The sequence below is a fragment of the Pseudomonas fulva NBRC 16637 = DSM 17717 genome, assembly GCF_000730565.1.
GTDB classification, from domain to species: domain Bacteria; phylum Pseudomonadota; class Gammaproteobacteria; order Pseudomonadales; family Pseudomonadaceae; genus Aquipseudomonas; species Aquipseudomonas fulva.
Map to the genome: position 1 here is coordinate 1 of NZ_BBIQ01000019.1, position 56,861 is coordinate 56,861.

A 56,861-nucleotide genomic window follows, 5' to 3' on the forward strand; every position below is an offset into this window, starting at 1 on the left:
GATCAAAAGCAAGAGCAAGATCAAGAGCAAGATCAAGATCAAGATCAACAGCCAAACCGATAGCAGTGACCGTTATTTACAGGTAGGGGGTTAGTGAAGAGGGTACCCTGCATAGCGATTGCTGATGATTAATCTACCTATCCACGATAGCAGCTGCACGGCCATTCAAGCCGTATGCACGGTCATCGCAACCAGCCTTCCCACAATCGGCCTTACAATCAACACGCACACAAAAGCTACCGGCATCGCCAATCGATAAGCTTTCAGTACGTTGCTCATATAATCCTGATCGATTCCGGCGTTGGCTGCCGTGATCACGAAACACATCAGCAATGCCATGATGGCCGACATGTAAAAGGCAAACACATACGGCGTGGCATTCACATGCAACCTGCGACGACGGCTTTGAGTGACATTAGTCATGCGACCTCCTGGAGTCCGATTGAGGCCTTACCCTATCAACCCACTGCGCTTCACCAGTAGACCGCTCCGCCTAACTCCTTTATAAAGCAAAACTTACGAATCCCAAGGGCACAGCATGGACCTGCTCAACGCCATCCGCAGCTTCATCAAGGTCGTCGAAGCCGGAAGTATCGCAGCAGGTGCCCGCAGCCTGGGCATTACCCCAGCAGCTGTGAGCCAGAACCTGGCCCGGCTTGAAGGGCATTTGCAGGTCCGTTTGCTGACCCGCACAACGCGGCGTATGACGCTGACTCCCGCCGGCACCCAGTACTACAAGCATGTCAGGCTGATAGAGCGTGACTTGGCGCGCGCTGAACAAGCGGTGATGACCCCGGAAAGCGAACCTCAAGGTCGTTTGTGCATCGCGTCGACCTCTGCGTTCGGTCGTCACGTCCTGGCGCCCCTGATACCCGCGTTCAGCGTGCTGTACCCGCGCATTTCGATAGAACTGGTCATGAGCGACAGAAAGGTTGACCACGCACGTGAAGGTATCGATGTCAGCCTGCGCATCACGCCCCAGTTGGACGAGCACCTGATAGCCAAGCACATCGCCCGCATTCCTTTCGTCTGCTGTGCCGCACCAGGGTACCTGGCCAGTGCCGGCGTACCACAGACGCCGGAGGCGCTGCGCAATCACCGCTGTCTGGTGTTTCGCTACCCGGTCGATGGCCGTCTGTTGCGTTGGGGATTCATGCGTGATGGGCAGCGCCTGGAGCCCGAATTTGGCGACGTGCTCATCTGCGACGACATCGATGCGCTGACGCAGATGGCGGTGCATGACGGCGGCATCACGCGCCTGGCAGCATTCATTGCCCGGCCGCACCTGGCTTGCGGTGCCCTGGTGCCGCTGTTCGAACATGGCCCTGACGGGCAGGCGTACGCGCAGACAGCACCCATGGACGTTTATCTCTGCGTGGCCGACCGCTTCGCACTCACGAGCAAGGTACACGCCTTCATGCACTACCTGCGCGACCACCTGGGCGAAGAGTGGCAAGTGCCAACATGAAAAAACCGCCACAAGGGCGGTTTTTCAAGGTAACGGTAACGATCAGAAGCGGTAAGTGAGCGATGCCCCTACACCGTGCGCGCTGTTCTCGTACTTGGCACGGTAGGCGCCCTTGGTGGCGCTGACCTGATTGACCTTGGTGTCTTCTTCCCACAGGTAGGAATACGCCACGTCGATGGTCATGTCCTCGCTCGGGCTCCAGCCGGCGCCCAGGCTGAAGATCTTGCGATCGCCCGTGGGGATGCGCGGCGAACGGTCCTGGTTGTTGGTCGGCGATTGGTCGACCGTGAAGCCGGTACGCAGCACCCACTCCTTGTTGACCTTGTACGACGCACCCACGGCGTGGGCCCAGGTGTCATGCCAGTTCTGTTCTTCCGAAATGGTCTGGAAGGCAGAGCCGATCAATGGGCGCGGGACATCGTTCTGTACAGTGATGTCCTTCAGGCGGCTCCAGCGCGTCCAGGTGCTGCCAGCGTACAGCGTCCATTGGTCGTCGAGTTCATGCGTGACCGACAGGTCAACCGACTCCGGCGTCTTGATCTTGAGCGAGGCATCGAACTTGCTGCCGTTGAATGGCCCGATCAGCGGGGTGTTGACCTTGGTCTTGCCCTCGAGCTTGTAGTCGACCATGGAGTGATAGGTCAGGCCGATGCGCGTGCGGTCGGTGGCTTGCACCATCAGGCCGATGTTGTAGCCGACTGCGGTGTCGTCACCCTTGATCTTGACTTCACCGTCGTTGCGCCCAGGAGTGGCCGGGTTGATCAGGTTGGAACCCAGTTCGCCCTTGATCCGGTTGAAGGTCGGGCCGAAGCCGATCGATACCTTGTCATTGAAGGCATAGCTGACGGTAGGCTGGAACGTCACCACTTCCACGTGACTTTTCTTGCCCCAATAGCGGGCCGCGTCGTCACTGCCGTAATCGGTCACCAGACCGAAGGGCACGTAGACACCGAAGCCGACGGTCCAGTGGTCGTCGATGGGCTTGACGTAGTAACCCATGGGTACGCCGACGACCGGTACCATGTCACCGTCAGTTTCCCCCCCAAGGTTGCTGCCAGGCCCCGAGATATCGGTTTTGGCGATGACCGCTGCGCCACCGACGGTGACCTGCTGGCGCTTGAGGCGGGACATGCCGGCCGGGTTGCCGTATACGGTGCTGGCATCCTCGGCAGAAGAGGAACGTCCCGCGAAACCTGTCCCCATGCTGCTGACGCTTTGTTCGTTCAACGCGAAGCCGCTGGCGAACAGTTGGCTCGATGCGAGCGCAACAGCAACGCCAAGGGAGGTTTTGAGCATTACTTTTTTCATTATTAGAACTCCTTGGGATCTCCGAGGCGAAAAGCTACCAACAAATCACGCGTCGCGCTATAGGCGCAATCGCAGGAGATAGAGCGGTTTTGTAGGACAATCCGACTAAAAATTCCTTTTCTCAGTTGAGTCTGTAAGAACCGTCTCAAGAAGCTACTGGCAGTTTCTGATCAATGCAGGCTTGCCAGGCTTCGGTGAAGTCTCGCAAGCGACCCTGAGGGTTGAAAATCTGCCGCCAGATACGCGCCTGGCCCATCCGGTCGTCCACGGCAGGCAAGGTCACCACCTGGGCCTCCACAAGCAGCCAGGCAATGGCAGTGGCGTAGCGCAGGTTGACGGTGAGTTCCAGGTCGGGTCCGCCCAGGAAGGCATGTTGGCTGGCCAGGCCGCGTACACGGCTGGCCAAGTCTGGATCGCGTGCCAGGTAGTCGTCCCAGAGCGCCCGATGACGCTGATCATCTATGCGAAAGAGGCCATGCCCGCGTCTGCCGTGCAGCGCCGATCCCAAAGCCGACTGGCAGGCAGCGATGCCGAGCAACAACACTTCGGCGCTGGCGCAGTGACGGTCAAGGTAGATCAGTGTGGGCCTGATGACATGCTGACGTAGTTCTTTGGCCGCAATACCCATGGTGCCCCCGAGCAGTAAGGGACCGGCGGGCGCAGGCGCTTGGCAGCTGTGTGAACGGTCAGGCCCGCCGGAAGCGGCGTGCACCGCTCGAGTTGAAGTGTAGTGTGATAAGGGTGACGTAAAAGGCTGTTTTTAAATCGATTGCTGCCTGACAAGCCGAGCGATATACCCGAAGGCAATTACGCTGGATTTGTGCAGGCAAGCTGGGAGGGGGTGTATCTGATGGGTGAATGCCGCAGCATTCACCGCTCACGCGGTGAGTGACTGGCGGGTACGGGCGATGACGGCCTGCAGCGGTTCGCTGCGGCTGTACTGCTCGTGGTACAGGCGTTCGGTATGGCAGGCGATACCGTGTTCGTCCACCAGCGTAAAGCTGAAGCTGCCTTTGCGGGGTGCGACGAGCAAGCATTTCAACGGCGAGAACGCCTGGGAAAGGGTACCGATTGCAGCCTGGATTTGATGTTGAGTTTGCATATTATTGGAGGTTCCTGCATTAAACACGGGAAGTAGATCCGTGCATCATAGAAACGTTCCAGTGACGTCTTTATTAAGGGACGAGAGAACCTGCTGGAACAAAGCAGCCAGAGGGAGCGCAATCAATGGTGGGCGCTTGGGCTGACTGGTAGGTACTTCAGAGGGCAGGCAGCACGCGGAGCCAAGGTTCTAGGCCTTCGCGCGGGATCCTGATCAATTGGACTCGTGATGGATGTCGCGGCAGCGTATCGGCTGCGGGCGAATCATCGAAAGGGCCGGTCCTGGTTTCAGCAGCGCGCTATTGGGAGAGCGAGTCTGCAAGGACACTGTGGGCCAGAATTGACTTTCAGCTTGGTACTAACGAGGCGCATCCTACCTGAGCCTTTCGGTGAAGGCAAGCCCTGATTGTGCGTGGGTAGCCGAGCAGTATGGCGCTTAATGCCGGCGGTGGGAAGGGGCCGAGCGTGCTCGAAGGGTGTCCTGGCCGCCTTGCTCACACACGAACGGATGCGCGGTTGATGTTTGTTCACACCGAAAGGAGGACGTGTATCAAACCTGTCCCACCTTTCGCTCCAGTCGCCAATGACTTGACTAGCCAGTTAAGTCAATGAAAAAAAACACTATTTTTCGTTGGTGAAAAAATCGTCAGTTTGACAGAAGCCCCCGTAATTCGGGGCTTGGCGGGGGGGAATAGGGTGTTGTCCACCGACTTATCCACAGGAACTGTGGATTGTCGCCGCCGCTTGCTCTAGTGCGGGGTTGGCGCCAAGCTGCCTCGGGTCTCGCCAAGAATCAGACCAGTTCGAATGACCATCCATCGTCTCGCAAACGTCAAGAAACAATCACATGAAATTTTTATAAAAAAAATCCTCAGGGTTAGGCCCGCACGTCGAAAACCGGTAGAGTGGCGCGCTTTTCGATTTGCCTGACCTGCCGCTCATGAAGTCTCGCAGTAAACAACTTGCCAGCCCCATACCCTCGTCTGCAGAGCGTCCCGGACGGTTCACCCTGAAGGTTGCCCTATGGCTACTCGACAGTTCGCGCCTGGGTGACAAGCCTCAGGTCAAGCACCTGGCTGGGCGGTTGCTCAAGCGTCCGGCGCGCGAGGGTGTGGTGGTAGCTCAAAGCCGTCTGGGGCAGATGCTTTGCCGCGATTGCGGCAGCGCCCGTGATCGGCGTATTGGCCATGACCTGCTACGCCAGGCCGCACGCGCTGGCGATTGTCGTGCCCAGGTGGAGTATGCCCGGGCGTGCCGGGCGTCTGCGCCCGAGCAGGCCCGTAGCTGGCTGGAATTGGCGGCCGGGAAGGGGTCCCAGGAGGCCCGTCGGCTACTGCGTCAGTGGTTTGGGCACTGAGGACCACCGCCTGTGACGGCGGCACGGGCAACCTGCCGGTCAGGCTGTTAAGCTTCAGCGAATTTGCCAGACAGTGACCGGGGTAGGCATGACAGTGGATCTGGCCAGCATTCTGCTGGGCTTGGTGGCGGGCGCGGTGCCGTGCCTGGTGTGGGTCATGCAGCTTCAGCGTCGGCATGCAGCACGGCATGGCGAGCGTGCTTTGCTTGAAGAGCGTCTGAACGCAGCGCAGCTGGCCCAGGCCGGTTTGCAGGCGCAGCTCGAGGCCAGCCGTGATGAAGTCAGTGACCTCAGCGAAGCCAATACCCTCAAGCAGACGCAGCTGGCAGCCCAGGGGCGAGAGCTGGAGTTGCTGCAGATCGAGCGGGACAACGCCCGTGATGCGGCCCATGCCTGGAACCTGGAACGCGCGACTCGCGAGGCCGAGCAGCGTCGTCTGGAGTCCCAGGCCGCACGCCTCGAAGCCGAGCTGCGTGAACAGCAGGAAAGCCACCAGCAGCGTCTCGAAGACCTGCAGGAGGCCCGCGATACGCTGCGCGCCCAGTTTGCCGACATGGCCACCAAGATCTTCGATGAGCGTGAGCAGCGCTTTGCTCAAACCAGCCAGCAGCACCTTGGCCAACTGCTCGACCCATTGAAGGAGCGTATCCAGGCGTTCGAAAAGCGTGTCGAGGAAAGTTACCAGCAGGAGGCCCGCGAGCGTTTTTCGCTGGGCAAGGAACTCGAGCGCCTGCAGCAACTCAACCTGCGTCTGTCCGATGAAGCGACCAACCTCACCCAGGCGCTTAAGGGGCAGAAAACCCAGGGTAATTGGGGCGAGCTGATCCTGGAGCGCGTGCTCGAACACGCAGGGCTGGAGAAGGGTAGGGAGTACCAGACGCAGGTGAGCCTCAAGAGCGCTGACGGTGAGCGCTTCCAGCCAGATGTGCTGATCATGTTGCCGGGCAATAAGCAGGTGGTGGTCGATGCCAAGGTCAGCCTGACGGCGTATCAGCAGTTCGTGTCAGGCAACGACGAGGCGGCGCTCAAGCAGCACGTCCAGTCGCTGCGCAGTCACGTCAAGGGCCTGTCGAGCAAGGACTACAGCCGCCTCGAAGGCCTGCACAGCCTGGATTTCGTACTGTTGTTCGTGCCCATCGAGGCCGCGTTCTCGGCGGCACTGCAGGCCGAGCCCAACCTGTTCCAGGAAGCCTTCGACCGGCAAATCGTCATCGTTAGCCCCACCACCTTGCTGGCCACCTTGCGGGTGATAGACAGCTTGTGGAAGCAGGAACGCCAAGGCCAGAACGCCCGGGAAATCGCCGAACGTGCCGGGTGGCTGTACGACAAGTTCGTGTTGTTCATCCAGGACCTGGATGAGCTGGGCAGCCGCCTGCAACAGGTGGACAAGGCCTATGCGGCAGCACGTAACAAACTGTGCGAAGGGCGCGGCAATCTCGTCAGTCGCAGCGAGCAGCTCAAGCTGCTCGGCGCCCGGGCCAGCAAAAGCCTGTCGCCCGACTTGCTCGAACGCGCCTTCGCCGATGAAGTGCCCGACCAGGCAGTTACTGCACCAGGCTCAGATGACGGTTGAGCAGGGCCCGCAATGCAGCCGGCTTGACCGGCTTGGGCAAATAGTCCAGGCCTGCGGCATGCACCAGGGCGATGGTTTCCTTGCTGCCGTCGGCGCTGATGACCACCCCGGGCACCGGTTCGCCCAATCGGGTGCGTAGCCAGCCCATCAGGCGCGTGCCGGTGTCGCCTTCATCCAGGTGATAGTCCACCAAGGCCAGGTGTGGGCGCATGCCCTCGGCCAGCAGGGCCTCGCACTCGCTGCGGCTGCGTGCGGTCCACACCTGACAGCCCCAGCGGCTGAGCAGGCTGTTCATGCCAATCAGGATGCTGTCTTCGTTGTCCACGCACAACACCTGCAGCCCGGCCAGCGGCTCGCTGCGTTGCTCCACCGCCGAAGTGACAGGGGCTGGTTGTAGAGAGATCGGCACGCTCACACGGAACACGGTGCCCTTGCCTGGCCAGGAACGTACCTCCAGTGTGTGACCCAGGACTCGGCACAGTCCGTCCGCGATCGCCAGGCCCAGGCCCAGGCCTTTTTCGGCGCGGGTCTGATGGCTGTCCAGGCGTTTGAACTCCTGGAAGATCACGTGCAGCTTGTCGTCGGCGATGCCAGGGCCCCTGTCCCAGACTTCCAGCCACAGGCGCTCGCCCTGGCGGCGGGCACCCAGCAGGATCGGGCTCTTGCCATAGCGCAGGGCGTTGGTCAGGAAGTTTTGCAGCACGCGGCGCAGCAGCTTCATGTCACTGTTGACCCGCAGGCGGCTGCCGCGCAGGCGGAACGCCAGGCCTTTCTCTGCCGCCAGTACCTTGAATTCCGCCCCAAGGGTGTCGAACAGCTCGTTCAAGGCAAATGGCTTGGCGTCGGGGGTGATCTTGCCGTTTTCCAGGCGCGAGATGTCCAGCAGGTCGCTGATCAGTTCTTCGGCCGAACGCAGTGAAGTGTCCATGTGCTGAACCAGTTGCCGGGCTTCCTCGGTCATGCCTTCGGCTTGCTGCGACAAGGCCGCGGAAAACAACCTGGCGGCGTTCAGAGGCTGCATCAGGTCGTGGCTGACCGCAGCCAAAAAGCGAGTCTTGGACTGGCTGACCGCTTCGGCATGGCTCTTGGCTTCGGTCAGCGCCTGGTTCAGTTGCGACAGCTCGTAGGTGCGCTCTGCCACGCGTTGCTCAAGGCTTTCGTTGGCATGGCGCAGCGCTTGCTCGGCTTCGCGGAACGGCGTGATGTCGGTAAAGCTCATCACGAAACCGCCACCGGGCATCGGGTTGCCGATCAACTCGATCACGCGCCCATTGGGGAACAGCCGCTCGGACGAGTGGGCCCGGCCCTGGCGCATCCAGTGCAGACGCCGGGCTACGTGCACCTGGGCCTCCCCTGGGCCGCACAGGCCGCGCTCGGCGTTGTAGCGAATGATGTCGGCAATGGGCCGTCCCACGCTGATCAGCCCGTCCGGGTAATTGAACAGCTCAAGGTAACGCCGGTTCCAGGCCACCAGATGCAGGTTCTGGTCGACCACGCTGATGCCCTGGTTGATGTTTTCGATGGCGCCCTGCAGCAGTGCCCGGTTGAACTGCAGCACTTCGCTCGCTTCATCGGCGATGCGCACCACGTCTTCGAGCTGCATGTCGCGGCCTTCGATCGCTGCCTTGACCACTGCACGGGTAGACGAACTGCCCAGGACACCGGCCAACAACCGCTCGGTGTGCTCGATCCAGTCACCGTCGGCGTTCTGGTTGGGGTTGAAGCCTTTGCCCTGGCGGTAGGCGAAACGGATGAAGCTCTGGCGCGCGCGCTCCTCACCCACGAAACGCGATGCCAAGGTCAGCAGGTCGTCTATCTGCACCGCCAGCAAGGGCTTGCTGCTGGGGCGGGCGCTGGTCTGCTGGCCAATGAAGCGGCCCGCTTGCCAGTGCTCGGACACGCGGGTACGCGACAGCAGCGAGACCCAGGCAAACAGGGTGAAGTTGCCGGCAAGCGACAGCACCACGCCTTGGGTCAGCGGGCTGATCGGCAGATTCAGGGGGTTGCCGTGCAACCACGCCAACCCTGGGAATACCTGCAACGACCAGCCCAGGCTGTGGGCGGCGATGGGCAGCACCAGGGTGTAGAACCACAGGAAGATGCCCGCCGCCAGACCTGCGAATACACCCCGGCGGTTGGCCTGTTTCCAGTACAGCGCCCCGAGCATGGCGGGCGTCAGTTGGGTCACGGCAGCAAACGCGATCTGGCCGATGGTCGCCAGGCTGGCCGTAGAACCCAGCAGGCGGTAACTGACGTACGCCAGCAGCAGGATGACCACGATGGTGACCCGCCGGACCGAAAGCATCCAGTGCCGGAACACCTCGAACGGTCGCTCGGCGTTGTTGCGACGCAGCAACCAGGGCAGCAGCATGTCGTTGGAAACCATGGTCGACAACGCGACCGCTTCTACGATGACCATGCCGGTAGCCGCTGACGCGCCACCGATGAATGCCAGCAGCGCCAGGCTGGGGTGTGCCTCGGCCAGGGGAAGGCTGATCACGAACGAGTCCGACATCACCGTCCCTGGCAGCAACATCTGCCCCGCCAGGGCGATGGGCACCACGAACAGTGCGGCCAGGGCCAGGTACATCGGGAACACCCAGCGTGCCAGGCGCATGTCCTGTGGCTCGATGTTTTCCACCACGGTCACGTGGAACTGCCGAGGCAGGCAGATGATGGCCATCATGGCGACAGCCGTCTGGACCACCATCGACGGCCAGTTGATGGTCTCTGTCCAGTAATCGTGCAGCTCGATGGACTGGCGCGCCTGGGTGAACAGGTCATCGAACCCATCGTACAGGTTGAAGACGACGAAGATCCCCACGGCCAGAAACGCCAACAGCTTGATCAACGACTCGAACGCGATCGCCAGCACCATGCCCCGGTGGTGCTCGGTGACGTCCAGGCTGCGCGTGCCGAATACGATGGCGAACAGCGCCAGCACCAGCGACACCACCAGCGCAGTGTCCTGTACGCGCGTGCCGGTGGCGTCTGCACTGGCGCCGATCAACAGATTGACGCCCAGCACGATGCCTTTGAGCTGCAGGGCAATGTAGGGCAGCACGCCCACCAGGCAGATCAGTGCCACGACCACGGCCAGCGTCTGGGATTTGCCGTAACGGGCAGCGATGAAGTCGGCAATGGAAGTGATGTTCTGCTGTTTGCTGATCAGCACCATCTTCTGCACCACCCACGGTGCGAAGACCAGAAGCAATACCGGCCCCAGGTAGATCGGCAGGAATGCCCACAGCTGCTCGGCCGCTTGTCCGACCGCGCCGAAGAACGTCCAGCTGGTGCAATACACCGCCAGCGACAGGCTGTACACCCAGGCACGCAATTTGGGCGGCAAAGGGGTGCTACGCCGGTCGCCATAGAAGGCGATGGCGAACATGACGGCCATATAGGCCAGGGCGACCGCGGCGATCAGCCCGCTGGACAACGACATGGTGACTCCGAAGCTAAATGGATAACGAGGCCCGGTCAGCCAGTCTGGCACGACAGGTGGCGCGCCGTCAGCGCAGACGATGGTCGCAGTGGCAGGTGGTCGCAGCGTGACGCACCCAAATTGCGGGCTCGTGCGGGGCCCAGCAGACGGGTGGAGGATTGACAGGCGATGCCTGGAAGCAAATACTCTCGAAAAATTCATATAGATGTCTATATAACAAGACGAGAATACAGCCATGCTTCCACTCGCCAGCGACACACGACTGCCACGCTATCAACAGCTACGCGACCATCTGGTAGCGCAGATCGCTAACAACCGCTGGCACCCGGGTGAGGCGATCCCCACCGAGGCTGCACTGGCGAGTGAATTCGACCTGTCGGTGGGCACGGTGCGCAAGGCCATCGATGCGCTGGTCGCCGAAGGCGTGCTTGAGCGCCAGCAGGGGCGAGGTACCTTCATCCGCCGTCCACAGTTCCAATCCTCGCTGTTTCGCTTCTTCCGCTTCGAAGCTGTCAACGGCGAGCGCGTCGTGCCGATGAGTCGCATCCTGAGCATGAACGCCGTGGCGGCACCGTCTGCCGTGGCTCAGGCCTTGGGGCTCGTACCCGGGGCCGATGTGATCCATCTGCAGCGGCTTCGTCTGCTCGATGCCCAGCCCGTGCTGGCCGAGGACATCTGGCTGCCCCGCCAGCCGTTCCAGTTGCTGCTGGAGACTGATCTGGATAACAAGGGCCCATTGCTCTACCCGATCTACGAACAGCTGTGTGGGCAAGTGGTCGCAGCCGCCGAAGAAGCCCTGACTGCCGAGGCCGTGGATGAAGTGCATGGGCGCCTTCTGCAGGTACCGGCCGGCAGCCCTATTGTGGTGATCGAACGGCTGGCCCGTGACTACGCCGGCAAACCCCTGGAGTGGCGCCGGTCGCGGGGACACGCGCAGCACTTCCGCTACCGCATCGATATTCGCTGACCGCGCCGTTTCAACCTTCTTTATCTGCCTGCGCCCCGTCACCAGGGCGCAGTGGCTTCGCCTGCTCGGTTGTCTGCGTTGAGGGCAACCCAGCGTACCCTTCACCCTTAAAAGGATAAGAATCATGTTCAGCTGGTACCGCCAAATTACATCGCGCGAACGCAAGACCTTCTGGGCCTGTTTTGGGGGCTGGTCGCTCGATGCGCTGGAAGTGCAGATGTTCGGCCTGGCCATTCCCGCGCTGATCGCGGCTTTCTCGCTGTCCAAAGGCGATGCGGGCCTGATCAGTGGCCTTACCCTGGTGACCTCGGCGATCGGCGGCTGGCTTGGCGGAACCCTGTCGGATCGGTACGGCCGCGTGCGCACCTTGCAGTGGATGATCCTGTGGTTCTCCTGCTTCACATTCCTCTCGGCTTTCGTCACAGGCTTCTATCCACTGCTGTTCGTCAAGGCCATGCAAGGCTTTGGCATTGGTGGGGAGTGGGCGGCCGGGGCCGTGCTGATGGCCGAGACCATCAACCCCAAGTACCGCGGCAAGGTCATGGGTACGGTGCAAAGCGCCTGGGCGGTAGGGTGGGGCCTGGCGGTAGCGTTGTTCACCTTGATCTATTCGCTGGTGCCGCAGGAATTCGCCTGGCGCGTGATGTTCTTCGTGGGCCTGTTGCCGTCGCTGCTGATCATCTGGGTGCGTCGCAACGTTCCAGAACCGGACAGCTTTCAACGCCTGCAGAAACAGAACGCCATTCCCCAGGGTTTCTTCGCCTCGATGGCGGGGATCTTTCGCCCTGAATTGCTGCGCGTCACGTTGCTGGGCGGCTTGCTGGGCCTGGGGGCGCATGGTGGCTACCACGCGGTGATGACCTGGCTGCCGACTTTCCTTAAGACCGAACGCAACTTGTCGGTGCTCAATTCCGGTGGCTACCTGGCGGTGATCATCTTTGCGTTCTGGTGTGGCTGCGTGGTCAGCGGGTTGTTGATCGATCGCATCGGCAGGCGTCGCAACATCCTGCTGTTTGCGCTGTGCTGCGTGCTGACGGTTCAGGCCTATGTCTTCTTCCCGTTGAGCAATACGCAGATGCTGTTCCTGGGTTTCCCGCTGGGCTTCTTCGCAGCCGGCATTCCAGCAAGCCTCGGCGCCTTCTTCAACGAGCTGTATCCTGCCGATGTGCGGGGAGCGGGGGTTGGCTTCTGCTACAACTTTGGCCGTGTGCTCTCGGCGGTCTTCCCCTTCCTGGTCGGGCACATGAGCGAATCCATGTCGCTGGGTACCGCCATCGGCATTGATGCCGGCATCGCCTACGGCGTGGCGGTGATCGCTGCACTGTGCCTGCCTGAAACGCGCGGCCGCAACCTCGAGCCTGCCCCGCAAGCGCCCGGTGTGGCCGCCCAGTAACCTGACCGAAAGATCAAAGACATGCCTCACAACCCTGCTTCATCCATGATTGCCATCGACAGCCATGCCCACGTGTTCAGTCAAGGGCTGACATTGGCGCGCGAGCGCCGTTATGCCCCCGCGTACGATGCACCGTTGGCGGATTACCTCAGCCAGTTGCAGGCGCACGGTTTCAGTCACGGCGTTCTGGTGCAGCCCAGTTTCCTGGGGACCGACAATGGCTATCTGCTGGGTGCCCTGCAAGCCGCTCAGGGGCGCCTGCGGGGGGTGGTGATGCTTGAGCCGGACGTTGCGCGCCAAACCCTCATACAGATGGACCAGCTTGGGGTCAGAGGCGTGCGCCTGAACCTGATGGGGCAACCACTGCCGGACCTTGCGGCCCCGCAGTGGCGCCATCGCTTCGCGTGCATGGCCGAACTGGGCTGGCACGTCGAGCTGCATCGACAACTGGCGGACATTCCCACCCTGGTGCGGGCGCTGCAACCGTACGGGCTGGATATCGTCATCGACCATCTGGGAAGGCCCGATGCGCGCAGCGGGCTGGGGCAGGGAGGCTTCGCCGACCTATTGACCCTGGGCGGGCAGGGCAATGTCTGGGTGAAGGTTTCCGGTATCTACCGCCTGGAAGGCTCGCCCGAGCAGAACGAGCTGTTCGCCCGCCAGGCGCTGGGCGCGCTGGAAGCGCACTATGGGGCCGAGCGCCTGATGTGGGGCAGCGATTGGCCGCATACGCAGCACGAACGCACGATGAGTTATGGCCAGGCGCTCGAGCAATTGCAGGCCCTAGGCTGCTCCAGCGAGTTGCGCAAGGCGCTGTTGCTGGAGACGGCCAAGGACTTGTACCGTTTCAATTGAGCGAAAGAATGGGTACGCAAGGCTTCGGTCAACCTATAGCGATCCTGTAGCGGGGTCGTCGGGGCAAGCAGTCACGGCAGGCGTTCGAATGTGGCTGTTTTGACGTGGTGCGAGTCCAGTCCGACCATCACTTCGAAGTTACCGGGCTCGGTCACCCATTGCAGGTTACGGTCCACCAATGCTAGCGCGGTGGGTGCAATCTCCAGCGTCAGGTCTCTGGCAGCGCCAGGCTCCAGGAAGATGTTCTGGAAGCCTTTGAGTTCTTTGACGGGCCGACTGACAGAGGCGCTCAGGTCCCGAAGATAGAGTTGCACGGTTGTTTCGCCCGCCAACGGTCCCTGATTGGTAACAGTGACTCGAACCTTCAAGCGCTCACCCGGACGCAGACGGTCGGTGGACAAGCGTGGGGCTGAGACATCGAACTGGGTGTAGCTCAGCCCGAAGCCAAAAGGAAAAAGAGGGGTGTCATCGACGTCGAAGTGGCGCGACCGGTAAGGTGCGGGGTTGATGGGGTCGAACGGCCTGCCGGTGTTCAGATGGTTGTAATACAGGGGGATCTGGCCGACGTTGCGCACGAACGTCACTGGGAGTTTCCCGGAGGGGTTGTAGTCGCCAAACAGCACATCAGCGATGGCATTACCCCCCTCGCTCCCGCTATACCAGGTTTCCAGTACGGCATCGGCCCACTTGGTTTCGTCGTCGAGGGCAAGCGGGCGGCCATTCATCAAAACCAGTACCACTGGAATGCCGGTATCGCTCAATGCCTTGAGCAGCGCACGTTGTCCGCCGGGTAGACCCAGCTCGGTCCTGCTCGCACCCTCATGGGACATGCCGCGCGCCTCGCCAAGCACCGCGACGATTACATCGGCTTGCCGAGCCACCGCCAGGGCCTGCTTGAGCATCGCTGCGGGAGGGCTTGGATCGATGTCGACGTGTTTGTCCGCAAGAAGCATCAGGGCCGATGGATCGTCAATGATGTTGGCCCCTTTGGCATAGCGCAATCGACCCTTGCCCGCTTGAGCCTGATGCATGCCGGAGCGAAGCGTGACCACCTCCTCGGGTCTGCCATTGGCATACCAACTGCCAAGCATGTCTGCCGCGTTATCGGCCAATGGGCCGATCAAGGCGATGTTCATGCTTTTATGCAGCGGCAGCGTGCGGTTTCGGTTTTTCAGCAGCACCAAGGAGCGGCGCGCCATATCCCGCGCTTGGGCACGATGCTGTCCGATCTGCTCGCTAGCGGCGTCGGCACCCAGGCGCTGATAAGGGGCATCAAACAGGCCCAATTCGTACTTGGTTGTGAGCACCTGGCGAACCGCGCCGTCCAGCTCGGCTTCGCTGACCTGTCCTTGCTTGATCAAGCCAGCCAGCTGGTCACGGTAATGACGGTCGCTCATGCTCATTTGTGTGCCAGCGGTCAGCGCTGCCTTGGCCGCCTGGGTGCCATCACGGGCCACGCCATGGTCTATCAGCTCTGCCACTGCGCCGTGGTCGCTGATGACTAAGCCTTTGAACTGCCACTGTGTGCGAAGCAGGTCTTTCAAGAGCCAGCCGTTGGCCGTTGCAGGGATGCCATTAAGGCTGGACAGTGCAGTCATCACGGCACCGGCCTTGGCTTCGATGGCAGCCTTGAAGGGGGGCAGGTAATCCTGATGAAGGCGTTGTTCGCTCATGTCAGCCGTGTTGTAGTCGCGCCCTCCCTCAACCGCTCCATAACCGGCAAAATGCTTGATACAAACCATCAGGCTGTCCGGTGCTGCCAGATGCGGTCGTTGCAAACCGCGGATGGCAGCCTCACCCATGCGCGAGGCCAGGTGCGTGTCTTCGCCGTAGCCTTCGGAGATGCGTCCCCACCGCGGGTCGCGACTGACATCCAAGACGGGAGCGAAGGTCATGTCCAAGCCATCGTTGGTCGCCTCGATTGCTGCAACGCGTGCACTTTTTTCCACCGCGCGCAGGTCCCAGCTGGACGCCTGACCCAAGTTGATGGGAAAAATGGTGCGACGTCCATGGATTACATCACCTGCAAAGAACAGCGGGATACCCAGCCGGCTACGCTCGACCGCCATGGCCTGTAGCCTGCGCAAATCCGTACTGTTGGCAGCCGGGTGGGTGAACATCGCCCCCACATTCCCGGCTGCGATGGCTGTGTTCATGTCTTGAGGCGCATCACCTTGAGCGGCATATTCCATTCGCAACTGTCCGATCTTTTCCTGCAAGGTCATCTGCGAGAGCAAATTGTCGATGAACGTCTTTTGCTGCGCGTCAGGCTTGTTAGCCAGGGCGGTGACAGGCCCTATCGCTGCGCAAAGCATCAACATGGCCGTGAGTGCAGGTGAGCGGGTTGCTCGCTTGCGGGGAGGGGTCACTCCATTGACTTCCTGGGCGAATTTCCCTGACATTGCCACCTGAGTGATCAAGCTCGCTACTCGCAGATCTACCAGTTGCCTATCCCCGATATCTGTGCAATCCCCACGACCTTCCTTCACCCGTGCCCTCGCGGCTTCACCCAGGACCAAGGACGATGAGTCATTCCTCGCAATTCACCTTGCTCGGCAAGCGGCGCTTCCTGCCTTTCTTCATTACTCAGTCGCTCGGTGCGTTCAACGACAACCTGTTCAAGCAGTCGCTGATCCTGGCCATCCTGTTCAAGCTGAGCCTTGGGGACGGTGACCGATCCATCTGGGTCAATCTGTGTGCCTTGCTGTTCATCCTGCCGTTCTTTCTTTTTTCGGCGCTGGGTGGACAGTTCGGGGAGAAGTTTCCCAAGGACGCGCTCATTCGTGTGATCAAGCTGGCGGAGATCGGCATCATGTCGATCGGCGCGCTGGGGTTTGCGACCAATCACCTGGCCCTCATGCTGGTGGCCTTGTTCGGCATGGGTACCCATTCGGCGCTGTTCGGGCCGGTGAAGTACTCGATCCTGCCCCAAGCGCTGCGTGAGCAAGAGCTGGTAGGCGGCAATGGGCTGGTGGAGACGGGCACCTTCCTGGCTATCCTCGCCGGCACCATCGGCGCCGGGGTGATGATGTCGACCGAACGCTATGCCGCGGTGGTAGCCGGTGGCGTAGTGGGCACTGCCGTACTGGGCTATCTGGCCAGCCGCTGGATTCCCCGTGCCGCCGCTGCCTCACCCCACATGAAGCTGGACTGGAACATCTTCAGGCAGTCGTGGACTATCCTGCGCATGGGCCTTGCCCAGCCGCCTGCGGTATCGCGCTCGATCGTCGGCAACTCCTGGTTCTGGTTCGTCGGCGCCATCTACCTGACCCAGATCCCGGCCTATGCCAAGGACTGGCTGCACGGCGATGGCACCGTGGTCACCCTGGTGCTGACGCTGTTCTCGGTGGGCATCGCCCTGGGTTCCTTGTTGTGTGAGCGTCTGAGCGGGCGCAAGGTGGAGATCGGGCTGGTGCCGTTCGGCTCCTTTGGCCTGACCGTGTTCGGCCTGCTGTGGTGGTGGCATTCCGGGGATGTGCCCAGCGCTGCCAGCGCCCATGACTGGCTCGACCTGCTGGGCCTGAGCCAGGCGTGGTGGATTCTGCTGTCCATCGTCGGGCTCGGGGTGTTTGGCGGTTTCTATATCGTGCCGCTGTACGCATTGATTCAGGCACGCACCGCCGTAGACGAGCGCGCGCGGGTGATCGCTGCCAACAACATCCTCAATGCGTTGTTCATGGTGGTATCGGCCCTGTTGACCATGGTGCTGCTGGGCGTGGCTGGGCTGGACATCCCGCAGCTGTTTTTGGTCGTCTCGCTGCTGAACATCGCCGTCAACGCCTACATTTTCAGCATCGTGCCTGAATTCACCATGCGGTTTCTCATCTGGCTGCTCAGTCACTCGATGTACCGCGTCAAGCACCAGGGGCTGCAGCACATTCCCGACGAAGGCGCGGCATTGCTGGTGTGCAACCACGTGTCGTTCGTCGATGCCTTGTTGCTCGCTGGCGCGATACGCCGTCCCATTCGTTTCGTCATGTACTACAAGATCTACAACCTGCCCGTGCTCAACTTCGTGTTTCGCACCGCAGGCGCCATTCCGATTGCCGGACGCAGCGAGGACCTGGCGACGTACGAGCGCGCCTTCACCCGCATTGCCCGTTACCTGGCTGACGGCGAGCTTGTGTGCATCTTTCCCGAGGGCAAGCTGACAGGGGACGGTGAGGTCGACGTGTTCAAGGGCGGCTTGAGCCATATCCTTGAACAGACGCCGGTGCCGGTGATTCCCCTGGCGCTGCAAGGGCTGTGGGGCAGTTTCTTCAGTCGCGACCCGGCCAAAGGGTTTTTCAGAAGAATGTGGTCCCGTGTGACCGTCGTGGCAGGCAGCGCCATCCCTGCACAGGAGGCGCTACCAGAGCGGCTGCGCGAGCAGGTCATTGGCCTGCGCGCAGGCATTCGCTGAGCAAACCTGGCCAGCTGACCGGTATCAGCTGGCGCTGACCTTGAGGCCGATCAGGCCGCATACGATCAGTGCCACGCTGACCAGTCGAACCAACGCCATGGACTCACCGAACAGGATGATGCCGGCGATCACGGTGCCCACCGCGCCGACGCCGGTCCAAATGGCATAGGCCGTCCCCAGCGGCAGCTCTTTCATCGCCAGGCCCAGCAGGCCGAGACTGACGGCCATGGCGGCAACCGTCAGCGCGGTGGGCAGTGGCTTGCTGAAGCCGTCGGTATACTTGAGGCCAACGGCCCAGCCGACCTCGAACAGGCCGGCGAAGAACAGGATGATCCAGGACATGATGCGTCTCCATCGTTGCAAGTGATGGGGCCGTCCCCTGGATGATCACGCTGGGCGTCGTGAGGTCGTCCTCACCGTGAGCCCATGGTGCACATCTACGGTCTGCCGGGCAAGCCTGCGGGCCAATCGCCTGTCAGCGTCTGACACGTTTTGCGCCCTCGACGTCGGAGGAGGTGTCCTCCAGCCGCCGGAACCAGGTGGAAAGCAGCGCCCCGGAAATATTGTGCCACACGCTGAACAGCGCACTGGGCACGGCCGCCAGGGGCGAGAAGTGCGCAGCGGCAAGGGCTGCTCCTAGCCCGGAGTTCTGCATGCCGACCTCCAGCGCCAGCGACTTGCGCTGGGCCAAGGGCAGTTTGCACAGCTTGCCGGTGATGTACCCCAGCAAATAACCGAAGCTGTTGTGCAACATGACCACCGCCATGATCAACAGCCCCGACTCGGCGATTTTCGCCTGGCTGGCGGCCACCACGGCGCATACGATCAGTACGATGCTCACCACCGATACCAGTGGCAAAACCTGAACTGCGGTCTGCACGCGCTCACCCAGCAGGCGTTGGGCCAGCACGCCGAGTACGATCGGGAGCATGACCAGCTGCAGGATCGACCAGAACATATCCATGAAGGACACCGGAAGCCAGGCCGACGCCAGGAACCAGATCAGCGCAGGGGTCAGCAGTGGCGCCAGCAGCGTGGTGACGCCTGCGATGGCTACGGCCAGCGCGAGGTCGCCGCGCGACAGCCACACCATCACGTTCGAGGCCGTACCGCTCGGGCAGCAGCCGACCAGGATCACGCCCACGGCGATCTGCGGCGGTAGCTCGAAGAGCTGGCACAGCAGCCAGGCCATGCCCGGCATGATCACGAAATGCGCGACCACCCCCAGCATGACCCGCCAGGGTTGGCGGGCCAGGGCAGCGAAGTCGTCGAGCTTGAGGGTAAGGCCCATTCCGAACATCACCAGCCCCAGCAAGGGCACGATGGCCACCTTCAACCCAATGAACCATTGCGGTTGCAGGAAGGCCAGCACGGCGAACACCAATACCCACAAGGCAAAGGTGTTGCCGACGAATCGACTCAAGGCGGCGAGGGCGCGCATGGGGTTATCTCCAGTTCGACTGCATGCCCGGGCATTGTCGCTGCAGGCAGGGGGTCAAGTGCGGCAACGGTGCCGCACTCAAGTGTCGTGGGTACTGCCAACCCGCAGCGGGCTCACACCCCTTGCGGGATTTCTTCGCCGCCCAAAGCTTCGAAGAGCACGGGCAGGAACTCTGCAAATGTCATCATCATCAGCTGGAAGCTGGCGTCGAACTGCTGCGCGGCCTCGTCACCGCCATCCTGCTCGGCCTGCTCCTGCAGCAGTTCCTCGAATTTCAGGCGCTTGATGACCATCTTGTCGTCCAGCACGAACGACAGTTTGTCCTGCCAGGCCAGGGCGAGTTGGGTCACGACCTTGCCGGTACTCAGGTGCAGCTGGATTTCCTCGCCAGTCAGGTCCTGGCGCTTGCAGCGCACGATGCCGCCATCTTCGGCCGTGTCGCGCAGCTCGCATTCGTCCAGCACATAGAAGCCTTCGGCGGCATTCTGGGATTTGACCCAGTCGGTCATGGTGGCCACCGGGGCGATCTTGACGGTGGCCGGCCGCACGGGCAGCGAGCCCATCACTTCGCGCAGCGTGGACAGCAGGTCTTCGGCGCGTTTGGCGCTGGCCGAGTTGACCAGAATCACCCCCAGGCGCGGGGCGATGGCAGCGAAGATCATCGAGCGGCGAATGAAGGCGCGAGGCAGGAAGGCCTGAATGATCTCGTCCTTGATCTGGTCACGCTCCTTCTTGTAGACCTTGCGCATCTGTTCGGTCTCGATCTCTTCGACCTTTTCCTTGACCGCGTCATTGACCACGCTGCTGGGCAGAATACGTTCTTCCTTGCGTGCAGCGATCAGCAGGTAATCGCCACTGATGTGCACCAGCGGGGCATCTTCGCCCTTGCCGAACGGGGCGACGAAACCGTAGGTGGCCAGCTCCTGGCTGGCGCACGGACGGGCTGGCTTGCTGGCCAGGGCAGCCTCCAGGGCTTCAGGCTCGAAGGGCACGTCCTGGGTCAGGCGGTAGGTCAGCAGGTTCTTGAACCACATCGGGGAAGTCTCTCATTAATGCATAAGGCGGGCATTATTCTCCTACCAGCCCCGGAAGGCCAACCCTGTCAGAGGGCCAGCAGTGCACAAACCGGACGAAATCGGGCCGTTACGCTAGGTCGTTGAAAGATCTGTACTTTTTTCGAAATAAAGTGAAAGAAAGTGCTTGCCAGGGGGCAGGGCCGTCCGTAGAATGCGCCCCACACCGAGACGAAGGGTGATTAGCTCAGCCGGGAGAGCATCTGCCTTACAAGCAGAGGGTCGGCGGTTCGATCCCGTCATCACCCACCACTCGATGTATAGCGCAGCGGTAGTTCAGTCGGTTAGAATACCGGCCTGTCACGCCGGGGGTCGCGGGTTCGAGTCCCGTCCGCTGCGCCATATTCAGCTTCAAGGGCCCACTGAACACCCTGAAGCAATAAGAAAGCGACCCTAGGGTCGCTTTTTTTATGCCTGCATTTCAGTTTTATAGTCGTCTTTCAGGCCCGGGCCGCCTGGCCATTGAGGCCTGGGCGCTCCTCGGCCCGCAGGGTCAGTACCTCGAACCCTTCGTCCGTCACGGCCACCGTGTGCTCCCATTGCGCTGACAGGCTGCCGTCACGTGTCACCACGCTCCAGCCATCCTTGAGCGTGCGGGTGCCGCGCCCGCCCTGGTTGATCATGGGCTCGATGGTGAACACCATGCCTGGCTTGAGCTTCATGCCCATGCCGCGCTGACCGACATGCAGCACCTCTGGCGCTTCATGCATCTGCTGGCCAATGCCATGCCCACAATACTCTCGGACCACGCTGTAGCCTGCGGCCTCGGCATGCGCCTGCACGGCATGGCCAATGTCACCCAGGGTGGCCCCAGGTCGTACTTGCTCGATGCCTTTCCACAGCGCCGCATAGGTGGTGTCGATCAGGCGCCGGGCTTCATCATCGATCTGCCCGATGGCGTACATTTTAGAAGAGTCAGCAATGTAACCGCCTTGTTCCAGCGTGATGTCGACGTTGACGATCGAACCTTCTTTGAGTACTTCATCGGCGTCAGGCATGCCATGGCACACCACATGATCGACCGAGGTATTGAGCGCATAGGGAAAGCCGTACTGGCCTTTGCTGGCCGGTCTTGCCCGAAGGGCCTGGACGATGAAGTCTTCTGCGTGGTCATTGATCTGCAGGGTGGTGATGCCTGGACGGATGAAACTGTCGAGTTCGGCGAACACCTGTGCCAGCAGTTGGCCTGCGCGGCGCATCAGGTCGAGCTCGGCGGGGGATTTGATGATGACCTTGGACATAAACGCGAATAATCACTCCAGCTAGAATGCCTCAAAGCATAGACCCACGGCATACCCACATGCCACCGTCGAGCACCGATGCGTCACTTGATCGTGGATGATTTCTTTGTCGGTACCTGCTGTTTTAAATATGACTTTAGCGCTGGCGCGGGGGATCTGTCAGGTCATGGCATGAAGCTGTTACCTGGTTGATGAATAACGATTCACTTGCTGAACTTACTTACTCAAACCCGCTCCTATGCCGGTAGCCATTGGTGAGGGCCGCCTGCTAAGCTCGCGGCCTCTACCCTGATTGCCCTTATGGCGCATGAACAAGGAATTAGCATGAAACAGCATCGTTTGGCGGCTGCGGTTGCCCTGGTAGGCCTGGTACTGGCTGGTTGTGATCAGCAGGCCAGCAGCCCCGAACTGAAGACGCCTGCGCAGAAAGCTTCCTACGGCATTGGCCTGAACATGGGCAAGAGCCTGGCGCAGGAAGGCATGGACGACCTCGATTCCAAGGCGGTAGCGCTGGGTATCGAGGACGCCGTTGGCAAGAAAGAGCAGCGCCTGAAGGACGAAGAACTGGTAGAAGCCTTCACTGCCTTGCAGAAGCGTTCCGAAGAACGCCTGGCCAAGGCCAGCGAAGAGGCGGCCACTGCGGGCAAGAAGTTCCTTGAAGAAAACGGCAAGAAGCAAGGCGTGGTGACCACCGCATCGGGTCTGCAGTACGAAGTTGTCAAGAAGGCCGATGGCCCGCAGCCCAAGCCAACCGACGTGGTGACCGTTCACTATGAAGGCAAGTTGATCGACGGCAAGGTCTTCGACAGCTCCGTCGAGCGCGGCAGCCCGATCGACCTGCCGGTCAGCGGCGTGATCCCAGGTTGGGTCGAAGCGTTGCAATTGATGCACGTTGGCGAGAAGTACAAGTTGTTCATCCCTGCTGACCTGGCCTACGGCGCCCAGAGTCCGAGCCCGTTGATCCCGGCCAATTCGGTTCTGGTGTTCGACCTGGAACTGATCGCGATCAAGGACCCAGCGCAGCTGCAAGGTGGTGAGCCTGAGGCCGAAGCGCCTGCCGACGCACCGGCTGAAGCACCTGCCAAGTAAGGCGTGTTTCGATTGAAACGAGCGCGCTGTCATCACGGAGCGTTCGGTTCACTTGATACCATTGGGGCCGCTATGCGGCCCTAATAGTATCTGCGGCAAAGCTAAATCCTGGGGAGGCTGCGCGGCCGATCCGCAGCCCCGGCAAGGCCGTAACTGCGCGGGTACAGCGTACTCCGCCTACACGGGTATCTGATGACATTCAGAGCCGTGCTGAACCTGTGGCGGAGCTGCCTTACAGGACGTTCGCATTTGGGCATCCCGTTCGAACCAGCTCTGGCGCCCACGGTCCGAACAAGGACGGGCGCTGGGTGTAAGCTGCGTCTGAAATAACTGTCCTAGGGCGGGCCCGCGCAGTGCTCTGTAACCGCTGTGTAAAAAATGCCCGATCTTGTCCGGTGCCCTGTTTATGGGCCAGCGGGCTCGGAAATGTCCCCCTGTTCACAAGGTTATCCACAATAAATGTGGATAACCTTTTCCGTCTGGAGGCACCATGAAGGCACCTTGGAATTTCGCCCGCTTCCTGCCCCTGGCAGAGCGCCTGCTCAGCCGTGGGCGCTTGCCGGCGCTGCTGTTCGCGGTGGCCCGCAAAGGGCCACGCTTGGGCAAACTGCGCGAAGACGTGAAGTTGATGCAGGCCCTGTGCCTGGCATGGTGGCGAGGCGAGTACCGGGCGATCAACCGCAAGGCCTTGATTACGATCGTTGCCGGTCTGCTTTATTTCGTAAGCCCCATCGACGCCATCCCGGACTGGTTGCTGGGCGTAGGTTTTCTGGATGACATCGCCGTGCTGGGGTGGGTGCTCAAGACCGTTTCCGATGAACTGGAGCGCTTCAAGGCCTGGCGGGACACCCAGTCGCCAGAACGGCTGCAGGTAGTTGAGCGTCTTCCAGCCACCCCCGAAGACCTGCGTCTGGAGCGTGAAATCCCTTGAGGCGTCAGTGACACGGTAGAACCCTGCCGGCGCTCGACTGCAAAGATCCTGAACTTGGTCATATAATTGGCACATGAAACACGCCAATGGATTACCTTCAGTAGTCCTCTCGAAGGGATTTTTGCAATGGATATTCAGGTCATCAGCCGCGACGGTCAACCCGAGTATGCCGTCGTACCGTGGGAAGACTACCAGGCGCTGCTCAAGGCAGCAGGGCAGGCCCCAGCGAATACCCCAGTACAGTCACCTGTCGAAGAAGCCGCCTCACATGCCGCTTTGCCCGCATTTAGCGAAGTAGGTGCCATACGCCGGGACAAAGGCATCGCCGCCGAGCACCTGGCCCGCAATGTGGGGGTGAGCCCGGCTTACCTGGCGATGATCGAGTCGGGCGAGCGGGAGCCCGATGCCGCCATTCGCCGTGCCCTGGCCTGGCACTTGGGTGTGCCTGGCTGGAGCGAGGCTTCATGAGTCAGGTCAGGATCAGCCGCCAGCACTGGGACAACCTGCTGGGCGAGCTGGATCTGGCCCGACGGCAACGTCATTTGCTGACCTACCGAGCGCTCATCGAGCGCCTGCAACTGCCAAGTCCTGCCATGCAGACACTGACCGCAGCGCTTGAGTACCTGGCAGTGCTGGATGCGCGTGCCGAACAACCCCTGCGCAGTTCATTGGTGATCAGCCAGGGTGCCAGCCGCTTGCCGCGCACAGGCTTCTTTGAGTGCGTCGAGCGGTTAGGGCGCTTCACAGGGCCTGTCGATGGCATGGAGGCCGCTTCCTGGCATGCCTCTGAAGTCGCACGCGTATTCGAATACACGTATCCCGATCCCGCCTGATCAGACCCAGCAACGCTGAGCCCTCCAACCCTTCTCCAGGCGCTCCTACCAATGACCCAAAAAGAAAGCCGGGCATCAATGAGCCCGGCTTTTCTTTACACATCAGGGGAGGGTGGCGAATGGATCGTCCCTCCCCAGGGTCTGCCGCTTACTTCTTAGCCACCTTGGTGCTGGCGCTGAGGTAATCGATCAGGATGCGCCCGGTTTCCGACAGGTAGGCGTCGTCTTCCGGCTTGGTGTCTTCATCCTCGGCCGGCAGTGCATCCTCATCTTCTTTCTTCAGCTCCTTGAGCGGTTCCTCGCCCTTGGCCTTGCGACGGATGTTTTCCAGAGCCAGTTGCTTGGCCTCGACTTCATCGTGACGCGCCCGACGCTCTTGCTCATTGAGGCTGACGGTCTTTTCGGTCATCAGTTTCTGGGTCAATGCCAGGCGGTCGCGGATGTAGATGAACTCGGCATCCTTGTCGCTGCGTGCCTGGTGCTGAGCCTTGAGCTGGGCCAGGTAAGGCTTGAAGGGGTCTACCGCAGGCTTGACGACAGGACGGATGGTGTCCCATGGCATCGCCTCGGGCAGGGCGCTTTCGCCGATTTCCTTGGTGTCGATGATCGACGGGTAGTCGATGTCCGGCAATACGCCCTGGTGCTGGGTGCTCTGCCCGGAAACCCGGTAGAACTTGGCCAGGGTCAGCTTGAGCTCGCCATGGTTAAGTGGCTGAATGGTCTGCACGGTGCCCTTGCCGAAGGTCTGGCCACCAATGATCAACGCGCGGTGATAATCCTGCATGGCGCCAGCGAAAATCTCCGATGCCGAGGCGGACAGGCGGTTGACTAGCAAGGCCAGCGGCCCCTTGTAGAAGGCACCTGGGTTTTCATCTTCAAGCACATCCACACGGCCATCGCTATTGCGCACCAGCACAGTAGGGCCTTTTTCGATGAACAGGCTGGTCAGCTCGGTCGCTTCCTGCAGCGAACCACCGCCATTGTTGCGCAAGTCGATGACCACGCCGTCGACTTTCTCTTTCTGCAGCTCGGTCAGCAGCTTCTTCACGTCACGCGTGGTGCTCTTGTACTCCGGATCACCTGCGCGGTAGGCCTTGAAGTCCAGGTAGAACGCCGGGATCTCGATAATGCCGAGTTTGTAGTCACGCCCGTCCTGCTTGAGTTTGAGCACGGACTTCTTGGCCGCCTGCTCTTCGAGCTTGACCGCTTCACGCGTGATCGACACGATCTTGCTGGTCTGATCGCTGGGGGCGTTACTCGCCGGGATGATTTCCAGGCGTACCACCGAGCCCTTGGGGCCGCGAATCAGCTTGACCACTTCGTCCAGGCGCCAGCCGACGACGTCGACCATTTCCTTGTTGCCCTGAGCAACGCCTATGATCTTGTCGGCCGGTGCGACCTGCTTGGTCTTGGCCGCAGGCCCCGCCGGTACCAGGCGCACGATCTTGACCTGATCGTTGTCGCTTTGCAGCACCGCGCCAATCCCTTCGAGCGACAGGCTCATGTTGATGTCGAAGTTTTCGGCGTTGTCCGGCGACAGGTAGTTGGTGTGCGGGTCGTAGGACTGGGCAAACGTATTGATGTACGCCTGGAAAATGTCTTCGGCGCGGGTCTGATCCAGGCGTGCCAGCTGGTTCTTGTAGCGCTTGATCAGGGTTTCCTGAATCTGCTTGGGCTCTTTGCCAGCAATCTTCTGGCGCAGCACCTCGTCCTTGACGCGTTTACGCCACAGGTCGTCCAGGGCAGCCTGGTCCTTGAGCCAAGGCGCGTCCTTGCGGTCGATCAGCAAGGTCTCGTTGACCGTGAAGTCGATCTTGTCCACGCCCTTGTTGAGCTCGGCCAAGGCGAAGTCCAGGCGCTGCTTGACCCGGTCCAGGTAGCGCTTGTAGATGGTGAAGCCAGGGTCGAGGTTGCCGCTTTTGAGGAAGTCGTCGAACTGCGTCTTCCACTTGTCGAATTCGGCGATGTCGGCGGCGGTGAAATAGCTGCGCGCCGGGTCCAACAGCTTGATGTAGCTGTCGTAGATGATGACCGAACGGGCGTCATCCAAGGGCGGCTTGCTGTAGTGATGGCGTTTGAGCAGCTCCACCACGTTGAGGCTGGCGACGATTTCGTCGCGGTCCGGTTGCAGGCTGTCCCATTTGTTGGCGGCCGCCGCATTGCCGCCGAGCGTAAGGCTGCCAAGGCCGATCATCAGTGCCAGGGCGGTGCTGGGTAGGAAATGCTTCATGCTGATTCGACGTGGGGGCAATTGATCACGCATAGTAGGCCGTCTTTTCCGTTCGCCGGTTCCATAAAAACCGGGCGCATACTGCAAAAAGCCTGGGCACGGGTGGCCCAGGCTCGGTCATATGATTCAACTATGGAGGCACTGTGAAGGCATTGCAAGGCGTTGACGGACATGTCACCTGGGTCGAAGCCGAACGTCCGGCGTGTGACGCAGGACAAGTACGCATCCGGGTCGCGGCTGCGGGGTTGAACCGTGCCGATTTGCTGCAGATGAAAGGGCTCTATCCGCCGCCGCCCGGCGCCAGCCCCTACATGGGCCTGGAATGTGCCGGCGTGATCGCAGAAGTGGGGGCCGGGGCAGCCTGGCGGGTGGGCGACAGGGTGTGCGCACTGCTGGCCAGCGGTGCCATGGCCGAGGAAGTGATCGTCGATGCGCGGCACGTGCTGCCTGTGCCCGAAGGGCTTAGCCTGCATGAAGCGGCAGCCCTGCCGGAGGTCTACGCGACGGCGTGGCTGAACATCTTCCAGCTGGGCGGCGTCAAAGCCGGCGAGAAGGTGCTGGTGCACGCCGGTGCCAGCGGCGTGGGGTCGGCTGCCATTCAACTGTGCAAGGCGTTCGGCAACAGCGTCTGGGTCAGCGTCGGCTCGGCCGAGCGACTGGCGTATTGCCAGGCCCTGGGCGCGGCAGGTGGCGTGGTGCGCAACCAGAACCTCGATGACCTGGAAGCCATCGGCCCATTCGATGTGATTCTCGACCCGGTCGGCGCCAGCTATGGCGAGCTGAACCTCAAGCTGCTGGCCCGCGACGGGCGCTGGGTGATCATCGGCGTGATGGGTGGACGCACGTTCGAACTGGACTTGGCCCAGGTCATGGGCAAGCGGGCGCAGATCACGGGCTCGACCTTGCGCAACCGTGACGATGCGTTCAAGGCCGAACTGTTGAGTGACTTGCACCAGCAAGTCTGGCCGCTGTTTACCGAGGGGCGGTTGTCACCGCAGTTGGTTGATACCTACCCGGTGGAGTTCGCCCAGGCAGCCTACGCCGAACTCGAGACCAACCAGGTGTCCGGCAAGCTGGTCATGATCATCGACCCGAGCCTGGCCTAGTGTCGGGCCCGCTTGCCTGCTCGGGTACTGGCCTCATGGCGCCCTCATAGTCCCTGCGGGCCTGCGTGAACGCAGGCCCACGGGGGCAGGGCAAGCCTTGGCACTGAACAGCGAACGCGGGTTCAGTGCCAGCTCAAGATCGGCCAACCGTGGGCTTGCGCATGCTCGCGCAACACAGGGTCCGGGTTCACGGCACAAGGGTGATCCACCTTCAGCAACAAGGGCAGGTCATTGCGCGAGTCGGAATAGAAGCTCGCGCCCTCCAGGTTTTCCTGCTCCTGGTCCAGCCAGGCCATCAAGCGGGTGATCTTGCCTTCCTGGTAGGTGAGTACGCCATGGGTAGCCCCGGTATAGACGCCATTGCGGGCCTCCAAGTCGATTGCCAGGTATTCGTCCACGCCCAGGCGTGCAGCAATCGGTCCAACCAGGTGTACCCCTGACGCAGAAATGATCAGCACCCGGTCCCCGCGCTTGCGATGTTCGGCGATGCAGCGGCAGGCATCGCCTAAAATGATCGGTTCGATGACATCTTCCACCCACGGCTCGACCAAGTGTGCGACCTCTTCCAGGGTCCGCCCGGCAATCGGCTCCAGGCTGAACGCCATGTAATCTTCCATCGCCAGCTCGCCTTTGCTGTAGGCCTCCATGAGCGCGCGGTCACGGCGCAAGAACGTGTCACCATCCACCCACCCCAGCCGGGCCATGTGTTCGCTCCACAGTGACGCGCAGTCGCCGTGAATCAGGGTTTCGTCCAGATCGAAAATGGCTAGCGCCATACATGCATCTCCTTAAGCCACTTCCCGTAGCGCACTGGGGTCTATCGACACGCTGACCCGCTGACCGTCGGCATGCAGGTCGGCGGGTGAGCGGTTGAGCACATCCACCACCAGCTCTACCTCGCGTACCTGCACCCGATAACGTATCACGTTGCCCAGCAGGCTGTGACTGCGCACCTGGGCGTCGAGTTCGCCGTGCAGACCCAGTGTGATGGATTCTGGGCGTATGGCCAGGCGCCCGGTGACAGGCCGCTGCAGCAGGCGGCTGGCACTGTCGGCGTCCAGCAGGTTGTAATTGCCGATGAAACCGGCGGCAAACAGGTCCACCGGGGCCGTGTAGAGAGTCTCTGCATCACCGCTTTGCACGATACGGCCCTGATTCATCAGGAAGATGCGGTCTGACAGCGTCAAGGCCTCTTCCTGGTCATGGGTAACGAAGATCGTGGTCAAACCCAGTTCCCTCTGGATGGCGCGGATCTGTTCACGCAGGTGTTTGCGAATACGCGCATCGAGCGCCGAAAGCGGCTCGTCCAGCAACAGCAGTCGGGGGCGGGTGACCAGGGAGCGGGCCAGGGCGACGCGCTGGCATTGCCCGCCAGACAACTGGTGAGGGTAACGTGCGGCGAAGTCATTCAATTCCACCAGCTGCAATGCCTCGCGCACCCGTGCCTGGCTTTCATCACCCCTGACCTTCTGCATGCGCAGCCCGAAGGCGACATTCTGCTCCACCGTCATGTTGGGAAACAGCGCGTAGCTCTGGAAGACCATGCCGATACCGCGCTTCTGCGGGCTCTGCGGCACGATGTCGATGCCGTCGAGCAGGATCTGCCCGCTGTCAACGGGCGTGAGCCCGGCGATGCAGCGCAGCAGCGTGGACTTGCCGCACCCTGAGGGGCCGAGCAGGGTGATGAACTCGCCCCGTTCGATCTGGCAATCGATCTGGCTGAATACCGGGCTACCGGCGTAGCTTTTTTGCAGGTTGCGTACGCTGACGTAGCTCATGTCAGGTCTTGTCCTTGTTCAAGCGGTTGGCGACCCACGTCAGGATCAGCACGAAGGCGAAATAGGAGATCACCAGCGCACTGTTGAAGTGGCCGCTGCTGTTGCGCATGTTGTTGAGGTACACCTGCAGGGTCTCGTAGCGCGTGCCCACCAGCAGGTTGGCGAACACGAACTCCCCGAACAGGAACGAGAACGACAGCAGCAGGGCCACCATCAGGCCCTTGCGCAGGTTGGGGAGTACCACCAGCAAAGCCGCCTGCCAGGTGCTGGCGCCCAGCAACTGCGCCGCGTCCATCAGGTCGCGCAGATTGATGGCCTGCAGGTTGTTGGTGATGGCCCGGTACATGAAGGGCAGGGCGATGGTGAAGTAGCAGCCGATCAGAATCCACGGTGTCCCCACCATGGCCATCGGCCCACTGCCATACAGTTGCAGCAACCCCACCGACGACACCACAGGTGGTACGGCAAACGGCAGCAGGATCAGGACATTCATCAACGCGTCGAGCCGGGGGAAGTGATAGTGCACCACGAACAGCAGTGGCAGGATCAGCACGACCGACAGCAGCAGCGCGCCGACGCACACCAGCAGCGACTGGCCGAATGCCGCCAGAAAGCGCGGCTCGCTCCACAACGCCACGTACCACTTCAGGGTCAGGCCGCTGGGAAGCAGGGTGGCCGACCAACTGGTGGCCAGGGAGTAGAGCAGGGTGCCGGCCAGTGGCATCAGCAAAATCAGAAACAGCAGGTAGACCACGGCGCGGTGGTACCAGCCGCCTCCTTTGGGGTCAGCGCGCATGGTAGCTCCTTTTCAACAACCATTGATGCACCACGGTAACCACCGTCATCAGCCCTACCAGCACCATTGCCAGGGCACTGGCAAGGTTCGGATCGAGGCTGATGTCGCCGGCCACCAGGCCCGCGATGCGTATGGGCAGTACGTTGAAGTTACCGGTGGTCAGGGCATAGACCGTGGCGTAGGCGCCCAGGGCATTGGCCAGCAGGATGACGAAGGTGCCCAGCAGCGCCGGGGCCAGCACCGGCAGCCCGATGTGCCGCCAGAACTGCCAGTGATTGGCGCCCAGCAGCGCAGCCGACTCGCGCCAGTCTTCGCGCAGCGCGTCGAAGGCCGGGTACAGCAGCAGGACACCCAAGGGGATCTGGAAATAGGTGTACACCAGGATCAGCCCGCTCTTGGAGTAGATGCTGAAGTCTTCCAGCAGGCCCATCTGCTTGAGCAACAAGGTCAATGCGCCGTTGAAGCCGAGCAGGATGATGAACGCGAACGCCAGCGGCACGCCGGCAAAATTGCTGGTCATGTTGGCAAAGGCACTGACGAAGTCGCGCAGCCGCGAGTCCACCTGACGCAGCGAATAGGCGCCCAGGGTCGCGATGATGATGCCGAACAGGCTGGACCAGAAGCTGATCTCCAGGCTGCGTTGCAGGGCTTGCAGGTAGAACTTGGAGGCGAACACCTTGCTGAAGTTGTCCATGCCCCAACCCGCCTCCGACTGCAGGCTGCTCAGCGCCACCCAGGCCAGCGGGGCGATCTGGAAGATCACGAAAACGGCAGCGAAGGGCACTAGGCACAGCAACGCCAGGTAACGGCCACGAGGCGATTGGCTCATTTGAGCAACTCCCGGCAGACCGATTTGTCGTGAGCGGCGCCAAGCAACTCACAGATGGTCCCGCACAGGTCGGTCTGCAGTGGCTTGGCCGATGGGTCGAGGCTGAAGGCTGCGCCGAACACGAACAGGGGTACTTCGCGCTCTTCGGCCAGCAGCCCGTTGTGCGAGCGATCGTTGTTCATGCCATGGTCGGCGGTCACCAGCACTTGATAGCCCTCGTCGAGCCACCTGGGCAGGTAATCGGCCAGCAGGATGTCCGCGCTGCGGGCAGCATTGCGGTATTGGCTGCTGTCTAGCCCATGGTGGTGGCCCACATCGTCGATGCTCATCGGGTGCACCAGCAGGAAGTTGGGCGCATGGCGCCGGCGCAGGTATTCGCCGTCCGCCAGCAGGTGTGAATCGGGGTAGCGATCGTCCCAGTAGAACAACCCGTGCTGGATGGGCAACTTGGGGGCGTGGGTATGCCGGTCACGCTGGGGGTCGAACGGGGAGCGGTTGTAGAGCTCGCTCATCCAGTGATAGGCCGCCGCTGCCGTGCCCAGGTTGGCCTCGCGGGCGTAGTGGAACACGCTGCGCTGGTTGGAAAGCCGGTTGACGTTGTTGTGCACGATGCCGCTGTCGATAGGGGGCACACCCGTGAGAATGCACTCGTACAGCGGACGGGACAGCGACGGCAACTCGCACTCCATGCGGTAAAGCGCGGCGCGGTCGGCCTCGACATAGGCGTGCAAGTGGCCCATGGCGTGGTGGGCAACCTGATAGTTCAGCCCGTCCAACAGCACCAGGATGACGTTGTGGCTCATTGATGACTCCGCAAAAAACCATCGGGGAAGGGGGCGCTTGCATTGCGCGGAGGCGCGCCGGGGAGTTACTGCTGGCGCGACGCCGGCTCGCTGGGGCTGCCATACAGGCGGGACGGCCAGCGTGGCAGCTGGCAGGCCCGTCTGCATGCCTCATTCCATCTCGATGATCACCTGCTCCTGCCACATCTGCGGCAGCTTCTTGGAGGTCGCTTCCCACACCTCGGCGTTCTTGATCGGCTGCGCAGGCGCATATTGCTCGTTGGGCAGCAATTTGGCCTGCACATCTTCCGGCAACTTCAGGTGCTCGGCGCGGATCGGGCGTGCATGCCCCTTGGCCAAGTTGATCTGCCCGGCATCGCTGAAGATGTATTCACGCGTCAGCTTCGCGGCATTGGGGTGTTTTGCGTACTTGTTGATGATGGTGGTGTAGCCCGAGGTGATCGAGCCGTCCGATGGGATCAGCACTTCGAAGCGCTTGGGGTCGATCTGATCGCGGTAGCTCAAGCCATTGAAGTCCCAGACCACGCCCACTTCCACCTCGCCCTTTTCCAGGGTCTGGATGGTCGGGTTAGCCAGAGAAAGGCGCTTTTGCTGGGCCAGCTTGGTGAACAGTTGCAGGCCTGGGGCCACGTTGCTCTCATCGCCCTTGTAGGCGATGGCGGCGGCCAGCACACCATTGGCGGCCTGGGCGGCGGTGCCGACATCACCGATGGCCACCTTGTACGTGCCGCGCTCCAGGTCGTGCCAGGTCTTGGGCCGCTCTGACTCCTTGACCAGGTCCTTGTTGATGATGAACGCGATGGTGCCGGTGTAGGCCAGCGCCCAATGGCCGTCCTTGTCCTTGGCCCACTCTGGCACCTGGTCCCAGGTGCTTGGCTTGTACGGCTGGCTTACGCCCTTGGCGATGGCGATGGGTCCGAACGCTGCGCCCACATCGCCGATGTCGGCACTGGCGTTGTCTTTCTCCGCCTCGAACTTGGCGATTTCCTGCGCCGAACTCATGTCGGTGTCGCTGTGCTTGAGCCCGTACTTGCTGGCCAGGTCCTGCCAGGTGTCCTTCCAGTTGGCCCAGGCGTCGGGCATGCCCACGCTGTTGACCATGCCTTCCTTGCGGGCGGCATCCTCCAGTGCCTTGAGGTCATCTGCGGCCATGGCCGACGTGCAGAACGCGATTGCCGAACCGAGCAGTGACGCCATGAACAACTTTTTCATCCGTAGCTCCTTGGGTGGGTGCATCGACCGAACGCTGTTGTGTATGAAGCCGTTGTCTGCAGCCTTGGTCTAGGTCAGCAAACCTTGAGCCAAGGTAGGCCGGTAGCGTGACAATTTGATGTAGCCCCAGGTCCAGCTGCCTGATCGCGGCCTCTGGCAATACAGCGTAGACCACCTGCGAGCGGGGCTTCACAAGGCCTGGCCCGTTTCTGGCAGCACCAGCCGGGCAGTCTTGTCACGGGATGTTCATCAGCCCTGCCTAGGCTTGTATCCAGTACCCCGTGCCCTGTAGTGGGGCTGGCCTAGTCCAGATAGGTAACCTTTGATGCAGCCGATGCCCCCGCGCGCGGTAACAGCCATCTGTAACGCCCTTGAGGAGCAGATCGAACACGGCCTTTTGGCGCCTGGCGGCAAGCTGCCTGCCGAACGCCGGCTCAGCGAACTCTTCGCCACCACGCGCATCACCCTGCGCGAAGCGTTGGTGCAGTTGGAGGCAAGGGGGTTGATCTATCGCGAGGAGCGGCGGGGCTGGTTCGTCGCCCCCGAACGCTTGAGCTATGACCTCATCGCGCGCAGCCACTTTCATGCAATGGTGCGTGAGCAGGGGCGGGCCGCCAGTACCGAGTTGCTGTCGGCTCGGCTGCAGCCGGCGTCGGCGGCCATTTGCGCGCGGTTGCAACTGCCGGCGTTGTCCAGTGTGGTGCGCATCTGCAGGCTCAGGCGCATCGACGGCAGGGCGGTGCTGTACGCCGAGCACTACCTCAACCCGCGTTACTTTCCGGCCATCCTCGAGCACGACCTGGCCCAGTCATTGACCGAAATCTACGCGCGCCAGTACGGTCTGCACTACGGGCAGGTGTGCTTCGAGATCCTGCCCACCGCATTGCCCGTGCAGGCGGCCGGTGCGTTGAAGGTGTCAGCAGGCAGCCCTGGGCTGCAAATCACCCGGGTCAACAGCGACCAGCAGGGGCAACTGATCGACTGCGACCTTGAATACTGGCGCCATGACGCCATCTGCGTCAGGGCACAGGCAGGCTAGCCGGGCGGCCTCTTGAGGGCGCCAGCGAGGACGCGATCCATGGCCAACCGGCTTCAACCGGACGGCTCGGTTTGTGTCATGGCGCCTGCGCCGGCCGTTACCACCTGCACCGACAACCTGGGCGTTGCCAAGTCCAGCCCAGCTTCGTCGAGCTGGCGCTTGAGTGCCAGGTTGAAGGCCCGCGACACTTCCCACTGCTTGATCGGCGCCGTCTTGAAGCGTGCCCGCAACACCGCTGAACCCGACTCGAAGCTCTCCACCCCTTGCAGTTCCAGCGGCGACCAGATGTTGCGGCGCATCAGCGGATCGCTGCGCAGCTTCTGACCGACCTCGCGCACCAGTGTGATCGCCTGGTCGATGTTCATGTTGTAGGGGATCGCCACGCGGAAGATCGCATAGCCGAATTCGCGGGAGTAGTTCTTGATGCTCTTGATTTCGCTGAAAGGAATGGTGTGCACGATGCCATCGATGTCCCGCAGACGCACGGTGCGGATGGTCAGGCCTTCCACCGTGCCCAGGTGGCCGCCGACATCCACGTAGTCGTCGATGGCCAGGGAGTCCTCGATGATGATGAACAGCCCGGTGATCAGGTCGGCCACCAGCGACTGGGCGCCGAAGCCGATCGCCAGGCCGATGACACCGGCACCGGCCAGCAGCGGCGTCACGTTCATGCCCATGTTGGCCAGGGCGACGATCACCGCGATGATGAAGATGAACACGAACATCACGTTGCGGATCAACGGCATCATGGTCTGCGCCCGGGCGTTGGCCATGCCGCGGCGCGAGCGGACCAGCGCATGGTGTACCGCCGTGTCCGCCAGGATCCACACCAGCCACGCGACAATCAGCGTCCCTGCCAGGCCCATCAGGCGCAGGCTGATGTCATGCCCGTCGCCTTCGGCGAAGCTGATCATCGACAGCCCCCATACCCGAAGGCCCAGTTCGATGAACACCAGCCAGATGAACAGGTGGACCAACAAGTAGCCAAAGTTGCGCAGCCGCTCGGCGTACACCGCATGGCGCTTGCCGGCGCGCTTGGGGTTGGCAGCGTGGCGGCGCACCAGGCCATTGAGCACCATGCACACCACCACCAGCACCGTGCACATCAGTGACTGGCGAAGCGCCGTGCTGGTATCACCGGCCGAAACGAAAGTGGCGAACAGCGAGATGGCCACCAGAATCAGCGCCGGAATGAACCAGAAACTGCCCAGGATCTCGATGGTGTCGCTCAGGGTTCGTCGCGTCAGGCGGCGCGACAGGGGTTGATTGCGAATCAGGTGGGCAATCGGCCGGCGAAAACGCAGGATGAACAGGCCGGTGCACACTGCGGCGACGACGTTGGCCAGGGTTGCCACCCCATGGGCCAGGTGTATGCCCAGCGCAGCGGTGAGGCGCGGGTCGCTCATGGCCTCGCCGAAGGCGGCAAAGCTGCCGATCAGCCACAAGGGCCGGAATGCACGGTGGCGCAGGATGTGCAATGCCCGGTGGCGGTGCGGGCCGTCCAGCAGGGAAAACGCGATCACGCAGATGGCCGAGAAGCAGGTGCCGACCACCAGGGCATACGCCAGCACCATGGCCAGCGATTTACCCAGCGACGGGGGCAGTACGAAGCTCAGGTACACCGTGAACACCAGCGCGACCAACCAGGGGCCCAGCTTGCGCAGGGCGAAGCGGACCAGGTCCCAGGTGCGAGGATGCTGGGGCAGTTCTTCGCTCAGGCCGAATCGCAGGCGGACCCGATGGCCCACCCAGTTGAACGCGAACGCCAGTACGCTCCACACCGCGATAACCGCAGCAAAGCCGAACAGGATCGCGGGCCATTGATGAACGGGCACCATCAAGGCCGCCAGTTCTTCCTGGGCCTGGTCGATTTCCATGCCCCAGCGCTGGAACGGGTTGGCTTCCCCGGTGAACTGCTTTTCGAAATCGTGCAGGGCGCCACCGATCAAGCCGAGCACGCCTTGCTCAACGCTCGGTTGCGACTTTTGCGTGGCGTCGCGCAGCTTTTTCAGGTCGGCCAGGAGTTTGGCACGCTGCTGGTCGTTCTCCAGGCTCTTGATCACCTCGTCCAGGGATTTGCCCAGCGGCTCGGAAGCCTCGGGCTGGGCGGGGGCACTGGAACCCAGAAGGCCGGGCAGGCCTGCTGCGTGTGCAGAACCTATGAACAGCAACAGCACAACAAACAGGTAACGCAGAAGGGCAGGCACGGGCAGATCTACCTCAGGTCAAACGATTGCCCGAGTGTAGAGGTTTATGACGGCAGTTTCTCCAGGATCTTCCAGCAGGTCAGGCCGAAGATGCCCAGGGTGCCCACCCACATCATCAGCACGCCAACATCGCGCTCGCGCAGGCCGAACCCGAGGGTCAGCAACAACAGCGATGCGCAGACGGGAATCAGCAGGGCCAGGAAGGGTGACATGGCGACAGTCCTTTGCAGTGAGACATGCCCTTAGCATAGTCGCTAACCCCCGGCCTGGCCTGCTGGAAGCGGACTCGTCGGCCATGTACAGCAGCGCGGCCTGTTGGCGCCGGGTGTGTAGCACCCCGGCGCCCCGCGTGGCTCACGGCAAGTCGTGGCTGCGGTAGAACGCTGTCAGGACCTTCACCAAGTGCGCCAGGTCATGGCTGCCGCACAGCTCGCGGATGGAGTGCATGGCGAAGGTCGGCAGCCCGATGTCGACCGTCCGCACGCCAAGGTGACTGGCCGCAATGGGCCCTATGGTCGAGCCACAGCCCATGTCGCTGCGTACCACGAAGCTCTGCACCGGTACTTCTTCGGCCATGCACAAGTGGCGGAAGAAGCCGGCGGTTTCGCTGTTGGTGGCGTAGCGCTGGTTGTTGTTCACCTTGATCACCGGCCCTGCGTTGAGTTTCGGGCCGTGGTTGCCGTCGTGCTTGTCGGCGTAGTTCGGATGCACGCCATGGGCATTGTCGGCCGAGACCATCAACGAGCGCTGGATGGTGCGCACGTAGGCGTCACCGTCGGGCAACAGGCGCTGCAACGTCTGCTCGAGCATCGGCCCGTCGGCGCCGCAGGCCGAGCTGCTGCCGACTTCCTCGTGGTCATTGCACACCAGGATGCAGGTTTCATCGCTGTCAGCGGCCAGCAGGGCCTGCAGCCCGGCGTAGCACGACAGCAGGTTGTCCAGGCGGGCGCCGGCAATGAAGTCGCCATTGAGCCCGATCTGCGCGGCGTCCTGGGTGTCGTAGAAACTCAGCTCGTAGTCCAGCACCACGTCGGCGTTGAGTTGGTGCTCGCGTGCCAGTTGCTCGGTCAGCAGTGCGCGAAAGTCGATGCGCTCGTCACCGGCCACCTGGGCCAGGATCGGTGGCAGTTCGGTCTGCGGGTTGATATGCCAGCCATCGTTGGCGGTACGGTTGAGGTGGATGGCCAGGTTGGGGATGACGGCGATCGGCAACTTGAAGTCGATCAGCTGGCTTTCCACCTTGCCGTCACGGCGGTAGGTGACCCGCCCCGCCAGCGACAGGTCGCGGTCGAACCACGGCGCCAGCAGGGCACCGCCATACACTTCCACGCCCAGTTGCAAGAAGCCCTGGCGCTGCAGTTCCGGCTGCGGCTTGACCCGCAGGCAGGGGCTATCGGTGTGGGCGCCGACCATGCGGATGCCGTTGAGCAGCGGCGCCTGCCTGCCCATCTTGATCGCGATGATCGAGGAATCGTTGCGGGTGACGTAATAGCGCCCGCCCGACACGACGGACCAGCTCTCGCGTTCGTCCAGGCGCTGGTAACCAGCGGCCTCCAGGCGCAGGGCCAGGCTGGCAGTAGCGTGGAAGGGAGTAGGGGAGGCCTTCAGAAAATCGATCAGGCCTGCATTGAGTACATCGCGCATAGTTCACTCCAGACAGCAGTGGCGCGAGTTTAGCGTATTGAGTCGCCGAGCGGTGTCGGGCTGTGGGTTGTGCGGTTGGCCAGGCGACAGTTGTTGCGAAGGTATAGCGCAGGCTCCAGGCCGCACTGTGGCCCCAGTGCTTCGGCTCGCATTACAGCTCGTCAGGGCAGGGCCAGCAGCGCTCGTGGACTGCTAGCCACAGCCACACCCCATCAAAACGGTGCCGGGCACTCGAATCTGAGGCGTTCACCGGACACCGGGTGGGTAAAGCTGAGCATCGATGCATGCAGGCACAGCCGCTCGTGGGCGGCCAAGGCCTGGGGGTTGGCATACAGCCGATCACCCAGCAGCGGGTGGCCGATCGATAGCATGTGCACACGCAGTTGGTGCGAGCGGCCTGTGATCGGCGTCAGCTCCACACGGCAATACTCGCCGCAACGTTCCACCACCCGCCAGAACGTCAGCGCATGCTTGCCTTGTTCATGATCCACGACGTGGCGTGGCTTGGTAGGTGGGTCATACCGCAGTGGCAGGTCGATGCTGCCGCTGTCCAGGGCCGGCTGCCCCCAACACAGGGCGGTGTAGGCCTTTTCGGTTTCCCGGTCATGGAACTGGCGCGACAGCTCGCGGTGGCTGTCGGCATCGCGGGCCAGCAGGATGATGCCCGAGGTTTCCCAGTCCAGGCGATGCACGATCAGCGCATCGGGATAGCCGTTTTCCTGAAGGCGGGTGATCAGGCAATCCTTGTTGTCGTCAGCTCTGCCCGGGACCGACAGCAGCAGCGTCGGCTTGTTGATCACCAGGATGGCGGCGTCTTCGTGAAGGATCTGGAGGGTGGACAGCGGCATTGCGTGGTCTCTGTTGAATCGGGAGAAAAAAGCGGGGCTGTGCTGCAACCCATACGCGGCAAGGCCGCTCCTACAGTGGAACGCGATCCCTTGTCGGAGCGGCCTCGTGCCGCGAATGGGCTACAGCGCAGCCCCGGCTCTTGGCCGGATCAGCGATCCGGCAGGGTGATGTTCAGCTCCAGAATGGAGCAGCTGCCCTGGTTTTCCAGCTCGATATGCACATCGTCATTGCCGATGTTCACATACTTGCGAATCACTTCCAGCAGTTCCTTCTGCAACTCGGGCAGATAGTCCGGTTCGCTGCGTTGTCCGCGCTCGTGCGCCACGATGATCTGTAGACGCTCTTTCGCCACCGACGCGCTGGTCTGTTTCTGTCTGCCACGAAAGAAGTCAAAAAGGTTCATGGTTTATTTGCTCCCGAAAATGCGCTCGAAGAATCCCTTCTTCTGTACATCGATGAAGCGCATCGGCTTCTCTTTGCCCAGCAGGCGGTCGACTGCGTCACTGTACGCCTGGCCGGCATCGCTCTGGTCATCGAGAATGACCGGGATACCCTGGTTGGATGCCTTGAGCACCGCCTGCGATTCGGGAATCACGCCCTTGAGCTTGATCGAGAGAATCTCTTCCACGTCGGCCACGCTCAGCATTTCGCCCTTGACGACGCGCTCGGGGTGGTAGCGAGTGATCAACAGGTGCTCCTTGATCGGCTCCTCGCCGTTTTCCGAGCGGCGCGACTTGCTCGACAGGATGCCCAGCATGCGGTCGGAGTCACGGACCGAAGACACTTCGGGGTTGGTGACCACGATGGCCTCGTCGGCGAAATACATGGCCAGGTGGGCACCTTTCTCGATACCGGCCGGCGAGTCGCAGATCACGTACTCGAACTGCTCCTTGAGGTCCATCAGGACTTTCTCGACGCCTTCCTGAGTAAGCGCGTCCTTGTCACGGGTCTGGCTGGCCGCCAGCACGTACAGGTTTTCCAGGCGCTTGTCCTTGATCAGGGCTTGTTGCAGGTTGGCTTCGCCATTGACCACGTTGACGAAGTCGTACACCACGCGGCGTTCGCAGCCCATGATCAGGTCGAGGTTACGCAGGCCCACGTCGAAGTCGACGATAACCGTCTTGTGGCCACGCAGTGCGAGGCCGGTACCGATGGCGGCGCTGGTGGTGGTCTTGCCCACACCCCCTTTGCCGGAAGTAACCACGAGAATCTTGGCCAAGGTGTTTCACCCCTAAAATGATCGGGACGCAAGTCCCTGCAAATAACTGAAATAACGGCAACGATAAAAAAGTTGCTCTAAAAATGCTGGCAAGTATCCGTTAAAGACGGGTGATGTTCAACACGTCGCCAGACAGGCTGACTTGTACGCCCGCCCCCCACAAAGGATCGCGGCGCAAGTCTTCGCACACTTTGTACTGGCCGGCAATGGAGACCATTTCGGCGGTCATCTGCTGGCAGAAGATACGCGCCTTGGTATTGCCCTTGATACCTGCCAGGGCACGGCCACGCATGGCGCCGTACACATGGATGTTGCCATCGGCAAGAAGTTCCGCACCCGGGCTGACCGAGGCGGTGACCACCAGGTCCCCCCCTTGGGCATAGATCTGCTGGCCGCCACGTACCGGAGCGGTGATGATGCGCGTGGGGCGCACCTCAGGTTCGAGTACCGGTGGCGGGGCAGGGGCCGGCTCGGGTTTCTTGGCCTCGGGCTCGGGTTCCAGTGGCCGCTCGCGGGCGCCGGACGGGGGCAGCACTGGCAGATCGATGGCGATGGCCGCGGCAATGTCCTCGATGCGGTTGGCGCGGATGGCCAGGGTCCGCAGGCCATGGTGGCGGCAAATCCGCATCAAACCAGGCAAGTCGACCGCGCCTTCGCCGGCCGGCAGCTTGTCCAGCGCCAGCACCAACGGCGTGTTACTGAAGAAGTTCGGCGCTTGCGCCACTTTGGCCGCCAACTGGCGATCGAGGGCTTCAAGGTCGTTGCGCGCCAGTTCCAGAACGGTAATGGCAAGCATGCTGCCCTTGAGCTGGAACACGGAGGGGGTGTCGGGGGTGTGGTTTGGGCTCATGGTCTGCATAGACGGCTTGTTGCGGAAAAAGTGCCCTGACTTATAACGATAAGACCGGTTGCCCGCAACATGAGCCGATCCGTTGTAGAATGCGCGGCCCATGTCTTGCTGGAAGCTTCAATGGATCGCCCGCGTTTTCGTCCCTATTTCCTTCATCCCAAGTTCTGGGGCCTGTGGCTGGGCCTGGGGCTGCTGTGGCTGGTGGTGCAGTTGCCGTACCGGGCATTGCTCAAGCTGGGTGCGGGGTTAGGCGCGATCATGTACCGCTTTGCCGGTGAACGCAGGCGTATCGCTGCGCGCAACCTGGAACTGTGCTTCCCCGAGCTGTCGGCGGACGAACGGCAACGGCTGCTCAAAGCCAATTTTGCCTCGACCGGCATCGCCTTCTTCGAAATGGCCATGAGCTGGTGGTGGCCCAAGACGCGGTTGGCGCGCCTGGCCCATGTCGAGGGGCTTGAGCACTTGCAGGCCGCCCAGCAGGCGGGGCAGGGCGCAATCCTGATGGCGGTGCACTTCACTACCCTGGAAATCGGTGCGGCCTTGCTCGGCCAGCGTCACACCATCGATGGCATGTACCGCGAACATGGCAATGCCCTGTTCGATTTCATCCAGCGCAGCGGACGCGAACGGCACAATCTGGACTCACTGGCCGTCGAACGCGAGGATGTCAGGGGCATGCTCAAGCTGCTGCGCGCCGGCCGCGCAATCTGGTACGCACCCGACCAGGACTACGGCGCCAAGCAAAGCCTGTTCGTGCCCTTGTTCGGGATCCCGGCAGCCACGGTCACGGCCACCACCAAGTTTGCGCGCCTGGGCCGCGCCCAGGTCATTCCCTTCACGCAGAAGCGACTCGAAGACGGCAGCGGTTATCGGTTGGTGATTCATCCCCCACTGAGCGATTTCCCCGGTGAGAGCGAAGAGGCTGATTGCCTGCGAATCAATCAATGGGTCGAGCAGGTACTGCGCGAATGCCCCGAGCAGTACTTGTGGGCACACCGCCGGTTCAAGTCCCGACCGGACGGGGCCCCAAGGCTGTACGAAAAGAAAGGGCGTTGAAAGCGGGTGCGCCGCTGCCGTAATGGCAGTGGCGCTGCCGGCTCACTCGGCGATCTGCAGCTTGCGCGACTGGGTGTAGACGTAGCGCACCTTTTCATACTCGAACGGTGAGTTCATCTGCCCGTAGCGGAAGTTGGTGGTGTAGCGCTTGTCGATGACCCGCAGGCCGAAGAACTCCGGGTGCTCGCGGCTGACTTTGGCCATGTCCAGGTAATTGATCGCCTGCTCGCCGGAATAATCCACCACCAGCCCGGCGGTGTCGCGCAGGTTCGAAGGGCCCAACAGCGGCAGCATCAGGTACGGGCCTGCCGGTACGCCATAGAAGCCCAAGGTCTGGCCGAAATCCTCGCTCTGGCGCGGCAGGCCCATCTTGGTCGCCGGGTCCCACAAACCGCCTACCCCGATGATCGTGTTGAACATCAGCCGCGCTGTGATCTCGGCCGAGCGTTTGGCCTTGAGCTGCAGCACGCTGTTGAACAGGTTGGGCACGTCCCCCAGGTTGTTGAAGAAGTTGGTCACGCCACTGCGCAGAAAACGCGGGGTGACGTACTGGTAGCCATTGACCAGCGGCAGCAGCACCCATTGGTCCAGGCGGTAGTTGAAGTGATAGATGCGGCGGTTCATCGACTCGAGCGGGTCGTAGACGTTCAGCGCTTCGAGGGTCGAGCGCTCGAACTCACGTTGGTCCAGGCCCGGGTTGAATTTCAACTCGCGCAGCGGGTCGAGGAAGCCATCGGCTTCCGGTGCCAGCGGGGCGGTACCGATCACCTGCGGATCAGCCTCGATGACGCTGGCTCGGGGAGCGGTCTCGGCGGCCAGGGTATGGCCTGCGGCAAGCAGGGCCGTGGCAAAGAGCAGTTTGTTAACCACGGAAGAACTCCAGCATGGCGTCACTGTTGACGCGGTAGTTGATGTTGCCGCAATGGCCACCATGGGGATAAAGGGTCAGGCGATCACCGAACACCTTGCGCAGGAACCCGATATCGCCAGGGCCGAGAATGACGTCGTCGGCATTGTGCATCACGGCGATCTTGGGGCTGTTTTGCAGGTAATCGGCCAGGGCGTACAGGCTGACCTGGTTGGTCAGCTCCAGGATGGTGCCCCCGCCGGTGCGGGCACGCCACATCGGGATTACCTGTTCGCTCATGTAACAGTCGAAATCGCACTGCAAGGCACGCTTGAAGTAGGGCGTCAGGCTCGTGCCTTCGGTGATCTTGACCTTCGGCGGGATGATCAGGCCGCGGCGGTTGATCAGGTCGGAGGTGAAGGCGATATCGGCGGCCGAGAAGCGGAACGAGGTGCCGATGAGCATGGCCATCTGCTCGTTGGACAGGTGCTGGCGCGACTGCTGGAAGTCGTACAAGAGCGCTTCGTTGAGGTCGATGAACCCCTTTTCCTGGAAGTAGCGCGTGAGTTTTTCCAGCATCAGCTCATAGAACGTGGTGCTGCGGTCGATCCCCTTGACCTGTGTCTGCACCAGCTTGTCCAGGTTGTTGATCGAGGTGTAGAGGTTCACGGGTGGGTTGAGCAGCAGCACACGCTTGAAGTTGAAGCTGCGCCGGGTTTCGTCCAGGTGGCTGACGAAGGCCGCATCGAGCGCGCCCAGGCTGTAGCCGGTCAGGTAGAACTCGGTCACCGGCAGGCGAGGGTGCTGGGCGCGGACCGATTGCATCACCCGGTACATGTCCTCGGCGTCATCCTGGCTGATGCCGGGCGTGGCGAAGCGAGACGCGGCGCTGATGAAATCGTAGCTGGTGGGCGAGGACAGCTGCACCACGTGGAAGCCGGCCTTGTAGTACAGCTTTTTCAGGTATTCGTTGATGCTGCTGCTGTAGGACGCACCGGTGCCGGCAATGATGAAGATCAAGGGGGCAGCGTGGTCCTGCTGGGCCATGCGGTACTTGAGTTTCTTGACCGCCCAGAAGTTGTCCGGCAGCGTGAATTCACGCTCCGGGCGCAAGGTGAGGCTGTAGTCGGACTGGTCGATCTCGTCATCGCTGGGCAGCATCGGGCGCTGGTCCGGCGGCGTCGTGGCGATGGTCGCCTCGAACGGGTTGGTCAGGGGGTAGCCATAGCTCGCGGCATCGATATCCCGCGCAGAAGCGGCCACAGCCATGAGCAGGCTGCCGAGAACGGCAGCGAGGCGCAAAGAACGAAGCATGTAATCCCCCAAAAGAACGCAAGGTGGCGCGTGTGCAAGCTAAGACCACATGGGCCGTGGCAAAGTTGCCGGGCGTGATGGCCTTTGGTGTGCCAGTTATCTGAACCGTGTTGCAGGCAGGTATTTTGCCTTAGACAGTGATGTAAGCGATCATTGATTTTTTGATCAATCAAGTGGGAAAAGTCAATGAGTCGCAGGCTGCCTGGCGCACTACTGCTGATGTTCGTCGGGCTCTGGCTCGCTGCCAGCTATGGCGTGCGCTATGGACTGATGGAGGACGGCCAGTGGGTGGGGTTGTGCACGGAGCCAGCCGCCTATTGGCAGTGCAAGATGCGGGCAGTGCTGGGGTTGGGCATTCACCACCAGGTCCTGGCCTGGACCGGGCTGGCCCTGGCAGCGCTTGGCTGGCTGCTACAGGGGCGGACCGGTACATGGCTGGCCGGCATTGCCCTGCTGTTCGCAGTGCCAGCATTGGTGCTGTATACCGCGAGCATCGCCGTATTCGCATTGGTCCTGGCCGGGTTGCGCCTGGTCAGGTAAACGTGCGCCCGCCAGGGGGCGCTCCGTGACGCTGACAAATAGAGGTATCAGGCGCGGCCGAGTCTCTGGCTGCGCCACAGGGCGGCGGTCATCAGCGCGCTCACTGCTGCCCAGCGCCACGCCTGCCCGCTGTTCATCCCCTCGATGAGTAGCTGGGGCAGTATGCCAAGCCCGATGATACTTGCCAGAAAGGTGGCCTCCCGTCGCCGCACTGGCACGGGCCACAGGACGAACACCAGGGCTGGCAAGGCCAGCGCGGCACTGGGGAAACTGCGGTAGCGGGGGTCGAACACCATCGCCAACGTGCTTACGGCGGCAGCAAAGCCGGCCAGCAGCAGCAACCCGCCAGCTCGCCTTTGCAGCCAGGCAGACCAGCGCCCGCGCACGCCTTGCGGCTGGGACAGGTGCAGCAGTGCCCGGGCCAGTACCAGCACGTTCAACCCCGCCAACAGCCCTGCCCACATCCATTCGGGGGCGAAACGGGCGTGGCTGCGCATCAGCTCGCCCCACAGGCCCAGGCACGCCGCACCGAACATGGCCAGTATTGGCATGGCCCACGCGCCACGGCGTGTGCGTGGCCGCCCGGCCATGCACAGCATCAGCCCCGCCAGCGCCGCGCATGCCAGCCACCAAGTGGGCCAGTCGGGCAAGTTGCTGACGGGCCCTTCAAGGATGCCCTTGTCCTGCCGGTCGGCATCGTAGAGGCCCCAATACCCGCCCACGGCACCTTCGTTGGCGCGTTTCCAGGGCTGGTCGAAGGCTTCGATCAGGTTGTAGCGCCAGCCGTTGTGCTCGGCCATGGCGACGAAGCCGCGAATGAAGCGCGCTTCGTTGACCCGGCTGGGCAGGGCGGTTTCACGCTGCCTGCCTTCGCTGGGCCAGCCGGTTTCACCGATCAGGATGTCCTTGGGCGCGAAGCGCTGGCCGAATTGTCGGCGTATGTCGGCGACATGGGCCAACGCATCGTCGATGCCCCGTGGCTCGTCTTCCCAATACGGCAGCAAGTGAATGGTGAGAAAGTCTACTTCAGGCGCGATCTCGGGGTGCTGCAACCAGAACTCCCACACATCGGCGTAGGTGACCGGCACGCTTACCTGGCGCTTGACCCGCGCGATCAACTCGGCCAGTCGTTTGCCGGTGACTTCCTTGCGCAGCAAGGTCTCGTTACCCACGATGACGGCGCTGACCACATCAGGGTTGGCATTGGCGGCGGCGATCAGCAGCGCGACTTCCCGGTCGGTGTCGGCCGGGTGAGCATTGACCCAGGCCCCGAGCATCACCTTCAGTCCATGCTTGCGCGCCAGCGCTGGGATAGCCTCAAGACCGCTCATCGAATAGGTGCGGATGCACTGGAATCGCTCAGCGAGCAGGGCCAAGTCGGCATCCATGCGCGCCGGGCGCAGTTGCATGGGTTGATCGTAGGGCGACTGGTCCTTGTCGAACGGGGTATAGGATGCGCACTGCAGCTTGTGCGTGGCATTGGCGGCGTCGGGCAGGTGCACCGGTCTGCCCAGCCCGTGCCAGAGCACGCCGAGCCCGAGCAGACCGATCAGGCAAGCAAGGGTGTACAGAAGTGTCAGCAGGCGGGTGGAACTGGGCATCGGGCGGTCCATCATCGGGGGCAAAAGGGTCAATAGTAGCCCGGCGCCAAACCTTTGGCATGCAAGGATCGCGCAGGCAGGTTCATGCCGCTGCCGCTAATGGCACAGTGCTGTCGCGTATGAGCGCCTGGGCGTCGTACTTGGATCAGGTCTGGCTTGGTTGCAGGCAGATGATGGAATCTCCGAGACCTGACGAGGGAATGCTTTGATGGCTACTTCAACAAAAATGCGTCGTTTCCTGGGCGTAGGTACCGCCCTGGCACTGGCCTTGAGCGGCGCACAGGCCATGGCCAAAGAAGTCAGCATTGGTTACGTGGATGGGTGGGCAGACAGTGTGGCGACCACCAACGTGGCCGCCGAGGTGATCAAGCAGAAGCTTGGCTACGATGTGAAGCTGCAAGCCGTGGCCACGGGCATCATGTGGCAGGGCGTGGCCACCGGTAAGCTCGATGCCATGCTGTCGGCATGGCTGCCGGTGACCCACGGTGAGTACTGGACCAAGAACAAGGACAACGTGGTCGACTACGGCGCGAACTTCAAGGATGCCAAGATTGGCCTGATCGTGCCTGAGTACGTCAAGGCGGTGAGCATCGCTGACCTGAAGACCGATTCCTCGTTCAAGCAGAAAATCGTCGGCATCGATGCTGGCTCGGGTGTAATGATCAAGACCGATCAGGCGATCAAGGACTACGACCTGACCGGCTACAAGCTGCAGGCAAGTTCCGGTGCTGCAATGACCGCCGAGCTGGGCCGTGCCTACGCCAAGCAGCAATCCATCGCCGTGACCGGATGGGTACCGCACTGGATGTTCGCCAAATGGAAACTCAAGTTCCTCGAGGACCCCAAAGGCGTGTATGGCGCTGCTGAAACCGTCAATAGCATCGGCAGCAAGGAGCTGGCCACCAAGGCCCCGGAAGTGGCCGAGTTCCTGAAGAAGTTCAGCTGGCAGTCCAAGGATGAGATCGGCGAGGTGATGCTGGCTATCCAGGAAGGCGCCAAGCCCGAAGCGGCTGCCAAGGACTGGGTGGCCAAGCACCCTGAGCGCGTGAAGGACTGGACGGGCAAGTAAAACGCTGTGCGCTGATGCCCTGAAATGAAGCCGTTCGAGCCTCAAGCGTTCGAGCGGTTTCGTTGGCGTGGGAACGACCCCATTGCGCTGCGTTACGAGGCTGTCCAATGCTCCGTGGATCAGCCTTGGCGGGGCGCGGATCGGCCGCGATGGGCGCAAATCGGCCCAGGCGACCTCAGCCAGTTCGCACATCGCCTGCTCTCACCCACATCACCGTCCATCATCCCTGCACCCCCCAGCTACACCCCCGCCGAGAGAAACTGAACCCTCACACCGACCCGCCGGCCCAACCGCTCAAGCACCCCCAGCACGCACTAACCAAATCTGCGACAATCACACCTCTTTCGAATGCCGATCACACCGCAGGCCCACCTGCATCACCGAAAAGCCCAATGACTGACCACGCCATCGACAAACTGCTGCAAAACCTCGACCACGCCATGATCGCCGACCGCCACCGCCTGCGGCGCCAGTTGCACGAACTGCGCAAGCGCCCCGACGAGGCGAAGCTGGCGCAGTGGGCTGAGCGGGTGCAGGCGTCCTGCGCCCAGGTCACCGCCCGCCAGCAGAGCGTGCCATTGGTGCGCTACGACGACAGCCTGCCCATCGCCGCCAAGCGCGACGAGATCAAAAAGGCCCTGGCCGAACACCAGGTGCTGGTCATCGCTGGTGAAACCGGCTCGGGCAAGACCACCCAGCTGCCCAAGATCTGCCTGGAACTGGGCCGTGGCAGCCATGGCCTGATCGCCCACACCCAGCCACGCCGGATCGCCGCGCGCAGTGTCGCTGCCCGGGTGGCCGAGGAGTTGGGCACGCCGTTGGGCGGCCTGGTGGGGTACCAGGTGCGCTTCGAAGACCAGAGCGATGCCAACACACTGGTCAAACTCATGACCGACGGCATCCTGCTGGCCGAAACCCAGCACGACCGCTTCCTGGAACGCTACGACACCATCATCGTCGACGAAGCCCACGAACGCAGCCTGAACATCGACTTCCTGCTCGGCTACCTCAAAACCCTCCTGCACCGGCGGCCCGAACTCAAGCTCATCATCACCTCGGCCACCATCGACCTGGAGAGGTTCTCCAAGCATTTCGACAACGCGCCCATCATCGAGGTGTCCGGCCGTACCTTCCCGGTGGAAACCTGGTACCGCCCGCTGACCAGCGAACAGGACGAGGAGGGCAACCCGATCGAGGACGACCTCACCGTCGACCAGGCTATCCTCGCCACCCTCGACGAACTGGCCCAGCACGAGCGCGGCCAGGGCAAGGGCCCGGGGGATGTGCTGATCTTCCTGCCCGGTGAGCGCGAAATCCGCGACGCCGCCGAGATTCTGCGCAAGGCGCAGCTGCGCCATACCGAAATCCTGCCCCTGTACGCGCGCCTGTCGCCAGCCGAGCAGCAACGGATCTTCCAGCCCCATGCCGGGCGGCGTGTGGTGCTGGCCACCAACGTGGCCGAAACATCGCTGACGGTGCCCGGCATCCGTTATGTGATCGATACCGGTACGGCCCGCATCAGCCGCTACAGCTACCGCGCCAAGGTGCAGCGCCTGCCCATCGAAGCCGTGTCCCAGGCCAGCGCCAACCAGCGCAAGGGCCGTTGTGGACGGGTGGAGCCGGGTATCTGCGTGCGCCTGTACAGCGAAGAAGACTTCAACAGCCGGCCGGCTTTCACCGACCCCGAGATCCTGCGCACCAACCTGGCGGCCGTCATCCTGCAGATGCTGCACCTGCGCCTGGGCGCCATCGACGCGTTTCCCTTCATCGAGCCGCCAGACGGCAAGGCGATCAGCGACGGTTTCAACCTGCTGCAAGAGCTCTCGGCGGTCAACCGTGAAAACCAACTGACGCCGGTCGGGCGTCAGCTGGCGCGGCTGCCCATCGACCCGCGCCTGGGCCGTATGCTGCTCGAAGGCGCGCGCCTGGGCAGCCTGCAGGAAGTGCTGATCGTCACCAGCGCCCTGTCGGTGCAGGACCCACGCGAACGCCCCCCTGAGCGCCAGCAGGCCGCCGACCAGGCCCACGCACAATGGAAGGACGTGGATTCGGACTTCGCCGCACTGGTCAACCTGTGGCGGGGCTTCGAGGAGCAGCGCCAGGCGCTGACGGCCAACCCCTTGCGCAACTGGTGCCGCAAGCAGTTCCTCAATTACCTGCGCCTGCGCGAGTGGCGCGACGCCCATCGCCAGCTGGCGCTGATCTGCCGCGAGCTGCAACTGACGGTCAACAAGGAACCGTGCGACTACCCCAAGCTGCACAAAGCCGTACTCAGCGGCCTGCTCAGCCAGATAGGCCACAAGACCGAAGACGGTGACTACCAAGGCGCGCGGCAGCGCAGGTTCTGGGTGCACCCGTCATCGGGTATCGGGCGCAAGCGTCCGCAGTGGGTCATGGCGGCCGAACTGGTGGAAACCACCAAGCTTTATGCCCGCGTGGTCGCGCGCATCGAGCCGGACTGGATCGAGCCGCTGGCCGGCCATCTGATCAAGAAGAACCACTTCGAGCCCCATTGGGAGAAGAAGCGCGGACAGGTCGTGGCCTATGAGCAGATCACCCTGTATGGGTTGATCCTGGTCGGCCGCAGGCCGGTACACTTTGGCCCCATCGACCCGGCCACCTCCCGCGAGCTGTTCATTCGTGAAGCCCTGGTGGGCGGTGAGATCCAGTCGCGGGCCAAGTGCCTGGCGGCCAACAAGCGCCTGCTCGAAACGCTCGACGCCCTCGAGGCCAAGGCCCGCCGTCGCGATATTCTGGCCGACGAAGAAACGCTCTATGCCTTCTACGAAGCGCGTCTGCCGGCCGAGATCCACCAGACGGCCACCTTCGACAGCTGGTACCGCATGGGCAGCCAGAAAGATCCCAACCTGCTGATCATGCGCGAGGAAGACGTGCTGGCGCGCGAGGCCAGTGAGGTGACCGCCGCGCAGTACCCCGACAGCTTGCAGGTCGGCCAACTGCGCTTGCCGTTGACCTACCACTTCGAGCCCAATCACCCCCGTGACGGCGTGACCGTGCGGGTGCCGGCACCCCTGTTGCCGAGCCTGCCGGGCGAGCGCCTGGAGTGGCTGGTGCCAGGCCTGCTCGAGGCCAAGTGCGTGGCGCTGATTCGCAACTTGCCCAAGGCCCTGCGCAAGAACTTCGTGCCGGTGCCGGACTTCGTCAAGGCCGCCTTGGCCCGCATGACGTTTGGCCAAGGCGCGTTGCCCCAGGCCTTGGGCCATGAACTGCTGCGCATGACCGGTGCGCGCGTGCCCGATGACGCCTGGGACGAGTCGGTCAGCCTGGTTGAAGGTCACCTGCGCATGAACATCGAGGTGGTCGACGGGCAGGGCAAGTTCCTGGGTGAAGGGCGTGACCTGGCTGAGCTTACGGCGCGGTTCGCCGCTGCCAGCCAGGCAGCCCTGGCGGTGCCAGGCGATGCCAAGAGCGAGCAGCCGGTGCAGGCCAAGGCCTTCAGCGAAGTGAAGCCCACGGCGCAGCAAAAGATCGCAGGGCTGTCGATGACGGTTTACCCGGCACTGGTCGAGGATAACGGCACGGTGCGTGAAGGCCGCTTCTCGACCCAGGCCGAGGCCGACTTCCAGCACCGCCGCGCCTTGCAGCGCCTGCTGTTGCAACAGCTGGCCGAGCCGGCCAAGTTCCTGCGTGGCAAACTGCCTGGCCTGACTGAACTGGGGCTGTTGTACCGCGACATGGGCCGGGTCGACGCGCTGGTCGAGGACATTCTGCTGGCAAGCCTGGACAGTTGCATCCTCGACGGTGAGCCGGTATTGCCCCGTGAAGGTGCCGCGCTGGCGGCGCTGGCCGAACGCAAGCGGGGCAGCTGGGCCGAACATGCCGAGCGCCTGGCGCGGCAAACCCTCGAGGTGCTGAAGCTGTGGCATGGGTTGCAGAAACGCTTCAAGGGCAAGATCGACCTGAGCCAGGCCGTGGCCCTGAACGATATCAAGCAGCAGTTGGGCAACCTTGTGTACCCCGGCTTTGTGCGCGAAACGCCGGCGGTATGGTTCAAGGAACTGCCACGCTACCTCAAGGCCATCGAGCTGCGCCTGGAGAAGTTGGGTTCTCAGGTGCAGAAGGACCGGGTATGGAGTGGCGAACTGGCCAATCTGTGGGCGCAGTACAAGGCCCGTGCCGACAAACATGCTCAGGAAGGCAAGCGCGACGAGCAGCTGGCCCTGTACCGCTGGTGGCTGGAAGAATACCGCGTGTCGCTGTTCGCCCAGCAGTTGGGCACAAAAGTGCCGATTTCAGACAAGCGATTGAGCAAGCAGTGGAGCCTGGTGGAAGGCTAAACTCACACAGTTGTGGCACTATTGAGACAATTTCAGGCCGCTTGGCGGCCCAGTGCGGGCAGCCCTGCTTCGCTTGTCCATTCACCGCTCGCGGGGTGATGGCTTAAGTGAGACGGGCTACTGTCAAACAAGGGCTTGGCCCTCGTCGTGAAGTTAGTACTAAAGTGCCACTAATCCAGTGTATTTCCAGCCAGCGCCGGGTGGCGATGGCCCACGAACAGAGGAACGACCGTGCATAATGTCGTGATCAGCGGCACCGGCCTGTACACCCCGGCCCAGAGCATCTCCAACGAAGAACTGGTAGCGTCCTTCAACACCTGGTCGCAGCAATTCAACCAGGACAACGCCCAGGCCATCGAGCGTGGCGAGGTCGAAGCCGCACCGCTGTCCGATGCGGCGTTCATCGAAAAGGCCTCCGGTATCAAGAGCCGCTTCGTCATGGACAAGGCCGGCATCCTCGACCCGCAGCGCATGAAGCCGCGCCTGCCAGAGCGCGCCAACGACGAACCGTCGGTGCTGTGCGAAATGGCCGTGGCAGCGGCACATCAGGCGCTGGAGCGCGCTGGCCGCAGCCCGGCCGATGTGGACGGGGTCATCGTCGCCTGCTCCAACTTGCAGCGCCCGTACCCGGCCATTGCCATCGAAGTGCAGCAGGCGCTGGGCATCCAGGGGTTTGCGTTCGACATGAACGTGGCCTGTTCGTCAGCCACCTTCGGCATCCAGACCGCCGCCAACAGCGTGGCGCTGGGGCAGGCGCGGGCCGTGCTCATGGTCAACCCCGAAGTGTGCACCGGCCACCTTAACTTCCGCGACCGTGACAGCCACTTCATCTTTGGCGATGCGGCGACTGCGGTGCTGCTCGAACGCGCCGATCGAGCCACATCGGTGCACCAGTTCGACGTGGTCAGCAGCAAGCTGTGGACCGAGTTTTCCAACAACATCCGCAACAACTTCGGTTTCCTCAACCGCGCAGCAGAGGAGGGCGAGGGCGCCGCAGACAAGCTGTTCATCCAGGAAGGCCGCAAGGTGTTCCGCGAGGTGTGCCCGAAAGTGGCGGAGCTGGTAGGCGAGCATTTGCAGGAAAACGGCCTTCAGCCCAGCGATGTGGCGCGCTTCTGGCTGCACCAGGCCAACCTCAGCATGAACCACCTGATCGTCAAGAAGCTGCTCGGGCGTGAAGTGAGTGAACAGGAAGCACCGGTGATCCTGGACCGCTACGCCAACACCAGTTCGGCAGGGTCGGTCATTGCATTCCACTTGTATCAAGATGACTTGCCGCAAGGTGCGTTGGGGGTGCTCAGCTCGTTCGGGGCGGGGTATTCGATTGGCAGCGTGATATTGCGCAAACGCTAAGCCGGCAAGGCGGGCGATGCCCGCATAAACGCGCAAACGGCCGGATGGGGGCGGCCGTTTGCAGCTTGGCGATGCTTAGAACTTGGCTTCCAGGTCCACCTGCAGCGTATCCACATCGGCGTTGCTGTTGGGCAGGTTGGAGTAGTCGGTTTTGGCCATCATGTAGGCCGCACCGAGTGCGAAGTTCTTGTCGATCTCATAGCCAACCTTGAACTTGTGGCCGCGCGAACCGGTGAAGCCGTTGCCGAAGTCCGAGTCTGTGAACAGGCTCACGACGCCATTGCGCTGCACGTCGCGGTAGTTGTAGTCCAGGCTCCATGCCCCGATCTTGCTCTTCAGACCCGCCAGCCAGGCCTTGTCCTGACCATCGGTGCTCTCGGTGTTCTTCACGAATTGGCCATAGGCCGACAGCGGGATGGCGAAGCCGGTGAAGTCCACCTGGCCAAAGCCTTCGACCAGGTTGAATTCGTCGGTGGTGTTGCCCAGCGAGCGCAGGGCCGCAGATGACTTGTCGTTGTCGTAGCCGTACACGCTGCCGCCCACCGTGACCTTGACGGTATCGGCTGCGTTGAACTTGGTCCCAAGCTGCGCGGCGTAGAGCTGTGCATCGTGCTTGAACTGCACGCCGTCGCCGTCGACGTTGTCCTTGAGGTTGTAGTGGCCAATGCTGCCGAACACTTCGGCAGGGCCCAGGTTGGTCTTGTAGGTGGCGGCTACGCCTTCAGGGTTGATGTCGCTGTCCCAGATGATGTCACCCATGCTCACCCAGGGCTGCATCATCTTGCCGCCGATCAGGTGCAGGTTCGGCACGGCAGTGGGGTGCCAGTCGAGGTAGGCCAGGTCGACCCACAGCGATTTCTTCTCGAAGTAGTTGTCCAGGCTCTGGTTGGTCGAACGTGCATCGGCGCTGCTGCCGGTGGCTACCCGTACCCCGGCGTCTACTTGCGGGTTGATTTCGCTGTAGAAACCGACGCGGGCACGCACACGTTCCCGGTCCTGGTTGCCACTGCGGGAAATCGGGTTGTCCACGTTGACGTCTTCATAACGCAGGCGCACGTCGCCTTTGATCTGAGTCTTCGCTGCCCAGGCTACTTTCTGCTCGAACGAACTCATGCGCTCGGACTGGGCTTTCTGAGCGGCCTTTTCCTTGGTTTCCTGGGCCAGGTCAGCCTGCAGCTCGCTGTATTGCGCCTGATTGATCGAGCCATTGGCGCGGAGCATTTCGAGCAGCTTGGCGTCAACGGCCGCACTGGCCGGAGTGGTGCTCATGGCCAGCACCATGCCGGTCAGGCTTGCTCCGGTAAGTGTAGAAACAAGACGCATACGGTTCTCCCTACTGAATAAGATGGGGGACGCCGAGCGCCCGCCCCTGTGTTGGCACGTCTCCGAAAGGGCCTGAATAGACAGGTTCTGTGGTTCCGGAAAACAGGCGCAAGTATTGCGGGGGCGAGTGACAGATTAATGTCGGAATAGTGGCACTGTTGTGAAGTGAAGGCCGCCAGGCGATCGTCATTTGAGTCCGGCGCCCGGCTTGGTGATACTGGGGGCCTTGATGCCGCGAGCCGACCCTGTGACCAGTCTGTATAGCCTTGCTCATTTACGTGATATGCCAGCCGCCACCTGGGACGCCTTGGTCCCTGCGGGCCAGCCGTTTCTCAGCCATGCCTTTCTCAGTGCGATGGAAGACAGTGGCAGTGTCGCGCGCACCACCGGATGGGCGGCCGAACACCTGGTGCTTGAGCATGAGGGCAAGGTGCAAGCGCTGCTGCCGGGTTACCGCAAGTGGCATTCGTACGGTGAGTACGTGTTCGATCATGGTTGGGCGGACGCCTGCGAACGGGCGGGCATCGCGTACTATCCCAAATGGCTGGGGGCCGTGCCGTTCAGCCCGGTCAGTGGCCCGCGCTTGCTGACGGCCGATCCGGCAGCCGGGCACTTGTTACTGCAAGCCTTGCCCGAGTACCTGAGCAAAGCCGCCCTGTCCGGCGCCCACATCAACTTCACCGAGCCTGCGTTGGATGTACAGATGGCGCGTCTGCCGGGCTGGATGGAGCGCCTGGGTTGCCAGTTTCACTGGCAGAACCGCGGCTATCGCGATTTTCAGGATTTTCTCGACACCCTCAGTTCGCGCAAGCGCAAGCAGATGCGCAAGGAGCGTGAGCAGGTGGCGGGGCAGGGCATCGATTTTCGCTGGTATCGCGGTGACGAACTGGACGAAGCCCAATGGGATTTCGTCTACCTGTGCTACGCCAACACCTACGCCGTGCGCGGCCGGGCGCCTTACCTGACCCGCGAGTTCTTTAGCCTGCTGGCCGAGCGCATGCCCCACGCCCTGCGCGTGGTAATGGCCCGCCAGGCCGGGCGAGACGTGGCAATGGCACTGAGCCTGGTAGGTGGCGACAGCTTCTTTGGCCGTTACTGGGGCTGCCTGGCCGAATTCGATCGCCTGCATTTCGAGACGTGCTTCTACCAAGGTATGGACTTCGCCATTGCCCATGGGCTGCAACGTTTCGATGCTGGCGCCCAGGGTGAGCACAAGCTGATCCGCGGGTTCGAGCCGGTGATCACCCGGTCGTGGCATTACCTGCTGCATCCCGGGTTGCGCACGGCGGTGGCCGATTTTCTGCTCCAGGAGCGTGAAGGGGTGATGGCGTATGCTGCGCAGGCACGGGAGATGTTGCCTTATCGCCAGGAAGAGGGCCATTGAGCCAGACACAGTCCCAGTGCGAGTAATCGCTCACTCGCGTTACCAGGCCAGCGCGGATTGGGTTGGCAATGATGTAGCGAGCAACCCTGCGCACTTGTTCGTCACGGCGCAGGGCGCGGTCATGGAAGCCAGGCTGCCAGATTCGCTGGTGCTCGGCGCCTTGCCTGTAAAGCGCGCAACTGCTGCGTGATTTGAACTCACGCATCAGTTCGCCGAGGCTGCAGTGGCCGAGCGTGATTAGCCAGTGCAGGTGATCGGGCATCAGTACCCAGGCGAAGCTTTGACACTGACGGTGCGTAGCGGTGAGTCGCAATTGCTGGATCACGGCCCTGGCGTAGTACAAGTGTTTGAAGAGTGGGGTACGGTTTCGGATGACGGTGGTCAGCAGGTATAAACGCCCAGGTTCGGAGAACCTGCCCAGACGTAAGCGATGAGAACCTCGGCCTATCATGGCTACCCCCTTGCGTAGTCATTTCAAGGGTAGCTGGCCATTGAAGTGGGCAGAGTGAGACAGTTTTACAGCTTATGACTTGGGGCCGCTTTGCGGCCCATCGCGGCGCAAGGCCGCTCCTACCCGGACGTTCGCTAGCTTCTAAGTCGGCGCAGGCAGTTGCTCTTTGAAGAGTTGCTCAGCTACATGACACCTGAAGGCCAGCACTATCAGAGTGGGGCCGCTTTGCGGCCCATCGCGGCGGGTCCGGCGCCCCGGCAAGGCCGCTCCTACCCGGAAGTTTGCTAGCTTCCAAGTCGGCGCAAGCAGTTGCTCTTTGAAGAATTGCTCACCTTCATGACACCCGAAGGCCAGCGCTATCAGGGGTGGGACCGGCCGCGATGGGCCGCGCAGCGGCCCCGGGTTTTGAGCAGGCGCGAGGTTTCATCTCCCTCCTCAAGCCTGAAACCTCAAAGCCGAGGCCTCACCTAATCAACCCCCACAAACCCACCTGTCTGATGCTGCCAAAGCCGCGCATACAACCCCCGCTGCTCCAGCAACTCGGCATGGCTGCCCACTTCCACGATGCGACCTTTGTCCAGCACTA

At 62.1% G+C, this 56,861-nt stretch carries 48 protein-coding genes, 2 tRNA genes and 1 pseudogene (1 of these 51 running past the window's edge); 21 read left to right on the forward strand and 30 right to left on the reverse strand.

What is annotated here, in order from left to right:
- Positions 1-165 precede the first annotated feature (165 nt).
- Positions 166-423 (reverse strand): DUF2798 domain-containing protein, encoded by a 258-nt coding sequence (locus PFU01S_RS17250; protein ID WP_028686858.1) that lies wholly within the window; start codon positions 421-423, stop codon positions 166-168.
- A 115-nt stretch (positions 424-538) separates the two neighbouring features.
- On the opposite strand from PFU01S_RS17250, the gene PFU01S_RS17255 reads away from it, so the two are divergent.
- Positions 539-1,468 (forward strand): LysR family transcriptional regulator, encoded by a 930-nt coding sequence (locus PFU01S_RS17255; RefSeq protein ID WP_028686857.1) that lies wholly within the window; start codon positions 539-541, stop codon positions 1,466-1,468.
- A 42-nt stretch (positions 1,469-1,510) separates the two neighbouring features.
- Here the strand turns inward: PFU01S_RS17255 and PFU01S_RS17260 are convergent, their stop codons facing one another.
- The 3 genes from PFU01S_RS17260 to PFU01S_RS17270 form a co-directional block, all read right to left on the reverse strand.
- The gene (locus PFU01S_RS17260; RefSeq protein WP_023533893.1) at positions 1,511-2,776 is read right to left on the reverse strand and encodes an OmpP1/FadL family transporter; all 1,266 of its coding nucleotides are present in this window, start codon (positions 2,774-2,776) and stop codon (positions 1,511-1,513) included.
- 145 nt (positions 2,777-2,921) lie between these two features.
- Positions 2,922-3,404, reverse strand: coding sequence for a hypothetical protein (locus tag PFU01S_RS17265; protein ID WP_028686856.1), 483 nt, complete (start codon positions 3,402-3,404; stop codon positions 2,922-2,924).
- Positions 3,405-3,653: 249 nt separating this feature from the next.
- Positions 3,654-3,878, reverse strand: a complete 225-nt coding sequence (locus tag PFU01S_RS17270) for a hypothetical protein (protein WP_027915766.1) — start codon at positions 3,876-3,878, stop codon at positions 3,654-3,656.
- A 939-nt stretch (positions 3,879-4,817) separates the two neighbouring features.
- Here PFU01S_RS17270 and PFU01S_RS21905 point away from each other — a divergent pair.
- A complete protein-coding gene (locus PFU01S_RS21905; protein WP_081783932.1) occupies positions 4,818-5,234 on the forward strand; it encodes an SEL1-like repeat protein in 417 nt (138 codons plus the stop codon).
- Between the two features lie 202 nt (positions 5,235-5,436).
- Positions 5,437-6,807, forward strand: a complete 1,371-nt coding sequence (locus PFU01S_RS17275; RefSeq protein ID WP_161780409.1) for a DNA recombination protein RmuC — start codon at positions 5,437-5,439, stop codon at positions 6,805-6,807.
- On the opposite strand, the gene PFU01S_RS17280 is transcribed toward PFU01S_RS17275, so the two are convergent.
- The gene (locus PFU01S_RS17280; protein ID WP_027915769.1) at positions 6,779-10,252 is read right to left on the reverse strand and encodes a hybrid sensor histidine kinase/response regulator; all 3,474 of its coding nucleotides are present in this window, start codon (positions 10,250-10,252) and stop codon (positions 6,779-6,781) included. The genes PFU01S_RS17275 and PFU01S_RS17280 overlap by 29 nt on opposite strands.
- Positions 10,253-10,487: 235 nt before the next feature.
- Here PFU01S_RS17280 and PFU01S_RS17285 point away from each other — a divergent pair, with 235 nt between their 5' ends.
- The 3 genes from PFU01S_RS17285 (at position 10,488) to PFU01S_RS17295 (ending at position 13,467) form a co-directional block, all read left to right on the forward strand.
- A complete protein-coding gene (locus tag PFU01S_RS17285; protein WP_027915770.1) occupies positions 10,488-11,219 on the forward strand; it encodes a GntR family transcriptional regulator in 732 nt (243 codons plus the stop codon).
- Positions 11,220-11,343: 124 nt separating this feature from the next.
- Positions 11,344-12,612 (forward strand): MFS transporter, encoded by a 1,269-nt coding sequence (locus tag PFU01S_RS17290; RefSeq protein ID WP_027915771.1) that lies wholly within the window; start codon positions 11,344-11,346, stop codon positions 12,610-12,612.
- 21 nt (positions 12,613-12,633) lie between these two features.
- Positions 12,634-13,467 (forward strand): amidohydrolase family protein, encoded by an 834-nt coding sequence (locus tag PFU01S_RS17295; protein WP_027915772.1) that lies wholly within the window; start codon positions 12,634-12,636, stop codon positions 13,465-13,467.
- 71 nt (positions 13,468-13,538) lie between these two features.
- On the opposite strand, the gene bglX is transcribed toward PFU01S_RS17295, so the two are convergent.
- On the reverse strand, positions 13,539-15,788 hold the full coding sequence (gene bglX / locus PFU01S_RS17300) for a beta-glucosidase BglX (protein WP_154665189.1): 2,250 nt from the start codon (positions 15,786-15,788) through the stop codon (positions 13,539-13,541).
- Between the two features lie 203 nt (positions 15,789-15,991).
- Between bglX and PFU01S_RS17305 the strand changes: the two genes are divergently transcribed.
- The gene (locus tag PFU01S_RS17305; RefSeq protein ID WP_027915774.1) at positions 15,992-17,869 is read left to right on the forward strand and encodes a 1-acyl-sn-glycerol-3-phosphate acyltransferase; all 1,878 of its coding nucleotides are present in this window, start codon (positions 15,992-15,994) and stop codon (positions 17,867-17,869) included.
- Between the two features lie 24 nt (positions 17,870-17,893).
- On the opposite strand, the gene sugE is transcribed toward PFU01S_RS17305, so the two are convergent.
- The 3 genes from sugE to rdgC form a co-directional block, all read right to left on the reverse strand.
- Positions 17,894-18,211 (reverse strand): quaternary ammonium compound efflux SMR transporter SugE, encoded by a 318-nt coding sequence (gene sugE / locus PFU01S_RS17310; RefSeq protein ID WP_023533912.1) that lies wholly within the window; start codon positions 18,209-18,211, stop codon positions 17,894-17,896.
- Positions 18,212-18,344: 133 nt separating this feature from the next.
- Complete coding sequence (locus PFU01S_RS17315; protein WP_027915775.1) at positions 18,345-19,310, reverse strand: bile acid:sodium symporter family protein; 966 nt, start codon at positions 19,308-19,310, stop codon at positions 18,345-18,347.
- 113 nt (positions 19,311-19,423) lie between these two features.
- Positions 19,424-20,344 carry a recombination-associated protein RdgC gene (gene rdgC / locus PFU01S_RS17320; protein WP_028686853.1) on the reverse strand — a complete coding sequence of 307 codons (921 nt, stop codon included), beginning with the start codon at positions 20,342-20,344 and terminating at the stop codon, positions 19,424-19,426.
- A gap of 215 nt (positions 20,345-20,559) precedes the next feature.
- Here rdgC and PFU01S_RS17325 point away from each other — a divergent pair.
- Both PFU01S_RS17325 and PFU01S_RS17330 read left to right on the forward strand, forming a co-directional pair.
- Positions 20,560-20,635, forward strand: a tRNA-Val gene (locus PFU01S_RS17325).
- Positions 20,636-20,648: 13 nt separating this feature from the next.
- Positions 20,649-20,725: transfer RNA gene (locus PFU01S_RS17330), tRNA-Asp, on the forward strand.
- A gap of 98 nt (positions 20,726-20,823) precedes the next feature.
- On the opposite strand, the gene map is transcribed toward PFU01S_RS17330, so the two are convergent.
- On the reverse strand, positions 20,824-21,624 hold the full coding sequence (gene map / locus PFU01S_RS17335; protein ID WP_027915777.1) for a type I methionyl aminopeptidase: 801 nt from the start codon (positions 21,622-21,624) through the stop codon (positions 20,824-20,826).
- A gap of 324 nt (positions 21,625-21,948) precedes the next feature.
- On the opposite strand from map, the gene bamJ reads away from it, so the two are divergent.
- From bamJ to PFU01S_RS17355, 4 genes are all read left to right on the forward strand, one after another.
- Complete coding sequence (gene bamJ / locus PFU01S_RS17340; RefSeq protein WP_027915778.1) at positions 21,949-22,713, forward strand: BamJ family beta-barrel-assembly machinery protein; 765 nt, start codon at positions 21,949-21,951, stop codon at positions 22,711-22,713.
- Between the two features lie 490 nt (positions 22,714-23,203).
- Positions 23,204-23,644: a YkvA family protein gene (locus PFU01S_RS17345; protein ID WP_028686852.1), complete on the forward strand. Its 441-nt coding sequence runs from the start codon at positions 23,204-23,206 to the stop codon at positions 23,642-23,644.
- A gap of 126 nt (positions 23,645-23,770) precedes the next feature.
- On the forward strand, positions 23,771-24,112 hold the full coding sequence (locus tag PFU01S_RS17350; RefSeq protein ID WP_027915780.1) for a helix-turn-helix domain-containing protein: 342 nt from the start codon (positions 23,771-23,773) through the stop codon (positions 24,110-24,112).
- Positions 24,109-24,477 (forward strand): hypothetical protein, encoded by a 369-nt coding sequence (locus tag PFU01S_RS17355; protein ID WP_027915781.1) that lies wholly within the window; start codon positions 24,109-24,111, stop codon positions 24,475-24,477. The genes PFU01S_RS17350 and PFU01S_RS17355 overlap by 4 nt, the downstream gene beginning before the upstream one ends.
- A gap of 148 nt (positions 24,478-24,625) precedes the next feature.
- Here PFU01S_RS17355 and PFU01S_RS17360 read toward each other — a convergent pair whose 3' ends face one another.
- The gene (locus PFU01S_RS17360) at positions 24,626-26,707 is read right to left on the reverse strand and encodes a carboxy terminal-processing peptidase (protein ID WP_168199520.1); all 2,082 of its coding nucleotides are present in this window, start codon (positions 26,705-26,707) and stop codon (positions 24,626-24,628) included.
- Positions 26,708-26,850: 143 nt separating this feature from the next.
- On the opposite strand from PFU01S_RS17360, the gene PFU01S_RS17365 reads away from it, so the two are divergent.
- A complete protein-coding gene (locus PFU01S_RS17365) occupies positions 26,851-27,813 on the forward strand; it encodes an NAD(P)H-quinone oxidoreductase (RefSeq protein WP_027915783.1) in 963 nt (320 codons plus the stop codon).
- Between the two features lie 122 nt (positions 27,814-27,935).
- On the opposite strand, the gene PFU01S_RS17370 is transcribed toward PFU01S_RS17365, so the two are convergent.
- From PFU01S_RS17370 to PFU01S_RS17395, 6 genes are all read right to left on the reverse strand, one after another.
- On the reverse strand, positions 27,936-28,589 hold the full coding sequence (locus PFU01S_RS17370) for an HAD family hydrolase (RefSeq protein ID WP_027915784.1): 654 nt from the start codon (positions 28,587-28,589) through the stop codon (positions 27,936-27,938).
- A gap of 12 nt (positions 28,590-28,601) precedes the next feature.
- Entirely contained in the window at positions 28,602-29,591 is a 990-nt protein-coding gene (locus tag PFU01S_RS17375) for an ABC transporter ATP-binding protein (RefSeq protein WP_027915785.1), read from the reverse strand.
- Position 29,592: 1 nt separating this feature from the next.
- Entirely contained in the window at positions 29,593-30,387 is a 795-nt protein-coding gene (locus tag PFU01S_RS17380; protein ID WP_027915786.1) for an ABC transporter permease, read from the reverse strand.
- Positions 30,377-31,216 (reverse strand): ABC transporter permease, encoded by an 840-nt coding sequence (locus PFU01S_RS17385; protein ID WP_028686850.1) that lies wholly within the window; start codon positions 31,214-31,216, stop codon positions 30,377-30,379. The genes PFU01S_RS17380 and PFU01S_RS17385 overlap by 11 nt, the downstream gene beginning before the upstream one ends.
- Positions 31,213-32,019: an alkaline phosphatase family protein gene (locus tag PFU01S_RS17390; RefSeq protein WP_027915788.1), complete on the reverse strand. Its 807-nt coding sequence runs from the start codon at positions 32,017-32,019 to the stop codon at positions 31,213-31,215. Before PFU01S_RS17390 ends, PFU01S_RS17385 begins: the two co-directional genes overlap by 4 nt.
- Before the next feature lie 150 nt (positions 32,020-32,169).
- The gene (locus PFU01S_RS17395; RefSeq protein WP_028686849.1) at positions 32,170-33,231 is read right to left on the reverse strand and encodes an ABC transporter substrate-binding protein; all 1,062 of its coding nucleotides are present in this window, start codon (positions 33,229-33,231) and stop codon (positions 32,170-32,172) included.
- A gap of 325 nt (positions 33,232-33,556) precedes the next feature.
- On the opposite strand from PFU01S_RS17395, the gene PFU01S_RS17400 reads away from it, so the two are divergent.
- Positions 33,557-34,270: a UTRA domain-containing protein gene (locus PFU01S_RS17400; RefSeq protein WP_028686848.1), complete on the forward strand. Its 714-nt coding sequence runs from the start codon at positions 33,557-33,559 to the stop codon at positions 34,268-34,270.
- 53 nt (positions 34,271-34,323) lie between these two features.
- Here PFU01S_RS17400 and PFU01S_RS17405 read toward each other — a convergent pair whose 3' ends face one another.
- From PFU01S_RS17405 to minC, 7 genes are all read right to left on the reverse strand, one after another.
- Entirely contained in the window at positions 34,324-36,477 is a 2,154-nt protein-coding gene (locus tag PFU01S_RS17405) for a mechanosensitive ion channel family protein (protein ID WP_027915791.1), read from the reverse strand.
- 44 nt (positions 36,478-36,521) lie between these two features.
- Positions 36,522-36,689: a hypothetical protein gene (locus PFU01S_RS22400; RefSeq protein WP_165919273.1), complete on the reverse strand. Its 168-nt coding sequence runs from the start codon at positions 36,687-36,689 to the stop codon at positions 36,522-36,524.
- Between the two features lie 142 nt (positions 36,690-36,831).
- On the reverse strand, positions 36,832-38,121 hold the full coding sequence (locus PFU01S_RS17410) for a M18 family aminopeptidase (RefSeq protein ID WP_027915792.1): 1,290 nt from the start codon (positions 38,119-38,121) through the stop codon (positions 36,832-36,834).
- A gap of 212 nt (positions 38,122-38,333) precedes the next feature.
- Positions 38,334-38,969 (reverse strand): RluA family pseudouridine synthase, encoded by a 636-nt coding sequence (locus PFU01S_RS17415; RefSeq protein WP_027915793.1) that lies wholly within the window; start codon positions 38,967-38,969, stop codon positions 38,334-38,336.
- 149 nt (positions 38,970-39,118) lie between these two features.
- Entirely contained in the window at positions 39,119-39,373 is a 255-nt protein-coding gene (gene minE / locus PFU01S_RS17420) for a cell division topological specificity factor MinE (RefSeq protein ID WP_009682849.1), read from the reverse strand.
- A 3-nt stretch (positions 39,374-39,376) separates the two neighbouring features.
- Positions 39,377-40,189 (reverse strand): septum site-determining protein MinD, encoded by an 813-nt coding sequence (gene minD, locus PFU01S_RS17425; RefSeq protein WP_012313198.1) that lies wholly within the window; start codon positions 40,187-40,189, stop codon positions 39,377-39,379.
- 100 nt (positions 40,190-40,289) lie between these two features.
- Positions 40,290-41,048 carry a septum site-determining protein MinC gene (minC, locus tag PFU01S_RS17430; RefSeq protein ID WP_027915794.1) on the reverse strand — a complete coding sequence of 253 codons (759 nt, stop codon included), beginning with the start codon at positions 41,046-41,048 and terminating at the stop codon, positions 40,290-40,292.
- A gap of 111 nt (positions 41,049-41,159) precedes the next feature.
- Here minC and PFU01S_RS17435 point away from each other — a divergent pair, with 111 nt between their 5' ends.
- Positions 41,160-42,095, forward strand: coding sequence for a lipid A biosynthesis lauroyl acyltransferase (locus PFU01S_RS17435; RefSeq protein ID WP_028686847.1), 936 nt, complete (start codon positions 41,160-41,162; stop codon positions 42,093-42,095).
- Positions 42,096-42,137: 42 nt separating this feature from the next.
- On the opposite strand, the gene PFU01S_RS17440 is transcribed toward PFU01S_RS17435, so the two are convergent.
- Both PFU01S_RS17440 and PFU01S_RS17445 read right to left on the reverse strand, forming a co-directional pair.
- Positions 42,138-42,965, reverse strand: coding sequence for an MlaA family lipoprotein (locus PFU01S_RS17440; protein WP_023534883.1), 828 nt, complete (start codon positions 42,963-42,965; stop codon positions 42,138-42,140).
- On the reverse strand, positions 42,958-44,256 hold the full coding sequence (locus PFU01S_RS17445) for a serine/threonine protein kinase (protein ID WP_027915797.1): 1,299 nt from the start codon (positions 44,254-44,256) through the stop codon (positions 42,958-42,960). The genes PFU01S_RS17440 and PFU01S_RS17445 overlap by 8 nt, the downstream gene beginning before the upstream one ends.
- Before the next feature lie 186 nt (positions 44,257-44,442).
- On the opposite strand from PFU01S_RS17445, the gene PFU01S_RS17450 reads away from it, so the two are divergent.
- The gene (locus PFU01S_RS17450) at positions 44,443-44,796 is read left to right on the forward strand and encodes a hypothetical protein (protein WP_027915798.1); all 354 of its coding nucleotides are present in this window, start codon (positions 44,443-44,445) and stop codon (positions 44,794-44,796) included.
- 47 nt (positions 44,797-44,843) lie between these two features.
- On the opposite strand, the gene PFU01S_RS17455 is transcribed toward PFU01S_RS17450, so the two are convergent.
- Positions 44,844-46,409 carry a glycoside hydrolase family 17 protein gene (locus tag PFU01S_RS17455; protein ID WP_028686846.1) on the reverse strand — a complete coding sequence of 522 codons (1,566 nt, stop codon included), beginning with the start codon at positions 46,407-46,409 and terminating at the stop codon, positions 44,844-44,846.
- A 196-nt stretch (positions 46,410-46,605) separates the two neighbouring features.
- On the opposite strand from PFU01S_RS17455, the gene PFU01S_RS17460 reads away from it, so the two are divergent.
- The 3 genes from PFU01S_RS17460 to PFU01S_RS17470 all read left to right on the forward strand — a co-directional run bounded on the left by PFU01S_RS17460 (position 46,606) and on the right by PFU01S_RS17470 (position 53,117).
- Positions 46,606-47,466 carry a glycine betaine ABC transporter substrate-binding protein gene (locus PFU01S_RS17460; protein ID WP_027915800.1) on the forward strand — a complete coding sequence of 287 codons (861 nt, stop codon included), beginning with the start codon at positions 46,606-46,608 and terminating at the stop codon, positions 47,464-47,466.
- Between the two features lie 392 nt (positions 47,467-47,858).
- The gene (hrpA, locus tag PFU01S_RS17465) at positions 47,859-51,764 is read left to right on the forward strand and encodes an ATP-dependent RNA helicase HrpA (protein ID WP_028686845.1); all 3,906 of its coding nucleotides are present in this window, start codon (positions 47,859-47,861) and stop codon (positions 51,762-51,764) included.
- Positions 51,765-51,995: 231 nt separating this feature from the next.
- Positions 51,996-53,117 (forward strand): beta-ketoacyl-ACP synthase III, encoded by a 1,122-nt coding sequence (locus PFU01S_RS17470; RefSeq protein WP_028686844.1) that lies wholly within the window; start codon positions 51,996-51,998, stop codon positions 53,115-53,117.
- A 75-nt stretch (positions 53,118-53,192) separates the two neighbouring features.
- Here PFU01S_RS17470 and PFU01S_RS17475 read toward each other — a convergent pair whose 3' ends face one another.
- Positions 53,193-54,440 (reverse strand): putative porin, encoded by a 1,248-nt coding sequence (locus PFU01S_RS17475; RefSeq protein ID WP_027915803.1) that lies wholly within the window; start codon positions 54,438-54,440, stop codon positions 53,193-53,195.
- A gap of 247 nt (positions 54,441-54,687) precedes the next feature.
- Here PFU01S_RS17475 and PFU01S_RS17480 point away from each other — a divergent pair, with 247 nt between their 5' ends.
- Positions 54,688-55,824: a GNAT family N-acetyltransferase gene (locus PFU01S_RS17480; protein WP_028686843.1), complete on the forward strand. Its 1,137-nt coding sequence runs from the start codon at positions 54,688-54,690 to the stop codon at positions 55,822-55,824.
- Here the strand turns inward: PFU01S_RS17480 and PFU01S_RS21910 are convergent.
- A pseudogene (locus PFU01S_RS21910) lies at positions 55,823-56,275 on the reverse strand (REP-associated tyrosine transposase); the annotation flags it as partial. The gene PFU01S_RS17480 and the pseudogene PFU01S_RS21910 overlap by 2 nt on opposite strands.
- Positions 56,276-56,742: 467 nt before the next feature.
- A protein-coding gene (locus tag PFU01S_RS17485; protein ID WP_028686842.1) for an ABC transporter ATP-binding protein crosses the window boundary here: on the reverse strand, positions 56,743-56,861 show its 3' portion. It continues 1,714 nt past the right edge of the window; the window shows 119 of its 1,833 coding nt (coding positions 1,715-1,833); the start codon falls outside the window, past its right edge; the stop codon is at positions 56,743-56,745.

What these genes read in the sequence shown, in the direction of transcription:
- PFU01S_RS17250 (WP_028686858.1), bottom strand. Translation starts at nt 423, where the DNA reads ATGACTAATGTCACTCAAAGCCGTCGTCGCAGGTTGCATGTGAATGCC.
- PFU01S_RS17255 (WP_028686857.1), top strand. Translation starts at nt 539, where the DNA reads ATGGACCTGCTCAACGCCATCCGCAGCTTCATCAAGGTCGTCGAAGCC.
- PFU01S_RS17260 (WP_023533893.1), bottom strand. Translation starts at nt 2,776, where the DNA reads ATGAAAAAAGTAATGCTCAAAACCTCCCTTGGCGTTGCTGTTGCGCTC.
- PFU01S_RS17265 (WP_028686856.1), bottom strand. Translation starts at nt 3,404, where the DNA reads ATGGGTATTGCGGCCAAAGAACTACGTCAGCATGTCATCAGGCCCACA.
- PFU01S_RS17270 (WP_027915766.1), bottom strand. Translation starts at nt 3,878, where the DNA reads ATGCAAACTCAACATCAAATCCAGGCTGCAATCGGTACCCTTTCCCAG.
- PFU01S_RS21905 (WP_081783932.1), top strand. Translation starts at nt 4,818, where the DNA reads ATGAAGTCTCGCAGTAAACAACTTGCCAGCCCCATACCCTCGTCTGCA.
- PFU01S_RS17280 (WP_027915769.1), bottom strand. Translation starts at nt 10,252, where the DNA reads ATGTCGTTGTCCAGCGGGCTGATCGCCGCGGTCGCCCTGGCCTATATG.
- PFU01S_RS17285 (WP_027915770.1), top strand. Translation starts at nt 10,488, where the DNA reads ATGCTTCCACTCGCCAGCGACACACGACTGCCACGCTATCAACAGCTA.
- PFU01S_RS17290 (WP_027915771.1), top strand. Translation starts at nt 11,344, where the DNA reads ATGTTCAGCTGGTACCGCCAAATTACATCGCGCGAACGCAAGACCTTC.
- PFU01S_RS17295 (WP_027915772.1), top strand. Translation starts at nt 12,634, where the DNA reads ATGCCTCACAACCCTGCTTCATCCATGATTGCCATCGACAGCCATGCC.
- bglX (WP_154665189.1), bottom strand. Translation starts at nt 15,788, where the DNA reads ATGTTGATGCTTTGCGCAGCGATAGGGCCTGTCACCGCCCTGGCTAAC.
- PFU01S_RS17305 (WP_027915774.1), top strand. Translation starts at nt 15,992, where the DNA reads ATGAGTCATTCCTCGCAATTCACCTTGCTCGGCAAGCGGCGCTTCCTG.
- sugE (WP_023533912.1), bottom strand. Translation starts at nt 18,211, where the DNA reads ATGTCCTGGATCATCCTGTTCTTCGCCGGCCTGTTCGAGGTCGGCTGG.
- PFU01S_RS17315 (WP_027915775.1), bottom strand. Translation starts at nt 19,310, where the DNA reads ATGCGCGCCCTCGCCGCCTTGAGTCGATTCGTCGGCAACACCTTTGCC.
- rdgC (WP_028686853.1), bottom strand. Translation starts at nt 20,344, where the DNA reads ATGTGGTTCAAGAACCTGCTGACCTACCGCCTGACCCAGGACGTGCCC.
- map (WP_027915777.1), bottom strand. Translation starts at nt 21,624, where the DNA reads ATGTCCAAGGTCATCATCAAATCCCCCGCCGAGCTCGACCTGATGCGC.
- bamJ (WP_027915778.1), top strand. Translation starts at nt 21,949, where the DNA reads ATGAAACAGCATCGTTTGGCGGCTGCGGTTGCCCTGGTAGGCCTGGTA.
- PFU01S_RS17345 (WP_028686852.1), top strand. Translation starts at nt 23,204, where the DNA reads ATGAAGGCACCTTGGAATTTCGCCCGCTTCCTGCCCCTGGCAGAGCGC.
- PFU01S_RS17350 (WP_027915780.1), top strand. Translation starts at nt 23,771, where the DNA reads ATGGATATTCAGGTCATCAGCCGCGACGGTCAACCCGAGTATGCCGTC.
- PFU01S_RS17355 (WP_027915781.1), top strand. Translation starts at nt 24,109, where the DNA reads ATGAGTCAGGTCAGGATCAGCCGCCAGCACTGGGACAACCTGCTGGGC.
- PFU01S_RS17360 (WP_168199520.1), bottom strand. Translation starts at nt 26,707, where the DNA reads ATGAAGCATTTCCTACCCAGCACCGCCCTGGCACTGATGATCGGCCTT.
- PFU01S_RS17370 (WP_027915784.1), bottom strand. Translation starts at nt 28,589, where the DNA reads ATGGCGCTAGCCATTTTCGATCTGGACGAAACCCTGATTCACGGCGAC.
- PFU01S_RS17375 (WP_027915785.1), bottom strand. Translation starts at nt 29,591, where the DNA reads ATGAGCTACGTCAGCGTACGCAACCTGCAAAAAAGCTACGCCGGTAGC.
- PFU01S_RS17380 (WP_027915786.1), bottom strand. Translation starts at nt 30,387, where the DNA reads ATGCGCGCTGACCCCAAAGGAGGCGGCTGGTACCACCGCGCCGTGGTC.
- PFU01S_RS17385 (WP_028686850.1), bottom strand. Translation starts at nt 31,216, where the DNA reads ATGAGCCAATCGCCTCGTGGCCGTTACCTGGCGTTGCTGTGCCTAGTG.
- PFU01S_RS17390 (WP_027915788.1), bottom strand. Translation starts at nt 32,019, where the DNA reads ATGAGCCACAACGTCATCCTGGTGCTGTTGGACGGGCTGAACTATCAG.
- PFU01S_RS17395 (WP_028686849.1), bottom strand. Translation starts at nt 33,231, where the DNA reads ATGAAAAAGTTGTTCATGGCGTCACTGCTCGGTTCGGCAATCGCGTTC.
- PFU01S_RS17400 (WP_028686848.1), top strand. Translation starts at nt 33,557, where the DNA reads ATGCAGCCGATGCCCCCGCGCGCGGTAACAGCCATCTGTAACGCCCTT.
- PFU01S_RS22400 (WP_165919273.1), bottom strand. Translation starts at nt 36,689, where the DNA reads ATGTCACCCTTCCTGGCCCTGCTGATTCCCGTCTGCGCATCGCTGTTG.
- PFU01S_RS17410 (WP_027915792.1), bottom strand. Translation starts at nt 38,121, where the DNA reads ATGCGCGATGTACTCAATGCAGGCCTGATCGATTTTCTGAAGGCCTCC.
- PFU01S_RS17415 (WP_027915793.1), bottom strand. Translation starts at nt 38,969, where the DNA reads ATGCCGCTGTCCACCCTCCAGATCCTTCACGAAGACGCCGCCATCCTG.
- minE (WP_009682849.1), bottom strand. Translation starts at nt 39,373, where the DNA reads ATGAACCTTTTTGACTTCTTTCGTGGCAGACAGAAACAGACCAGCGCG.
- minC (WP_027915794.1), bottom strand. Translation starts at nt 41,048, where the DNA reads ATGCAGACCATGAGCCCAAACCACACCCCCGACACCCCCTCCGTGTTC.
- PFU01S_RS17435 (WP_028686847.1), top strand. Translation starts at nt 41,160, where the DNA reads ATGGATCGCCCGCGTTTTCGTCCCTATTTCCTTCATCCCAAGTTCTGG.
- PFU01S_RS17445 (WP_027915797.1), bottom strand. Translation starts at nt 44,256, where the DNA reads ATGCTTCGTTCTTTGCGCCTCGCTGCCGTTCTCGGCAGCCTGCTCATG.
- PFU01S_RS17450 (WP_027915798.1), top strand. Translation starts at nt 44,443, where the DNA reads ATGAGTCGCAGGCTGCCTGGCGCACTACTGCTGATGTTCGTCGGGCTC.
- PFU01S_RS17455 (WP_028686846.1), bottom strand. Translation starts at nt 46,409, where the DNA reads ATGGACCGCCCGATGCCCAGTTCCACCCGCCTGCTGACACTTCTGTAC.
- PFU01S_RS17460 (WP_027915800.1), top strand. Translation starts at nt 46,606, where the DNA reads ATGGCTACTTCAACAAAAATGCGTCGTTTCCTGGGCGTAGGTACCGCC.
- hrpA (WP_028686845.1), top strand. Translation starts at nt 47,859, where the DNA reads ATGACTGACCACGCCATCGACAAACTGCTGCAAAACCTCGACCACGCC.
- PFU01S_RS17475 (WP_027915803.1), bottom strand. Translation starts at nt 54,440, where the DNA reads ATGCGTCTTGTTTCTACACTTACCGGAGCAAGCCTGACCGGCATGGTG.